General features: G+C 61.9%; 50 protein-coding genes and 2 pseudogenes (2 of these 52 cut by a window edge). 12 read left to right on the top strand and 40 right to left on the bottom strand.

From position 1 onward, the window contains the following. The 17 genes from RHIZ70P_RS03525 to RHIZ70P_RS03605 form a co-directional block, all read right to left on the bottom strand. Positions 1 to 283, bottom strand: the 5' end (the start) of a protein-coding gene (locus RHIZ70P_RS03525; protein WP_115668960.1) for a RibD family protein. 521 nt of this gene lie to the left of the window's left edge; only the first 283 of its 804 coding nucleotides appear in the window; it begins with the start codon at positions 281 to 283; its stop codon lies off the left edge, out of view. Between the two features lie 8 nt (positions 284 to 291). Next, positions 292 to 867, bottom strand: a complete 576-nt coding sequence (locus tag RHIZ70P_RS03530) for a cytochrome b (RefSeq protein ID WP_328588169.1) — start codon at positions 865 to 867, stop codon at positions 292 to 294. A gap of 255 nt (positions 868 to 1,122) precedes the next feature. After that, positions 1,123 to 1,911 (bottom strand): crotonase/enoyl-CoA hydratase family protein, encoded by a 789-nt coding sequence (locus RHIZ70P_RS03535; RefSeq protein ID WP_115668962.1) that lies wholly within the window; start codon positions 1,909 to 1,911, stop codon positions 1,123 to 1,125. Further along, complete coding sequence (locus RHIZ70P_RS03540; RefSeq protein WP_115668963.1) at positions 1,908 to 2,765, bottom strand: hydroxymethylglutaryl-CoA lyase; 858 nt, start codon at positions 2,763 to 2,765, stop codon at positions 1,908 to 1,910. The genes RHIZ70P_RS03535 and RHIZ70P_RS03540 overlap by 4 nt, the downstream gene beginning before the upstream one ends. Further along, positions 2,758 to 4,710: an acetyl/propionyl/methylcrotonyl-CoA carboxylase subunit alpha gene (locus RHIZ70P_RS03545; RefSeq protein WP_115668964.1), complete on the bottom strand. Its 1,953-nt coding sequence runs from the start codon at positions 4,708 to 4,710 to the stop codon at positions 2,758 to 2,760. Before RHIZ70P_RS03545 ends, RHIZ70P_RS03540 begins: the two co-directional genes overlap by 8 nt. 23 nt (positions 4,711 to 4,733) lie before the next feature. Beyond that, positions 4,734 to 6,338: a carboxyl transferase domain-containing protein gene (locus RHIZ70P_RS03550; protein WP_115668965.1), complete on the bottom strand. Its 1,605-nt coding sequence runs from the start codon at positions 6,336 to 6,338 to the stop codon at positions 4,734 to 4,736. 41 nt (positions 6,339 to 6,379) lie between these two features. Beyond that, positions 6,380 to 7,543, bottom strand: a complete 1,164-nt coding sequence (locus RHIZ70P_RS03555; RefSeq protein ID WP_115668966.1) for an isovaleryl-CoA dehydrogenase — start codon at positions 7,541 to 7,543, stop codon at positions 6,380 to 6,382. 10 nt (positions 7,544 to 7,553) lie between these two features. Next, a complete protein-coding gene (locus tag RHIZ70P_RS03560) occupies positions 7,554 to 8,321 on the bottom strand; it encodes a 3-hydroxyacyl-CoA dehydrogenase (RefSeq protein ID WP_115668967.1) in 768 nt (255 codons plus the stop codon). Positions 8,322 to 8,331: 10 nt separating this feature from the next. Next, a complete protein-coding gene (locus RHIZ70P_RS03565; RefSeq protein WP_115668968.1) occupies positions 8,332 to 9,474 on the bottom strand; it encodes an acyl-CoA dehydrogenase family protein in 1,143 nt (380 codons plus the stop codon). 9 nt (positions 9,475 to 9,483) lie between these two features. Beyond that, positions 9,484 to 10,668 carry an acetyl-CoA C-acyltransferase gene (locus RHIZ70P_RS03570; protein ID WP_115668969.1) on the bottom strand — a complete coding sequence of 395 codons (1,185 nt, stop codon included), beginning with the start codon at positions 10,666 to 10,668 and terminating at the stop codon, positions 9,484 to 9,486. 134 nt (positions 10,669 to 10,802) lie between these two features. Then, complete coding sequence (locus RHIZ70P_RS03575) at positions 10,803 to 11,972, bottom strand: phenylacetate--CoA ligase family protein (RefSeq protein WP_115668970.1); 1,170 nt, start codon at positions 11,970 to 11,972, stop codon at positions 10,803 to 10,805. 25 nt (positions 11,973 to 11,997) lie between these two features. Further along, positions 11,998 to 12,822 (bottom strand): ABC transporter ATP-binding protein, encoded by an 825-nt coding sequence (locus tag RHIZ70P_RS03580; protein WP_115668971.1) that lies wholly within the window; start codon positions 12,820 to 12,822, stop codon positions 11,998 to 12,000. A 60-nt stretch (positions 12,823 to 12,882) separates the two neighbouring features. Continuing rightward, positions 12,883 to 14,169: an ABC transporter substrate-binding protein gene (locus RHIZ70P_RS03585; protein WP_115668972.1), complete on the bottom strand. Its 1,287-nt coding sequence runs from the start codon at positions 14,167 to 14,169 to the stop codon at positions 12,883 to 12,885. Positions 14,170 to 14,246: 77 nt separating this feature from the next. Continuing rightward, on the bottom strand, positions 14,247 to 15,323 hold the full coding sequence (locus tag RHIZ70P_RS03590; RefSeq protein ID WP_115668973.1) for a branched-chain amino acid ABC transporter permease: 1,077 nt from the start codon (positions 15,321 to 15,323) through the stop codon (positions 14,247 to 14,249). Positions 15,324 to 15,327: 4 nt separating this feature from the next. After that, positions 15,328 to 16,314, bottom strand: a complete 987-nt coding sequence (locus RHIZ70P_RS03595) for a branched-chain amino acid ABC transporter permease (RefSeq protein ID WP_115669070.1) — start codon at positions 16,312 to 16,314, stop codon at positions 15,328 to 15,330. 29 nt (positions 16,315 to 16,343) lie between these two features. After that, on the bottom strand, positions 16,344 to 17,171 hold the full coding sequence (locus tag RHIZ70P_RS03600) for an ABC transporter ATP-binding protein (RefSeq protein WP_115668974.1): 828 nt from the start codon (positions 17,169 to 17,171) through the stop codon (positions 16,344 to 16,346). Further along, on the bottom strand, positions 17,168 to 19,135 hold the full coding sequence (locus RHIZ70P_RS03605; protein ID WP_115668975.1) for a long-chain fatty acid--CoA ligase: 1,968 nt from the start codon (positions 19,133 to 19,135) through the stop codon (positions 17,168 to 17,170). The genes RHIZ70P_RS03600 and RHIZ70P_RS03605 overlap by 4 nt, the downstream gene beginning before the upstream one ends. 193 nt (positions 19,136 to 19,328) lie before the next feature. On the opposite strand from RHIZ70P_RS03605, the gene RHIZ70P_RS03610 reads away from it, so the two are divergent. Together RHIZ70P_RS03610 and RHIZ70P_RS03615 are read left to right on the top strand one after the other, a co-directional pair. Continuing rightward, positions 19,329 to 21,248 carry a PAS-domain containing protein gene (locus RHIZ70P_RS03610; protein WP_115668976.1) on the top strand — a complete coding sequence of 640 codons (1,920 nt, stop codon included), beginning with the start codon at positions 19,329 to 19,331 and terminating at the stop codon, positions 21,246 to 21,248. Next, positions 21,248 to 21,952, top strand: coding sequence for a response regulator transcription factor (locus RHIZ70P_RS03615; protein ID WP_181903928.1), 705 nt, complete (start codon positions 21,248 to 21,250; stop codon positions 21,950 to 21,952). The genes RHIZ70P_RS03610 and RHIZ70P_RS03615 overlap by 1 nt, the downstream gene beginning before the upstream one ends. Positions 21,953 to 21,973: 21 nt before the next feature. Here the strand turns inward: RHIZ70P_RS03615 and lpdA are convergent, their stop codons facing one another. Genes lpdA through RHIZ70P_RS03635 form a run of 4 tightly spaced genes read right to left on the bottom strand, consistent with a single transcriptional unit; the run spans position 21,974 to position 26,932 of the window. Further along, entirely contained in the window at positions 21,974 to 23,368 is a 1,395-nt protein-coding gene (gene lpdA / locus RHIZ70P_RS03620) for a dihydrolipoyl dehydrogenase (RefSeq protein ID WP_115668978.1), read from the bottom strand. Between the two features lie 4 nt (positions 23,369 to 23,372). Next, on the bottom strand, positions 23,373 to 24,680 hold the full coding sequence (locus RHIZ70P_RS03625; protein WP_115668979.1) for a dihydrolipoamide acetyltransferase family protein: 1,308 nt from the start codon (positions 24,678 to 24,680) through the stop codon (positions 23,373 to 23,375). Position 24,681: 1 nt separating this feature from the next. Continuing rightward, positions 24,682 to 25,695, bottom strand: coding sequence for an alpha-ketoacid dehydrogenase subunit beta (locus RHIZ70P_RS03630; RefSeq protein ID WP_115668980.1), 1,014 nt, complete (start codon positions 25,693 to 25,695; stop codon positions 24,682 to 24,684). Between the two features lies 1 nt (position 25,696). Continuing rightward, positions 25,697 to 26,932: a thiamine pyrophosphate-dependent enzyme gene (locus RHIZ70P_RS03635; protein ID WP_115669071.1), complete on the bottom strand. Its 1,236-nt coding sequence runs from the start codon at positions 26,930 to 26,932 to the stop codon at positions 25,697 to 25,699. 397 nt (positions 26,933 to 27,329) lie between these two features. On the opposite strand from RHIZ70P_RS03635, the gene RHIZ70P_RS03640 reads away from it, so the two are divergent. Then, complete coding sequence (locus RHIZ70P_RS03640; RefSeq protein WP_115668981.1) at positions 27,330 to 27,794, top strand: Lrp/AsnC family transcriptional regulator; 465 nt, start codon at positions 27,330 to 27,332, stop codon at positions 27,792 to 27,794. Positions 27,795 to 27,922: 128 nt separating this feature from the next. On the opposite strand, the gene RHIZ70P_RS03645 is transcribed toward RHIZ70P_RS03640, so the two are convergent. From RHIZ70P_RS03645 to proV, 4 genes are all read right to left on the bottom strand, one after another. Further along, the gene (locus RHIZ70P_RS03645) at positions 27,923 to 28,204 is read right to left on the bottom strand and encodes a transcriptional regulator (RefSeq protein ID WP_115668982.1); all 282 of its coding nucleotides are present in this window, start codon (positions 28,202 to 28,204) and stop codon (positions 27,923 to 27,925) included. A gap of 85 nt (positions 28,205 to 28,289) precedes the next feature. Beyond that, a complete protein-coding gene (locus RHIZ70P_RS03650; RefSeq protein ID WP_419178261.1) occupies positions 28,290 to 29,168 on the bottom strand; it encodes a glycine betaine ABC transporter substrate-binding protein in 879 nt (292 codons plus the stop codon). 52 nt (positions 29,169 to 29,220) lie between these two features. Then, on the bottom strand, positions 29,221 to 30,114 hold the full coding sequence (locus RHIZ70P_RS03655) for an ABC transporter permease (protein WP_115668983.1): 894 nt from the start codon (positions 30,112 to 30,114) through the stop codon (positions 29,221 to 29,223). Between the two features lie 60 nt (positions 30,115 to 30,174). Continuing rightward, on the bottom strand, positions 30,175 to 31,407 hold the full coding sequence (gene proV / locus RHIZ70P_RS03660) for a glycine betaine/L-proline ABC transporter ATP-binding protein ProV (RefSeq protein WP_115668984.1): 1,233 nt from the start codon (positions 31,405 to 31,407) through the stop codon (positions 30,175 to 30,177). Positions 31,408 to 32,009: 602 nt separating this feature from the next. On the opposite strand from proV, the gene RHIZ70P_RS03665 reads away from it, so the two are divergent. Next, entirely contained in the window at positions 32,010 to 32,483 is a 474-nt protein-coding gene (locus RHIZ70P_RS03665) for a YbhB/YbcL family Raf kinase inhibitor-like protein (RefSeq protein ID WP_115668985.1), read from the top strand. A 128-nt stretch (positions 32,484 to 32,611) separates the two neighbouring features. Further along, positions 32,612 to 32,779: pseudogene (locus RHIZ70P_RS03670) on the top strand (Hsp20/alpha crystallin family protein); the annotation flags it as partial. Between the two features lie 75 nt (positions 32,780 to 32,854). Here the strand turns inward: RHIZ70P_RS03670 and RHIZ70P_RS03675 are convergent. The 8 genes and pseudogenes from RHIZ70P_RS03675 to otnK form a co-directional block, all read right to left on the bottom strand. Beyond that, complete coding sequence (locus RHIZ70P_RS03675; RefSeq protein ID WP_115668987.1) at positions 32,855 to 33,100, bottom strand: acyl carrier protein; 246 nt, start codon at positions 33,098 to 33,100, stop codon at positions 32,855 to 32,857. Continuing rightward, positions 33,097 to 34,347 (bottom strand): dihydrolipoamide acetyltransferase family protein, encoded by a 1,251-nt coding sequence (locus RHIZ70P_RS03680; protein ID WP_115668988.1) that lies wholly within the window; start codon positions 34,345 to 34,347, stop codon positions 33,097 to 33,099. Before RHIZ70P_RS03680 ends, RHIZ70P_RS03675 begins: the two co-directional genes overlap by 4 nt. 2 nt (positions 34,348 to 34,349) lie before the next feature. Continuing rightward, entirely contained in the window at positions 34,350 to 36,353 is a 2,004-nt protein-coding gene (gene pdhA, locus RHIZ70P_RS23215) for a pyruvate dehydrogenase (acetyl-transferring) E1 component subunit alpha (protein WP_115668989.1), read from the bottom strand. Continuing rightward, a complete protein-coding gene (acsA, locus tag RHIZ70P_RS03690; protein WP_115668990.1) occupies positions 36,350 to 38,098 on the bottom strand; it encodes an acetate--CoA ligase in 1,749 nt (582 codons plus the stop codon). Before acsA ends, pdhA begins: the two co-directional genes overlap by 4 nt. 215 nt (positions 38,099 to 38,313) lie before the next feature. Next, positions 38,314 to 39,126: a Crp/Fnr family transcriptional regulator gene (locus tag RHIZ70P_RS03695; protein ID WP_115668991.1), complete on the bottom strand. Its 813-nt coding sequence runs from the start codon at positions 39,124 to 39,126 to the stop codon at positions 38,314 to 38,316. Positions 39,127 to 39,535: 409 nt separating this feature from the next. Then, positions 39,536 to 40,441 (bottom strand): annotated as a pseudogene (locus RHIZ70P_RS03700) (NAD(P)-dependent oxidoreductase); the annotation flags it as partial. Positions 40,442 to 40,495: 54 nt separating this feature from the next. Further along, a complete protein-coding gene (gene otnC / locus RHIZ70P_RS03705; protein ID WP_115668993.1) occupies positions 40,496 to 41,137 on the bottom strand; it encodes a 3-oxo-tetronate 4-phosphate decarboxylase in 642 nt (213 codons plus the stop codon). Then, entirely contained in the window at positions 41,130 to 42,413 is a 1,284-nt protein-coding gene (gene otnK, locus RHIZ70P_RS03710) for a 3-oxo-tetronate kinase (protein ID WP_115668994.1), read from the bottom strand. Before otnK ends, otnC begins: the two co-directional genes overlap by 8 nt. Positions 42,414 to 42,536: 123 nt before the next feature. On the opposite strand from otnK, the gene ltnD reads away from it, so the two are divergent. Together ltnD and otnI are read left to right on the top strand one after the other, a co-directional pair. Further along, positions 42,537 to 43,550 (top strand): L-threonate dehydrogenase, encoded by a 1,014-nt coding sequence (ltnD, locus tag RHIZ70P_RS03715; protein WP_115668995.1) that lies wholly within the window; start codon positions 42,537 to 42,539, stop codon positions 43,548 to 43,550. 2 nt (positions 43,551 to 43,552) lie between these two features. Continuing rightward, on the top strand, positions 43,553 to 44,326 hold the full coding sequence (otnI, locus tag RHIZ70P_RS03720; protein ID WP_115668996.1) for a 2-oxo-tetronate isomerase: 774 nt from the start codon (positions 43,553 to 43,555) through the stop codon (positions 44,324 to 44,326). Positions 44,327 to 44,369: 43 nt separating this feature from the next. Here the strand turns inward: otnI and RHIZ70P_RS03725 are convergent, their stop codons facing one another. Further along, the gene (locus RHIZ70P_RS03725) at positions 44,370 to 45,431 is read right to left on the bottom strand and encodes an aldo/keto reductase (RefSeq protein ID WP_115668997.1); all 1,062 of its coding nucleotides are present in this window, start codon (positions 45,429 to 45,431) and stop codon (positions 44,370 to 44,372) included. 84 nt (positions 45,432 to 45,515) lie between these two features. Continuing rightward, a complete protein-coding gene (locus tag RHIZ70P_RS03730; protein WP_115668998.1) occupies positions 45,516 to 46,214 on the bottom strand; it encodes an aspartate/glutamate racemase family protein in 699 nt (232 codons plus the stop codon). Between the two features lie 368 nt (positions 46,215 to 46,582). Between RHIZ70P_RS03730 and RHIZ70P_RS03735 the strand changes: the two genes are divergently transcribed. The 5 genes from RHIZ70P_RS03735 to RHIZ70P_RS03755 all read left to right on the top strand — a co-directional run bounded on the left by RHIZ70P_RS03735 (position 46,583) and on the right by RHIZ70P_RS03755 (position 52,338). Beyond that, positions 46,583 to 47,593, top strand: a complete 1,011-nt coding sequence (locus tag RHIZ70P_RS03735) for an ABC transporter permease (RefSeq protein ID WP_115668999.1) — start codon at positions 46,583 to 46,585, stop codon at positions 47,591 to 47,593. Positions 47,594 to 47,675: 82 nt separating this feature from the next. Continuing rightward, positions 47,676 to 48,617 carry a sugar-binding protein gene (locus tag RHIZ70P_RS03740; protein WP_115669000.1) on the top strand — a complete coding sequence of 314 codons (942 nt, stop codon included), beginning with the start codon at positions 47,676 to 47,678 and terminating at the stop codon, positions 48,615 to 48,617. Positions 48,618 to 48,691: 74 nt separating this feature from the next. Beyond that, positions 48,692 to 50,194 (top strand): sugar ABC transporter ATP-binding protein, encoded by a 1,503-nt coding sequence (locus RHIZ70P_RS03745; protein ID WP_115669001.1) that lies wholly within the window; start codon positions 48,692 to 48,694, stop codon positions 50,192 to 50,194. Positions 50,195 to 50,251: 57 nt separating this feature from the next. Beyond that, a complete protein-coding gene (locus RHIZ70P_RS03750) occupies positions 50,252 to 51,148 on the top strand; it encodes an NAD-dependent epimerase/dehydratase family protein (RefSeq protein ID WP_115669073.1) in 897 nt (298 codons plus the stop codon). A 164-nt stretch (positions 51,149 to 51,312) separates the two neighbouring features. Further along, positions 51,313 to 52,338 carry a LacI family DNA-binding transcriptional regulator gene (locus tag RHIZ70P_RS03755; RefSeq protein ID WP_115669002.1) on the top strand — a complete coding sequence of 342 codons (1,026 nt, stop codon included), beginning with the start codon at positions 51,313 to 51,315 and terminating at the stop codon, positions 52,336 to 52,338. Between the two features lie 304 nt (positions 52,339 to 52,642). Here the strand turns inward: RHIZ70P_RS03755 and RHIZ70P_RS03760 are convergent, their stop codons facing one another. The 5 genes in view from RHIZ70P_RS03760 to RHIZ70P_RS03780 are tightly spaced (at most 31 nt apart) and all read right to left on the bottom strand, a layout consistent with a single transcriptional unit that may run on beyond the window. After that, entirely contained in the window at positions 52,643 to 54,256 is a 1,614-nt protein-coding gene (locus RHIZ70P_RS03760) for an FGGY-family carbohydrate kinase (RefSeq protein WP_115669003.1), read from the bottom strand. 31 nt (positions 54,257 to 54,287) lie between these two features. Continuing rightward, complete coding sequence (locus RHIZ70P_RS03765; RefSeq protein ID WP_115669004.1) at positions 54,288 to 54,935, bottom strand: dihydroxyacetone kinase family protein; 648 nt, start codon at positions 54,933 to 54,935, stop codon at positions 54,288 to 54,290. A 4-nt stretch (positions 54,936 to 54,939) separates the two neighbouring features. Beyond that, entirely contained in the window at positions 54,940 to 55,941 is a 1,002-nt protein-coding gene (locus RHIZ70P_RS03770; RefSeq protein WP_115669005.1) for a dihydroxyacetone kinase subunit DhaK, read from the bottom strand. A 14-nt stretch (positions 55,942 to 55,955) separates the two neighbouring features. After that, the gene (locus tag RHIZ70P_RS03775; protein WP_115669006.1) at positions 55,956 to 56,987 is read right to left on the bottom strand and encodes an ABC transporter permease; all 1,032 of its coding nucleotides are present in this window, start codon (positions 56,985 to 56,987) and stop codon (positions 55,956 to 55,958) included. Continuing rightward, a protein-coding gene (locus RHIZ70P_RS03780; protein ID WP_115669007.1) for a sugar ABC transporter ATP-binding protein crosses the window boundary here: on the bottom strand, positions 56,984 to 57,439 show its 3' end. 1,089 nt of this gene lie beyond the right edge of the window; only the last 456 of its 1,545 coding nucleotides appear in the window; its start codon lies beyond the right edge, outside the window; the stop codon is at positions 56,984 to 56,986. The genes RHIZ70P_RS03775 and RHIZ70P_RS03780 overlap by 4 nt, the downstream gene beginning before the upstream one ends.

Consider the following 57,439-nt stretch of genomic DNA (forward strand, 5'->3'; position numbering starts at 1 on the left):
CCCTGACCGTGCCCACGCCGACGATGACAGCATCGACGAGCGCCCGGCATCGATGAAGATGGGCAAGGCCGTCAGGCCCGGAAATGTCGCGCGCGTCACCCGCTGGTGTGGCGATGCGCCCGTCGAGCGATTGCCCCACTTGCGCCAGTACGAATTGTTCGCGCGCGCCTGCGATCGGTGAATAGAGTGCATGGGCGGCGTCAGTCGCCGTGATATCAGCGGCTCCCTGCCGCAAGGCGAGAAGCCGCTCCCACGTCGCCTCGGTGATCTCCAAACTGCGCATTATCCGCCCTAAAGTATCCGGTACAGTGTGTTGTCGCGCTTGATCACATGATGAAGCAGCACCGCCCCGATATGCAACGCGAACAGCATCAAAAGGATCCACGCGCTCCAGGCGTGGACCGCGGAAAGCGTACCGGCAATGTCTGGCGCCTTGTCCAGCGGGCTCCAGACCGGCACGAGGCCGAACCAGACCAGCGGAAAGCCATGCGCGTTGGTGGCAAGGAAGCCGCTGATCGGCATGACGATCAGGAAGACATAGATCAGGCCATGGACGGCGGCCGCCGCAAACCGCTGGATGGCGGGTCCCTCCGGATGCGGAGGTCTGGCAATGAGCTTGTTGCCGACACGCAGCAGCATGAACCACAGCACCAGGAAGCCAAAGCTCTCGTGGACCATGTAGAAATCCAGGGACACCTCCTTTTTGGTGAACTGGATAAAGAAGCCCAACGGCCACGTCGCGAGCACGAGCAATGCCACGACCCAGTGGAGAATGCGGGATGTCGCCGGATAGCGCTCGACCCGGATGACCGCCTCCGACGGACGGGTCGCCTTGGAAAGGATGTTCGTCTCGCTCGTATTGGACAAGGATATTCCCCCCCAACTATGGACCCGATAGACCCAGGCGGGGAACATTGCCGGGGCGAACGGGTCACAGCCGCAAAAACCTGCAAAGACAATAAGTGGGAGAACGAAACAGAGTAAATGACGTTTCGTGCATAAAACTCATTTCTGTATAAGAAAGTCCCGTGGACCAACTTGGAAAGGCAATGCTTGCGGACGACTTCCGTGACAATCCGGCGTGGTCACCCCTGCCGTTGACAGGTCCGGCAGGGATTGCCTTCAGCCAGTTCTGTCCCAGGAGGGTTTGCGCTTGTCAAAAAAGGCGGCAACACCTTCGCGCGCCTCGTCCTGCTCCCAGGTGTCGGCCAGGGCAATGATGCTCTCCTCGATACGCGCCGGGTCGAGGGATCGCGAGAGGGAACGGGCGAGCGCCTTTGCGGCTGCCACGGCACCGGGTGCTGCCGCCAGATACTGCTCCGCCTCGCGGACAGCTTCGGCCATCAGCCCGTCGCCCCCAACGAGACGCGCAACGATGCCGAGTTCCATCGCCTCTGCAGCCTTGAAGCGTTTCCCGGACATGAAGATGCGCCTTGCCCGTCCCTCGCCCAGGCGCGCCAGAACGTAAGGTCCGATGGTGGCCGGGATCAGACCGAGCCGGGTTTCGGTGAGGCCGAACAGGGTTTCCGGCGTCGCCAGCACCAGATCGCAGACGCAGGCCAGGCCGACACCGCCCCCGAAGGCGCTGCCATGGACCGCGCCGATCAGCGGCTGGGACAGGGCGTTCAGCGCACCCAGCATGCCGGCCAGTTTGCCCGCCTCGGCCATGCGGCTCTGCCTGTCGGCAGCCATCTGCTGGCGCATCCAATCGAGATCGCCGCCGGCGCAGAAGGCATCGCCTTCCCCGGAGAGGATGACGGCCCGCCAGTCGCGGCGCTGGCTGGCCATCTCGGCGAAGGCGGTGAGCTCCCCGATCATTTGCGCGGAAAGCGCATTGCGCTTGTCGGCTCGGCTCAGCCTGAGCTGAACGATGCCGCGCGCATCCACATCGACCTTGATCGTCTCGTTCATGATGGGCTCCGCAAGGTTCTGGCGAATTGGGCGGCAGCAGCCAAAGCGTCGATATCCAGGCCGGTTTCGAAACCAAGCCCGGCGAGATGCGCCGCAACCGCTTCCGTTGCGACATTGCCGGCAGCACCCGGCGCATAGGGGCAGCCGCCCAGTCCACCGATAGAGGCGTCGAAGACGCGCAGCCCCGCCTGCAAGGCGACATCGATGTTCAGCAGGGCCAGACCACCGGTATCGTGGAAATGTCCCGCCAGCTTCGATGCCGGCAACCGCTGCAGGACCGCGTCAAGCATGGCGGCCACGGCCTCCGGCCCCGCCCGCCCCAGCGTCTCGCCAAGCGAGATTTCGTCGCAGCCGAGCGCGTCGAGTTGCGATGCCACCTTGGCGACCTGTTCCGGCGCGACCTTGCCCTCGAAGGGACAATCGGTGACCACCGACACATATCCCCGCAGGCGAACGCCGTTGGCGAGCGCCGCTTCCGCCACAGGTTTCAGCCGCTCGAGACTTTCCGCAATCGACGCATTGAGATTGGCACGACTGAACCCTTCCGAGGCCGAGACGAAGATCGCCACTTCGCCGGCACCCGCAGCCTTTGCCGCTTCATAGCCTTTCAGATTGGGTACGAGCGCGGCATAGGAAAGCCCGGCGCGGCGCGGCACCCCGGCCATCACCTCTGCCGCATCCGCCATCTGCGGCACCCATCTGGGGCTGACGAAGCTTGTCGCCTCGATACGGCGAAAGCCGCAGGCGACAAGTTTCTCGATGAGGGCCAGCTTCTCCTTGGTCGGGATCAGCCTCTTTTCATTCTGCAGACCATCGCGCGGGCCGACCTCGTAGATTTCGACGAACTCAGCCATGGCCGGCCTCTTCCGCTTCCAGGAGAACAAGCGGATCGCCCGCTGCGATCTGGAGGCCCCCCTGAATGAAGATCTCCGCCACGCGGCCGGCACGGGCCGCCTTCAGCGTATGCTCCATCTTCATGGCTTCCAGCACGCACAGCGGTTGGCCCATCTCCACATCCTGTCCGGCGCTCACCAACACGGCACGCACCAGACCCGGCATGGGAGCCAGCGTCATGTCACTGCCGAGACCCGCAGAGGCACTGCGGTCCAGCGGGTCGTGACGGCGGAAGCTTGTGGTCAAACCGGAGGCAAAGACATGGATTCCATCGTCTTCTACGATCTGCATGCGCGAAAGGCCGGCGAGATGCCAGCGACCACCCTGGCGCACCGCCTGCCATTCCCGGTCACGGATACGGACGAGGGCATGGTCCGGACCGGAAAGGGTCAGTTCCGCCTCGATCAGATCGCCGCCGACTTCCAATGTCATGCGGCGCGTCAACGGCGCCCAGAGGGTAAAACCCGCCAGCACATCGAGCGGCAAGGCCGCCGCATGCAATACAGCCGCCGCAGCCATGGCCTCATCGGCGGGATCATCCTGAGCTTTCGCTGTCAGCAATGCCAGATCGCGTTCGATCAGGCCGGTATCCGCCTCACCCCGGACGAAACCCCGGTGGCGTGACAAAGCCGTGAGAAAGGCAAGATTGGTCACGGTTCCGGCCACCTGCGTTTCCTCGAGCGCGCGGTTGAGCCTTGAAAGGGCGATGTCGCGGGTCGGGCCATGGGTGATGATCTTGGCAATCATCGGATCGTACCACGGCGATATTACATCGCCGCCCGACACGCCGGTATCGGCCCGGCAATCGCCGGGGAAAGCGAGATGCGCGAGCCTGCCCGTTGCGGGCAAGAACCCTGCCGCCACGTCTTCGGCGTACAGCCGGGCTTCGAAGGCATGGCCCGACAACTGGATCTGATCCTGGGTGAGCGGCAAGGGCTCACCGCTTGCCACTCGCAGCTGCCATTCCACCAGATCCAGGCCGGTCACGGCCTCGGTGACCGGATGCTCCACCTGGAGCCTCGTATTCATTTCCATGAACCAGAAACGGTCGGTGCGAAGGCCTTGCGATCCATCGACGATGAATTCCACCGTTCCGGCACCGGAATAGCCGATCGCTTTGGCGGCCTTGACGGCCGCCGAACCCATGGCGGCGCGCATCTCCGGCGTCATGCCAGGCGCCGGGGCCTCCTCGATCACCTTCTGATGACGACGCTGCAGCGAACAATCGCGCTCGAACAGGTGCACGGCATCGCGACCATCTCCGAAGACCTGCACTTCGATATGGCGGGGGGAGGCGACATATTTCTCGATCAGGACGGCATCATTGCCGAACGCATGGGCCCCTTCCGCCTTCGAAGCACGCAAGGCATCGGCAAAATCGGCGGCCGCATCGACACGTCGCATGCCCTTGCCGCCGCCACCGGCCACCGCCTTGATGAGCACCGGATAGCCGATGGCATCCGCCTCCCCGGCAAGAAACATCGCGTCCTGATTGTCGCCGTGATAGCCGGGCACGATCGGAACGCCGGCCTCCTGCATCAGTGCCTTGGCAGCATCCTTCAGGCCCATGGCGCGGATCGCTTTCGCCGAAGGACCGATGAAGTTAAGGCCGGCCCTTTCCACCGCCTCGACGAAGTCCGGATTTTCCGACAGGAAGCCATAGCCGGGATGAATGGCCTCCGCGCCCGTCTGCAGCGCTGCGGCAATGATGGCATCCCCCTTGAGATAGCTGTCCTTCGGTGCCGCACCGCCGATGGCAACCGCCTCATCCGCCATGGTGACATGCAAGGCGCGCGCGTCGACATCGGAATGAACCGCAACCGTCGAAACGCCCAGCTTTCTCGCCGTTGCGATGATGCGACAGGCGATCTCCCCGCGATTGGCGATCAGGATCTTGCGAAACATGGATTGTGTCCTCCAGATCCCGATTACATGCGGAACAGGCCGAAGCGGGTTTCCCCGATTGGCGCGTTAAGACTGGCCGAGAGCGACAGAGCGAGAACCTCCCGGGTCTTGCGGGGATCCACGATGCCATCGTCCCAAAGGCGGGCGGAGGCGTAGAGCGGATGGCTTTGCCGCTCGAACAACTCCAGCGTCGGCCGCTTGAACTCGGCTTCCTCTTCGGCGCTCCATTGGCCGCCCTTGCGCTCGATGCCTTCGCGGCGGACCGTGGCAAGGACGCCTGCGGCCTGTTCGCCACCCATGACGGAGATTCGCGAATTCGGCCAGGTCCAGAGGAAGCGTGGCGAGAAGGCGCGGCCGGCCATGCCGTAATTGCCGGCGCCAAAGGAGCCGCCAACCAGCATGGTGATCTTCGGCACCGCGGTGGTCGCCACCGCCGTCACCATCTTCGCGCCATGGCGGGCGATGCCTTCGTTTTCATACTTTCGGCCCACCATGAAACCGGTGATGTTCTGCAGGAAGACGAGCGGAATACCGCGTTGCGAACACAATTCGACGAAGTGTGCGCCTTTCTGGGCGCTTTCGGAAAACAGCACGCCATTATTGGCGACAATGCCGACCGGGCAGCCCATGATGTGGGCGAAGCCGGTGACCAGGGTTTCGCCGAAACGGGCCTTGAACTCATCGAACCGGCTGCCATCCACCACACGGGCAATCACCTCGCGGATGTCATAGGGCGTGCGCGGATCGGCCGGTACGACCTCCAGCAGTTCGTCGGGGTCAAAGGCCGGATCTTCCGGCGCTTGCCACTGGACGCTTGTCGGCCTCTGCCGATTGAGATTTGCGATGGCGCGGCGGGCAAGTGCCAGCGCATGGGCATCGTCCTCCGCCAGATAATCCGCCACGCCTGAGAGCCGGGTGTGAACATCGCCGCCGCCCAGATCCTCGGCACTCACCACTTCGCCGGTCGCCGCCTTGACCAATGGCGGGCCAGCCAGAAAGATGGTGCCCTGATCGCGAACGATGATCGACACATCCGACATGGCCGGCACGTAAGCACCGCCGGCCGTGCACGACCCCATGACGGCGGCGACCTGGGCGATGCCCTTGGCGCTCATTTGCGCCTGGTTGAAGAAGATGCGGCCGAAATGGTCGCGGTCCGGGAAGACCTCGTCCTGGTTCGGCAGATTGGCACCACCGCTATCGACCAGGTAGACACAGGGGAGGTGAGAGGCTTCGGCGATCTCCTGCGCGCGCAGATGCTTCTTCACCGTCATCGGATAATAGGTGCCACCCTTTACCGTCGCATCATTGGCGACGATCATGACTTCCTGGCCCTCGACCCGGCCCACGCCGGCGATCAAGCCGGCAGCCGGCGCCGCACCATGATACATGCCGTGGGCAGCCGTCGCACCGATTTCCAGGAAGGGCGAGCCCGCATCGAGCAGATTGGCGACGCGCTCGCGGGGCAGCATCTTGCCACGCGCTGCGTGGCGTTTGCGCGCTTCCTCGCCGCCACCCTCTGCGGCAAGTGCAGCAGCCGCGCGGATCTCCTCCAGAAGGCCAAGATGCGAGGCGCGGTTCTTCTTCGCGCTTTCAGACCCTGGAATATGGTCGGATTTCAGTCTCATCGGCCCTCCTGTCGTGAACGTGCCCTGCAGACAATGCGGGATCAGGCCATGGACGCCATCAGTTCGCGACCGATCAGCATGCGGCGGATTTCGGACGTGCCGGCACCGATTTCCATCAGCTTGGCGTCGCGGAACAGCCGGCTTACCACGCTGTCTTGGAGGAAGCCGGCTCCCCCCATCGCCTGCACGGCCTGGTGAGCCTGCACCATGGCCTGTTCGCTGGCGTACAGCACGGCACCTGCCGCATCCTGCCGGGTCACCTCGCCGCGATCACAGGCCTTGGCCACTTCATAGACATAGGCGCGGGCGGTATTGAGAGCGACATACATGTCGGCGATCTTGCCCTGCATCAGCTGGAAATTGCCGATCGGCTGGCCGAACTGCTCGCGGGTCGCCACATAGGGCATCACCTCGTCGAGACAGGCGGCCATGATGCCAAGCCCGATGCCGGCGAGCACCACGCGTTCGAAATCCAGGCCCGACATGAGGACGCGCACGCCCCGGCCCTCTTCGCCAAGCATGTTGTCGAAGGGCACCTCCACGTCATCGAAAATGAGCTCGGCGGTATTGGAACCGCGCATGCCGAGCTTGTCGAAATGCGGGCTGCTGGAGAAACCCTTCATGCTCTTTTCAACGATGAAGGCTGTGATGCCTTTCGAGCCGGCGTCAGGATCGGTCTTGGCATAGACCACCAGCACATCGGCATCGGGCCCATTGGTGATCCAGTATTTGTTGCCCTTCAGCACATAGGCGCTGTTGCGCTTTTCGGCCCTCAGCTTCATCGAGACGACGTCGGAGCCGGCGCCGGGCTCGGACATGGCAAGCGCGCCCACATGCACGCCGGAGACCAGGCCGGGCAGATATTTCCGCTTCTGCTCATCGCTGCCGTTCAGCTTGATCTGGTTGATGCAAAGGTTGGAATGGGCGCCGTAGGACAGGCTGATCGAAGCCGAGGCACGGGCGATTTCTTCCACCGCCACGGTGTGGGCAAGATAGCCCATGCCCGCCCCGCCATAATCCTCGCTCACCGTAATGCCATGCAGGCCCAGTTCCCCCATCTCCTTCCAGAGCGCATTGGGGAAACTGTTGGCTCGATCCACGTCGGCGGCGATGGGCTTCAGCCTGTCCTGCGCCCAGGCGTGCACGGTGTCGCGAAGGGCGCTGACGTCCTCTCCAAGATCGAAGCGCATGGTGGCATGAAACATGAAGTCCTCCTCATTTCGGGGCCATGCGGAGCGCTCCATCCAGACGGATGACCTCCCCGTTCAGCATGGCATTTTCGATGATGTGCCGCACCAGCGCCGCATATTCCGCTGGCTCTCCCAGGCGCGGCGGAAAGGGCACCGAAGCGCCGAGTGCGTTCTGCACCTCCTGCGGCATGCCCGCCATCATCGGCGTCTTGAAGATGCCGGGTGCAATGGTCATGACGCGGATTCCGTGGCGGGCAAGTTCGCGTGCCATGGGCAGGGTCAGGCCGACCACGCCCGCCTTCGAGGCGGCATAGGCCGCTTGGCCGATCTGCCCCTCAAAGGCGGCGACCGAAGCCGTGTTGATGATAACGCCGCGTTCGCCTCCGGCATTCGGTGCTGATCTCGCGATGGCGTCGGCGGCGAGCCGCGCCATGTTGAAGGAGCCGATCAGGTTGATGGAAACGGCGCGTGAAAAGCTCTCCAATCCATGCGGGCCGTCGCGGCCAAGCACTTTTTCGCCGGGCGCCACGCCGGCACAATTGACCAGCCCGTGCAAGCCACCGAAGGCGCCTTCGGCAAGAGCGACCGCCGCCCTCGCATCGGCCTCGCTCGTGACGTCGGTCAGGCAGAAGCGTGCCTGGCCCCCGAGCCGTGCGGCGGCAGCTTGTCCCGCCTGCTCATCGCGGTCGGCGATCACCACATTGGCCCCCGCGGCAATCAGCATCTCGGCTGTAGCGGCGCCAAGACCGGAGGCGGCACCCGTGACGATGAAGGTCTTACCCGCAATCTCCATGATACCCCCCTCAAGCCTCGGCCAGAACCGAGCGCGCGATGATCAGGCGCATGATCTCATTCGTCCCTTCCAGAATCTGGTGAACACGCAGGTCGCGGACGATTTTCTCCACGCCGTAATCCGCCAGATAGCCGTAGCCGCCGTGCAGTTGCAGTGCACGGTTCGCAACCTCGAAACCGCTGTCCGTCACATGCTTCTTAGCCATGGCGCAAAGCCGCGTCGCCTCCGGCAGTTTTGCGTCCAACGCGGCGGCTGCCCGCCACAGGAAAGTGCGCGACACTTCGACATCGGTCGCCATTTCCGCGATGGCAAACTGCAGCGCCTGGAATTCGTTCAGCTTCTGGCCGAAGGCCTTGCGTTCGCCGGTATAGGCGACAGCCTTTTCCAGGGCCGATTGCGCACCGCCGAGCGAGCAGGCGGCAATCGAGGTGCGCCCGCCGTCCAGCGCCTCCATGGCCAGCTTGAAGCCGGCTCCTTCCGGGCCAAGCATTGCATCCGCCCGCACGCGAACCCGATCCAGCATCACGGTGCGCGTCGGCTGGGCGTTCCAGCCCATCTTCTTTTCATTGGCACCGAAGGTGATGCCCTCTGCATCCTTTTCCACCAGAAATGCGGAGACACCCTTCGCACCGGGCCCACCGGTGCGCGCCATCACCACGTAGAGGTCCGTCGCGCCGGCACCGGAAATGAACATCTTCTGGCCGGAGAGCACGTAATCGTCGCCGTCGCGTTCGGCCCGTGTGGTCAGGGCCGCCGCATCCGAGCCACAGGACGGTTCGGTCAGGCAATAGGAAGCCAGGATCTCGGCGCTGCAGAGCCGCGGCAGATAGGTCTTTTTCTGTGCCGTGCTGCCATGCTTGTCGATCATGGTCGCAACCATGTTGTGGATCGAAAGGTAAGCCGAGATGGCGGCGCAGCCTTTGGCGAGCGCCTCATAGATCAGCACCGCCTCGAAACGCCCGAGTCCCGAACCGCCAAACTCTTCCGCGACCATGATGCCACCGAGACCCAGCGAAGCGGCATTGCGAATGACATCGACGGGAAAATGTCTGGCCTGATCCCACTCGAGTGCGCGCGGCGCGATCTCGTCCTGGGCGAAGCTCTCGGCCATGTCACGGATAGCGGTCTGTTCTTCGGTCAGGGAAAAATCCATCGGCTCAGCTCAATTCATTCTTTCGAAGGCAATTGCCGTCGCTTCGCCGCCACCGATGCACACACTGGCGACGCCGCGTTTCCCGCCGCGCTCATGCAATGCAGCGAGCAGCGTCACCAGAATACGCGCACCCGATGCACCGATCGGATGGCCAAGGGCGCAGGCACCGCCGTTCACATTCACCTTGTCGGCAGGCAGATCGAGATCGCGCATGGCGGCCATGGCCACCACCGCGAAGGCCTCGTTGATCTCGAACAGGTCGACCTCACCCGCGGACCACCCGGTGCGCTCAAAGAGTTTTTGCATGGCGCCGATCGGCGCCGTTGGAAACAGCCGGGGCTCGCTGGCATAGCTGACATGGCCGACAATGCGGGCCAGCGGCGTAAGTCCACGCTTTTCCGCCTCGTCCAGGCTCATGAGAACCAGGGCTGCCGCCCCGTCGCTGATCGAGGAGGCGTTCGCCGCCGTCACCGTGCCATCCGGCCGGAAGGCCGGTTTGAGATGCGGAATCTTGTCCGGCCGTGCATTGCCGGGCTGTTCATCGGTAAGGACCATGGTCGCGCCGCCTTTTCCCGTCACGGAAACCGGTGCGATCTCGCCGGCAAACCGCCCTTCAGCAATGGCAGCCTGGGCCCGCGACAGGGACCGCAGCGCATATTCATCCTGCGCCTCTCGCGTGAATTGGTAGGCCTGCGCGCATTCCTCGGCAAAGGTGCCCATCAGACGGCCCCTATCATAGGCATCCTCAAGACCGTCGAGGAACATGTGGTCGAGGACCCGGCCATGGCCCATGCGATAGCCCGCGCGGGCGCGGTCGAGGAGGTAGGGCGCATTCGACATGCTCTCCATGCCGCCGGCAATCATGATTTTTGCGTGCCCGGCCTTGAGGGCATCATGGGCCATCATCACCGTCTTCATGCCCGACCCGCACATCTTGTTGACTGTGGTGGCCGGGGTGGACACAGGCATGGCCGCACCCAGCGCCGCCTGACGGGCCGGCGCCTGTCCCTGGCCCGCCGAGAGCACGCAACCCATCAGGACTTCATCCGCATCGGCGCCCTCGACCTTGGCACGCTCCAGCGCGGCAGCTATCGCAACCGCGCCCAGTTCCGCAGCCGTCTTTCCCGACAGCGCTCCCTGAAAACCGCCCATCGGCGTACGGGCTGCGCTGACGATGACCACATCATGCCGCATGCTCTTCTCCTCTTGCCGTCTGCATCACCATCCCGATGCCGGGAATCCCAGCCAGAGAGTTGTACGCCCTGCCGTTGAAAAAAACAGGGCCATGGCAAAGCGCCACTTCCCGGACAGGCATGGATCCGACACGGCTATTCATAGCTGCGGCGATCCTCGATGACCTTTCCGTCATTCGGTAATGCGCCGGGCGGCAGCAATTCCACATGGGCCCGCATCTTCAGCGTCGCGACGATACTGGGCTCATAAAGCGCCGGATTGGTGGCCCGCGTCTCGATTTGCACCGTCATAATGTCCATTTCGCCTTCGCGGCTGGCCACCACCCGCGCCCGCGCGATTTCGTCATGGCGCGCCACCAACTGGGCCACCTGCTCGGGCCGCACGAACATCCCCTTGATCTTCGTGGTCTGGTCGGCACGGCCCATCCAGCCCTTGATGCGACGGTTGCTCCGTCCACAGGGGCTGGTGCCGGGCAGGATGGCCGAGAGATCGCCCGTGGCAAAACGGACAAGCGGGTAATCCGGATTGAGCGAGGTGACGACAACCTCGCCCACTTCGCCATCCGGCACCGGTCGGTCAGAGCCCGGGCGAACGATCTCGACGATCACGCCCTCGTCCATGATCAATCCCTCCATGGCGGGCGATTCATAAGCGATGTTGCCAAGCTCGGCCGTGGCATAGACCTGCAGGCAACTGATGCCACGGTCAGCGTAGTACTGCCGGAGGCTGGGAAACAGGGCACCGCCGGAGACGGCGGCACGATTGATTGTCAGGCGTTCGCCGAGTTCGTCGGCCTTTTCGAGGATGATCTTGAGATAATCCGGTGTCCCCGCATAGACCGTGGTGCCGATATCGGCGGCGGCCCGCACCTGCAATTCCGTCTGGCCGGTACCGGCGGGCAGGATCGCAGCCCCTACCGCCCGCGCCCCGTTTTCGAAGATCATGCCGGCCGGCGTCAGGTGATAGCCGAAGCAATTGTGCACGATATCTCCGCGACCGACGCCCAGCGCATGCAGGAAGCGGCCCATGCGCCACCAGTCATGGCTGACGCCGCCGGGCTCGTAGATCGGTCCCGGCGACTGGAAGTAGTGCACGATATCGCCAACCGGCAGGCCGCCGAAGGGAGGTTTCGCCTTCTGCCGCTCGGACAGTTCCGCCTTGCGCAAGACCGGCAACGACGCGAGGCTGGAGAGTTTGTCCAATGGCCGCTGCCCCTGGCGCTCGAGCAGGCCGTTGAGGAGGGTCAGCTGGCCGGCTTCGCGCTCGTCCTGCGAACGGGTTTCGAGGGTGTCAAAATGGCTCATGATGTATGTCCTTGCCTTGCCGTCCTCATGCCAGCCACCGCTTGCGGCGACGATAGCTGCGGACGTCGCGGAAACTGTTGCGTCCCTTATCCGACATGCCGAGATAGAATTCCTTGACGTCCGGGTTTTCGCGCAGGTCCTTGGCCGGGCCATCCATAACCACGCGACCGCTTTCCAGGATGTAGCCGTAATGCGCATAGCGCAGCGCCACATTGGTATTCTGCTCGGCTAGCAGGAAGGCGACCCCTTCGCCCTCGTTCACCGCCTTGACGATCTCGAAGATCTGCTCGACCAGTTGCGGTGCAAGCCCCATGCTGGGTTCATCGAGAAGAATGGTTTCCGGCCGGCTCATCAGCGCCCGGCCGATGGCCGTCATCTGCTGCTCGCCGCCGGAGGTGTAGCCGGCCTGCGACTTGCGCCTGTCCTTCAGCCGCGGAAAATAGGTGTAGACCCTGTCGAGGTCGCGCCGGATTTCGGCCTTGCTGTCGCGCCGGGTATAGGCCCCGGTCATCAGGTTTTCCTCAACCGTCAGGTGCTCGAAGCAGTGGCGACCCTCCATGACCTGGATGACGCCACGCCGCACCAGATCGGCCGGAGACAGATCCTGCACGCGGTCGCCGCGGTAGACGATCGACCCCTTGGTGACCTCGCCGCGCTCGGATTTCAGCAGATTGGAGATCGCCTTCAGGGTCGTCGTCTTGCCGGCACCGTTGCCGCCCAGCAGCGCGGTGATCCCGCGATGCGGCACGCACAGGCTGACGCCTTTCAGCACGAGGATGACGTGGTTGTAGATCACCTCGATATTGTTGACCTCAAGCAAGGCCTCGTTCGTGTTCGTCGCGTTCTGCATGGATGTCGTCCCGGCATGAGGTTCGAGCTGCCCCGGCAGGAAGCCGGGGCAGCTTCAGGCTCAGTTGCAGCGTTCGGCGATCTTGTTTTCCGCGGCGTAGGCTGCGGAATCATCCATCACCAGCGGCGTCAGCACCTCATCGTCAGGCGCAATGAAGTCGGTGATCAGGCTCCACTTCTTGGCGGAAGGGTCCCATTGCTGGACGAGGGCGGCACCCGGTCCACCATGATCGGCGCAGGAAGCCTTGAACGGCTGGCCGAATTTCGGCAGGCCGAGCTCGGCCATACGCGCCTCCGTGATCTCCAGTTCCTCGAAGCCGTTGCGCAAATCGGAGGCGGTGATCGCCGACTTGCCGGTGATCTGCTGGGCCTTGCGGATGGCTTCCGAGATGACGAGCGCTGCATACATGCCGCGGGAATAGAGAACCGAGCCGACCTGGTCGCCCGCGCCGCTCGCCTTGCCGGCATCAATCACATATTTCTTGAGGTCGCCGTAGACCGGGTAATCCATGCCGGTCCCATGCATGGCCAGCGACTTGTAGCCTTTGGCACCCATGCCGGCCGGCATGACATCGTGCTCGGCGCCGGACCACCACACGCCGATGAAGTTCTCCATCGGGTAGTTGATGTTGGACGCCTCCTGGATGGCCACGGCATTCATCACGCCCCAGCCCCACATCAGCACGTAATCCGGCTTTTCACGGCGGATTTGCAGCCACTGGCTCTTCTGCTCCTGGCCGGGGTGATCGACGGGGATCTGCAACAGATCGTAACCGTGCTTCTTGGAAAGCTCGGTCAGCGTTCGGATCGGTTCCTTGCCATAGGCCGAATTGTGGTAAAGCAACGCGACCTTCTTGCCCTTCAGGTCTCCGCCGTTCTGGTCGAGCAGGTAGCGGATGGCGACGCTTGCCGCATCCCAGTAATTGGCAGGGTAGTTGAAGACCCATTCGAACACCTTGCCGTTCGCAGCCGAGGTGCGGCCGTAGCCCGGCGTATAAAGCGGAATGCCGTCGGCCGCGGTCTTGGGGATCAGCTGATAGGTGATGCCGGTCGACAGCGGATTATAGACGAGTGCGCCATTGCCCTTGGTCGCCTCATAGCACTCGACGCCTTTTTCCGTGTTGTAGGCCGTCTCGCATTCCGGGACGACGACCTTCTCTCCGCCGATACCGCCATCTCGCTCGTTGAGAAGGGTGAAGTAGTCGTTGAAACCATCGGCATAGGGGATGCCCCCGGGCGCATAGGGTCCGGTTCTATAGGACAGGTTCGGCACGATCAGATCGGCAGAGGCCGGCATGCTGGTCATCAGCATGGTCGCCGCCGCAAGGGCTGCAAGCGTCTTCTTCATCTCATTTCCTCCCAACAAAGATGACTTCACTTCAGGACCGCAGCTCCTCCGCTACGGCATTCACACGTGGCCCGCCGTCAGTGCGGGAAGGGCCACAGGCGCAGTTTCTCCTTGGCGACCCGCCACAGCTGGTTCAGCCCATGCGGTTCGGCAATGAGGAAGACGATGATCAGGCCGCCGACGATGATCAGTTCGAGATGGGCGGCCAGATCCGTCGCCCAGCCGAACTGGCCGACGAAAACATTCTTGAGAAACACCGGCAGCAGAACCAGGAAGGCCGCGCCGGCAAAGCTTCCGAAGATCGAACCCAGCCCGCCGATGATGATCATGAACAGCACCAGGAAGCTCTTCTGGATGCCGAAGGCCTCACCCACCTCGACCGCGCCGAGATAGACCGAGAAGAACAGGGCGCCGGCGATGCCGATGTAGAAGGACGAGACGGCGAAGGCGGTCAGCTTGGCGGTCAGCGGATTCACCCCGATGATTTCGGCGGCGATATCCATGTCGCGGATCGCCATCCAGCGGCGGCCGACGGAACCGCGCGTCAGGTTGCGCGCCAGCCAGGCCAGGGCAAACAGGATGACGAGACAGAACATGTACTTGGCCCAGGCCGGCGTGTTGGCGCCGGTCACCGCGATGCCGAACAGGGTGCGTTCCGGCGCGGTGATCTGGCCGGAGGCCGAATAATTGTAGAACCACGGAACCTTGTTGAAGAGCCAGACCAGGAAGAACTGGGCAGCGAGCGTTGCAACCGCAAGGTAGAAACCCTTGATCCGCAAGCTGGGCAGGCCGAACAGCACGCCCACCGCAGCCGTGATGAAGCCTGCCAGCAGCACAGGCACGATGATCGGCAAGCCGGGCATGGCCGTCATCAGCTTGTAGCAGGCATAGGCGCCGACGGCCATGAAACCGCCCGTGCCAAGGCTGACCTGACCGCAATAGCCGGTCAATATGTTGAGGCCGATTGCAGCGATTGCATAGATCAGGAACGGTACGAAGACGGCATTGGCCCAATAGTCGTTGATGAGGAACGGGATCACGCCGAAGGCGATCGCCACTACGACATAGTAGCGGATGCGGTCGAACTTGATCGGAAAGGTCTGGCTATCCGCCACATAGCTGGTCTTGAAATCACCGGCTTCACGATACAGCATAAGTTCACACCCTTTCGATGATGCGCTCGCCGAACAGGCCCTGCGGCCGGAAGACGAGGAAGGCGAGCGCCAGCACATAGGCGAACCAGTTTTCGGTGGCGCCGCCGACCAGCGGGCCGACGAAGAACTCGAACAGCTTTTCGCCCATGCCGATGATGAGGCCGCCCACGATCGCCCCAGGAATGGAGGTGAAACCGCCGAGCATCAGAACCGGCAGGGCCTTCAGCGCTATCAGCGAGAGGCTGAACTGAACCCCTGATTTCGAACCCCACATGATGCCGGCGACAAGGGCGACGACGCCGGCAATCGACCAGACCAGAACCCAGATGAAGCGGAGCGAAATGCCGACCGAAAGCGCTGCCTGGTGATCGTCGGCGACCGCCCGCAAGGCCCGGCCCTGCTTGGAATATTGGGAAAATACGGTCAGCGTCAGGACCAGCAGGGCGGCCACCACCGCAGCCACGATATCCAGCCGGTCGATGAAGAAACCATAGCCGAACCAGGCGTTCGTGGTGCTTTCTATGCTTTCGCTGACACCCTTTGGCAGGCCGACATCGAGCCGTTTGATGTCGGCGCCCCACATCACGTCGCCGAGCCCCTCGAGGAAATAGGCAAGACCGATGGTTGCCATGAACAGGATGATTGGCTCCTGGTTGACCAGATGCTTGAGGATGAGGCGCTCGACCAGCACGGCGAGCAGCGTCATCACCGCAACGGTGATCAGGATTGCAGCAACGGCCGGAACGGTAAAACCGAAATGGTGGTAGTTCGTGCCGAAGATCGCATTGATCAGATGGGCGAAAGGCACCTGTCCTTCCATGACGCCCACCAGGGTCAGCGCGGCGAACAGGGCCAGGACCCCTTGCGCATAATTGAAGATGCCGCTGGCCTTGAAGATCAGCACGAAGCCGAGCGCCACGAGTGCGTACATGACGCCTGCCATCAGCCCGTTCATCATCACTTCAAGGGCGAAGAAAATCGTATCAGGCATGAAGCCACCCTCCCGCATCGTGAGCCGAGCTATTCATGGGCGACCCCCAGATAGGCGTCGATGACGGACTGGTTGTTGCGCACCTCATCCGGCGTGCCGTCACCGATCTTCTTGCCGTAATCCATGACGACCACGCGGTCGGAGAGGTCCATGACGACGCCCATGTCGTGTTCGATGAGGGCGATCGTCGTGCCGAATTCGTCGTTCACGTCGAGGATGAAGCGGCACATGTCCTCCTTCTCCTCGACGTTCATGCCGGCCATCGGCTCATCGAGCAGCAGGAGTTTGGGCTCCGCGGCCAGCGCGCGGGCCAGTTCCACCCGCTTCTTCAAGCCGTAAGGCAAGCGCCCGACCGGGGTCTTTCGGATTGCCTGGATTTCCAGGAAATCGATGATCTTCTCGACCTTTGCGCGGTGCTCCGTCTCCTCGCGCTGTGCGGCGCCCCACCAGAGCGCCTGCTGGAACAGCCCGCTCTTCATCAGCGTCAGGCGACCGGTCATGATGTTGTCGAGCACGCTCATGCCGTCGAACAGCGCGATGTTCTGGAAGGTGCGGGCAATGCCCTGGCGCGCGACGTCGAAGGGCTTCATCTGGGGCCGCCGTGCGCCGCGAAACCAGACCTCGCCCTCCTGCGGCACATAGAAACCGGAGATGACGTTGAGCATGGAGGACTTGCCGGCGCCATTGGGACCGATGATCGAGCGGATCTCGCCTTCGCGTATGTCGAAGCTGATATCGGTGATGGCCTTCACCCCGCCAAAACGCAGGGTAATATTCTTCATTTCCATCAGAACGCCGCCGATCTTCCGGCCATCGGCGGTCGTGGTATAGTCCGCGAACGGGGTCTGCGCGTTCATGCCGCCTCCCTCCGCTCGACCGTCGCCTGGGTTTCGACATCGACGATCTTCAGCGTCGCCTTCAGTATGCCCTTGCGTCCATCTTCATAGGTGACTTCCGTTTCCGTGCTGATCGTGGCGGAGCCATCGTAGAGAGCCGCGATCAGATCGGCATACTTCTCGGCAACGATGTTGCGGCGGACCTTGCGCGTGCGGGTCAGTTCGCCGTCGTCGGCATCCAGTTCCTTGTGCAGGATCAGGAAACGGTGGATCTGGCATCCGGCCAGCATGCTGTCCGCGGCAACCGAGCGGTTCACCTCTTCCACATGGCCGCGGATCATCTCGTAGACCTGATCGTGCGCAGCCAGTTCCTGATAGCTGGAATAGGCGATGTTGTTACGCTCGGCCCAGCTGCCGACAGCGGTCAGATCGATATTGATGAAGGCACAGCAGAAGTTGCGGTCGGCGCCGAAGACCACGGCCTCCAGGATGTTGGGATAGAATTTCAGCTTGTTCTCGACATATTTGGGCGCGAACAGCCGTCCATCCGCCATCCTGCCGACGTCCTTGGCGCGGTCGATGATGCGCAGGTGGCCGGTCCCCGGTTCGAAGAAACCGGCATCTCCCGTCGCCACCCAGCCTTCGGAATCCTTGGTCGAGGCCGTGCTTTCCGGGTTCTTGAAATATTCGACGAAGGTGCCGGGCCCACGATAGAAGACCTCGCCACTTTCGGCGATCTTGACCTCGACGCCCGGCGAGGGCACGCCCACCGTGTCGGAGCGCACTTCGCCGTCGGGCTGCTGCGTGATGAAGACGCTGGCCTCCGTCTGGCCGTACAACTGCTTCAGGTTGATGCCGAGCGAACGATAGAAGTCGAAGATTTCCGGCCCGATCGCCTCGCCGGCCGTGTAGCCGACCCTAATGCGGCTGAAACCCAGCGTATTCTTCAGCGGCCCATAGATGACGAGATCGCCCAGCCGGTACTTCAGCCGATCAGCTGTCGATACCGACTTGCCATCCAGAATCGACGGCCCCACCTTGCGGGCATGCTCCATGAAATAGCGGAACAGCCATTTCTTGAACGGAGCGGCGTCTTCCATGCGGATCATCACATTGGTCAACTGGCCTTCGAAAACCCGCGGCGGCGCGAAGAAATAGGTCGGGCCGATCTCGCGCAGATCGGTCATCATCGTGGCGGCGCTTTCCGGGCAGTTGACGCAGAAGCCGGCCCACATCGCCTGCCCCATGGAGAAGATGAAATCGCCGACCCAGGCCATGGGCAGATAGGCGAGGATTTCTTCGCCAGGTCCGAGACGGTCGAAGGCGCAGGTGTTTCGCGACGTCTCTATGATGTTGCGGTTGGACAGGACCACGCCCTTCGGCTTGCCGGTGGTGCCTGAGGTGTAGAGCATGACGCACGGATCGTCATAAGTCAGGGCCGCGATGCGGCGATCGAGTTCCGCCTCGAACCGATGATGGGCGGCACGGCCCTCGGAGAGAACGTCAGCCCAGGCGTTCATCCGCGAATGGTCATATTTGCGCATGCCGCGCTTGTCGACATAGACGACCTGGTCGATGCACTTGATCCGCTCCTGCACCTCGATGACCTTGTCGACCTGTTCCTGGTCGCCGCAGACCACGAAACGCGTGCCGCAATGCTCCAGCACGTATTCGGCCTCTTCGGCCACCGCATCCTGGTAGAGAGGCACAGGCACCGCACCGCACATCTGTGCCGCCACGATCGACCAGTAGAGGGAAGGACGGTTGCGTCCGACCACGGCGACGAAATCCCCGCGCTGCAGGCCAAGGGCCAGAAACCCCATGGCAAGCGCTCGCACTTCGGCATGCGCCTCCTCCCAGGTCCAGGCCTGCCAGATACCGAATTCCTTCTCGCGATAGGCTGCGCGCCGCGGATGTTCCCGCGCATTGCGCGCCATCAAAGCCGGAATGGAGACAAGGCCCGATGCGGGCTCCCGTTCTGTCATTGACGTCCTCCCCTTGAGCCCTTGGCGGGCCTGAACGCCCCCGGTCTTCGTGCCGATGCTCCGTTCATGGCGGGCAAGCTCGCAGTGAAGCTTTTCGGCAGTTTTTCGACAACCTAACGAATTGTAACAGCCATGGATTGCCCCCTTTCCCGATGTGTTCCCGAATGATAGCCATGGGTGAGGGAGACATCGGATGCCCATATCCGAGGAGGAGCATAACGGCCTCATGCGTACGGGGCTGAACCTGATTAGCCAGGCGCTGTCGATCTTCGACAGCGAACTGAAACTTGCGGTCTGCAATCGCCGCTACCAGGACATGTTCGACTTTCCGGACGCCTTCGTGACGCCCGGCGTGAGCTTTGAAGATACGATCCGTTATCTTGTGCTGCGCGGCGAGTACGGCCCGGTCGACGATGTGCAGGAGGCGGTGGGGTCACGCGTGCAGGCCGCGCTTGCCTTCGTGCCGCATTATCTGGAACGCACGCGCCCCAATGGCCGATGGGTTTCGGTCGAGGGCTTCCCCCTGCCGCAGGGCGGATGGGTCAGCGTTTACACGGACATCACGGAGGTGCGCATCCAGCAGCAGATGCTGCGCACACGATCCGTAGAACTGTCCGAACAATTGCTATCGAACACCGAGCGTCTGTCGGAGACGAACCGGGAGCTTTCGGCCGCCAATACCGCACTGGAAGCGGCGAAGAACCAGCTGGCGGAGATGGAGGCGCGGACCCGCCTGACCACGGAAATGATGCCGGCGTACATCGCCCATGTCGACCGCAACCTGCGCTACACTTTCACCAATCGCCGCCTTTCCTCAGTTCTTCCCGGGCGTCCGTCGCAGATCATCGGGATGACCGGCCTGGAAGCACTGGGCGAAGCATCGTTTGCGACGATCAAGCCCTATCTGATGCGAGCCCTTTCCGGGGAGCCCTGCGTCTGCGAGTTTACCGACGAGGATTGCGGGCGGCGAATTCGAACCGCCTTCACGCCGGATCGCGTCGGTGACGGCCCGATCCAGGGCGTCTATATTCTCTCCACCGATATTACCGAAGAGTGCCAGGCCCGCACGGCTGTGCTTCAGACCCGCAAGCGCGAGCTGGCGGCCCAGCTGACCTCGGGCCTTGCCCATGATTTTGCCAATCTGCTGACGATCATACTCGGCCTCCAGACGCGGCTGGCGCAGATGGAGCTCCCGCCCGGCGCCGCTGACCTCGTGACATCGACGCTTGCGGCCGCACGGCGCGGAGGAACCTTGATCGACCGCATAGCCTCGATTTCCGGGCAGAAGCAGCTTCGGCCGGCTCCGGTCGACCTCTGCGACTTCATCCGCGATCTGGCGCTTCTCGCCGGACCGGCTCTGGGTGATCACATCAGTTTCCAGCTCGACATGCAGGAGATCGAGGATCAGCTGTTCCTGGACGCTGGCTCCTTGCAGGATTCTCTTTTGAACCTGATCCTCAACGCCCGCGATGCCATTGGCGACAAGCCGGGCAAGATCACGCTCGGCGTGCGAGCCGTGCACAAGTCCTGGATCGAATTCTGCGTGCTGGATACCGGATGCGGCTTTTCGCCAGAGGCACTGCAACACGCCTTCGATCCGTTTTTCACCACAAAAGGGGGCGAAGGTTCGGGGCTCGGTCTGTCCATGGTCTATGACCAGGCAACGATATCGGGCGGAAGGGTGCGGCTGGCGAACCAGTCGGACGGCGGCGCGCGGGTGGAACTGCGTCTTCCCTATCGGCCGGCGAGCAAGGAGGAGCCGCGACGCATGGTGCTGCTGGTGGAAGACAGTGATGACATTCGCGAAAGTGTTCGCGAAATGCTGCGATCGCTTGGACATTCGGTGGTCGAGGCTGAGAATGCCGACGAGGCGGAAAGGCTGGCCGATCTTCCGGAGCTCGACCTCGTACTCACCGATATTCGCCTGAAAGGCACGCGAACCGGCCTTGATCTGGCTGATGCGCTTCGCAAACGCAGCGGCAAGCCTATCGGATTGATGACCTCACTCCCGGAATCTTCGCCCTTGCGCATCGCCGCCGCCGAACGGTTTCCGCTTCTGCCCAAGCCTTTCGATAACCAGACCCTCAATCGCTTCCTGCCGACGGTGATCTGATGAGCCAGCCACTCGTTGCCATTCTTGATGATGAACCGCAGATCCGCCAGATCCTGGCGGAGGCGCTTGGCGATGCGGGCTTCCGGACCATGACATTCGGCCGAGCGAGCGAATTCGAGGCGGCCCTCAAACAATGCGTGCCGGATGTTTGCCTGGTGGATCTTGGCCTGCCGGACCGCGACGGCCTGCTCCTGGTGCACCGGCTGGCGCTCGATTCCGGCGCCGCCATCATCATCATTTCCGGCCGCGCGCAGGTGCAGGATCGTGTCATGGGGCTGGAACTGGGCGCCGATGACTACATCATCAAGCCGTTCGAGCCGGCGGAAATCGTCGCGCGTGTGCGCGCACGCCTGCGCAAGGGACGCCAGGTGGCCGAACGGACGACGCAGACCGCCCGTTTCGAAGGTTGGACCGCGCTGTTTGACAGCTACACCCTGGTTTCTGACATGGGCGAGCAGATTTCGTTTTCCAATGCGGAGGGCCAGGTGCTGCGCCTCTTTCTGGAGCGCCCGCGCCGGCTGATTTCCCGTCCGCAGATGCAGGAAAGCCTGGGTGGCGTTGCCGGCGAGAGCTTTGATCGGGCCATGGATGTGCGGATCTCACGCCTGCGCACCAAGCTGGGTGAGGATCCGAAGAACCCGTCGCTGATCAAGACGATTTACGGGGCCGGCTATATCTTCCTCGGAGATGTGCACTGGGAATGACGAAGGCGGTGCCGGCGCCGATCAGGCGTGCAGCGCTTTGCCGAGCCCCATCAGGGCGGCCTCCTGTACCGTCTCGCCCAGCGTTGGATGCGCGTGGATCGTCGCGGCGACATCGGTAAGTGTCGCGCACATTTCCAGGGCAAGGGCGAACTCCCCTGCCATTTCGGCGCAGGCCGCGCCGACGGCCTGGATGCCGAGAACAAGGCCGGATCGCTTGTCGAAGACGATGCGCACGAAACCGTCCGAGCGCTCCAGCGTCAGGGAACGTCCATTGGCCCGCAGAGGATAGCTGGCAATACCGACATCCTTGCCCACCGCATGGGCCTCACCCGGCAAAAGGCCCGCCACGACGATCTCTGGATCGGTGAAGCAGACAGCCGGAATGACCCGTTTCTCCCATCGGCTCGCCTGCCCGGCAATCCCCTCCGCAACGATCTCGCCCTGCGCCATGGCGCGATGCGCGAGCATGGGCTCGCCTGTGACATCGCCGATGGCATAGACCTGGCGCATGGAGGTCTGTCCCCTGTCATTGCACCGGATGAAGGGACCATTCCTGTCGAGACCGAGCGCCTCCACGCCGACCTCCTCCAAGACCGGGCGGCGGCCAACGGTCACCAGCACCTTGTCCGCCGCGATCCCGCTGCTCACGCCGCCGGCCTTGACGGCCAGCATCCGCCCGGCCTGGTCATAGCCTTCCGCGACGGCATTAAGATGCACGTCCACGCCCAGCGCCTTCAGCCGCGCCAGAACAGGTCGTGTCAGCTCTTCGTCATACTGCGGCAGAAGTTGCGACTTGGCCTCGACGATCGAAACCCTGGCGCCAAGCTTGGCATAGGCGGTGCCGATTTCCAGGCCGATATAGCCGCCGCCGACCACCGCCAGTGTTTCGGGAACCTGCGAAAGCGAAAGCGCCTCGGTCGAGGAGAGGATATTGCCGCCGAACGGCAGCAACGGCACCTCGACGGGCCGCGAGCCCGTGGCGATCACCAAATGCTCGCAGACGATCCGCAGGTTACCGTCGGCCGTCTCGACGGAGACGGTCTTGCCATCGAGGATGCGCGCCGTGCCCTCGATCTGTCTCACGCCCGCCTTGCGCAGAAGGCCTGCAACGCCGCCGGTCAATTGCCGCACGACGCCGTCCTTCCAGGCAACCGTCCTTTTCAGATCGATCGCGGCAGGGCCTGCCGAGATACCGAGCTTGGAACGGCCGCCCGCCGCCTCGCGCAAGGCATGGAATTCACCTGCCGCATGGATGAGCGCCTTGGAGGGAATGCAGCCGATGTTGAGGCAGGTACCGCCGACGGCTTCCTTTTCGACAATGATGGTGTCGAGCCCGAGCTGGCTCGCCCGGATGGCGCAGACATAGCCGCCCGGACCGGCACCGATGACGAGAACCTTGCAAGATTGATCGGCCATTGCCTCAGTCCTTCATGAAGATCATGGCGGGCGTTTCGAGCAGCGTCTTCATTCGGTTGACGAAGATGGCCGCATCATAGCCGTCGACGATGCGATGGTCGAAGCTCGCCGACAGGTTCATCATATTGCGTGGCACGAACGCGGTGCCATTCCAGCTCGGCCTGATCGCCATGCGATTGATGCCGAGGATCGCCACTTCCGGCTTGTTGATGATCGGCGTGGTGGCGATCGCGCCGAGCGGGCCGAGCGAGGTGATGGTGATGGTCGAGCCCGACAGTTCCTCGCGCTTTGCCTTGTTGGCCCGGCAGGCGTCCGACAGCCTGGTGATCTCGGCGGCCATGCCGAACAGATCGGCAGACTGCGCATTGCGCAGCACCGGGACCATCAGGCCATTCTCCGTCATCGTCGCGATGCCGATATGCACGGCGCTCGAATATTCAACCTCGTCGGCTACGTCATCATAGCGCGCGAAGATCTTCGGGCAGGACTGCTTGGCCTTGACGAGCGCGGCCGCGACCAGCGGCAGCAGCGTCAGCTTCGGCCGATCGCCGCGCGTCTCGTTGAGCCTCGTCCGCAGGGCCTCGATTTCGGTGACATCCACCTCCTCGATGACGGTAATGTGCGGAATACTGGCATTCGCCTCGCTCATGCGCCGGGCGATCATGCGGCGAAGCCCGGTGACCTTCACCGTCTCGAGGTCTTCGGGCGTCGTGCGGGACAATCCGGATTTTGCTGCCTGGCCCTCCCCTGCCGCTTGGAACAGGCGGTCGAGATCCTCATGCGTCACGCGCCCGGCGGGTCCCGTTCCCTGCACCTGCCGCAGGTCGATGCCACCCTCGCGGGCACGCTCACGCACCGCTGGTGCGGCAAGCACCGCGGCACCTTCCGGCCGGGGCGGGATTGCCGTTTGTGGCCGATGCGGCTCGGGTTGATTGGTTCTAACCGTCTGGCCGTCATCCTGCGCATCGAGGGCCAATGACGGCCTCTCGGTCGGCGTCTCCCGCACCGGCACAGTTTCCTGCGCTGCCGGCTGCGTCTCTTGCATCGCCTGCAAGGCCTGGGCCTCACCTGCATCTTCCTCGATGCGCACCAGATCCGACCCTATGGCCATGATCTGGCCGACCTCTTGCGCGGTCCAGACGACCGTCCCGCTATACGCCGAGGTGATTTCAACCGTCGCCTTGTCGGTCATCACGGCAGCGATCGGATCATCTTCCCGCACGAGATCGCCGGGCTTCACCAGCATTTCAGCCAGTTCGGCTTCGGTAACGCCTTCGCCCACATCCGGCAGCTTGATCGTTCTGATCACCATGTCATGCCTCCATCACGGTTTTCAGCGCCCGGCGGATGCGTTCCTGTCCGGGGAAATAATCCCATTCCTGCGCATGCGGATAGGGTGCGTCCCAGCCGGTGACGCGCATGATCGGCGCTTCCAGATGATAGAAGCAGGCCTCCTGCACGCAGGCGATGATCTCGCCGGCAAGTCCCGAGGTCCGGGTCGCTTCGTGAATGACCACGCAGCGCCCGGTCTTGCGCACCGATGCCTCGATCGCCTCGAGATCGAGCGGCAGGAGGGAGCGCAGATCGACGATTTCGGCATCGAGCCCGAGGCTATCCACGGCGGCCTCGGCAACGAACACCATTGTGCCATAGGTGAGAATGGTGACGGCGCTTCCTTCGCGGTGAACCCGCGCCTTGCCGAGCGGTATGGCGTAGTGCCCCTCCGGCACCTCACCCAGCGGATGGCTCTTCCAGCTCTGCGCCGGAGCGGCATGATCGCCGTTGAAGGGGCCGTTGTAGAGCCTTTTCGGCTCCAGGAAGATCACCGGGTCCGGGTCTTCCATCGCCGTGATCAGCAGGCCCTTGGCATCATGCGGCGTGCAAGGCTGCACGACCTTCAGGCCCGCCACATGGGTAAACAGCGCCTCCGGGCTCTGGCTGTGGGTCTGGCCGCCATAGATGCCGCCGCCGGTCGGCATGCGGATGACGATCGGACAGGAAAACTGCTCGTTGGAGCGGTGACGGATGCGCGCCGCCTCCTGGGTGATCTGGTCATAGGCCGGGTAGACATAATCGGCGAACTGGATCTCGACGCAGGGTTTCATGCCCTGTGCCGCCATGCCGATGCCAAGCCCGACAATCGCACTTTCGTTGATCGGCGTGTCGAAGACGCGTTCCTCGCCGTATTTCTTCTGCAGACCGGCCGTGCAGCGGAACACGCCGCCGAAATAGCCCACATCCTCGCCGAAGATCACCACTTTTTCGTCACGCTCCAGCATGACATCCATGGCGTCGCGAAGCGCTTCAATCATGGTCAGACGTGCCATGTCAGACCCCCATTTCCTGCCGCTGACGGCGGATATGTTCCGGCGTGTCGGCATAGACGCCCTTGAAGATGCTGGCGCCCGGAATGGGCTGCGGATCGAGCAGCGTTCCGGCCGCCTCGACGCGCTTCTGCACATCGACGATTTCAGCCAGGATCCGGGCCTCGGCCTGGACATGGCGCTCCTCGCTCCAATCGCCCCGCAGAATGAGGTGCTGCTTCAGGCGCTCGATCGGATCCCCGAGAGGCCAGGCCTTTGCCTCGTCCTTCGGACGGTAGGCGCTTGGATCGTCGGAAGAGGAATGGGCGCCGACACGGTAGGTGTACCATTCGATGAGCACCGGTCCGTGCCCGCCCCGCACCCGCTCGGTCGCCCATTTCGTCACGGCCATGACCGCGAGATAATCATTGCCGTCGACCCGCAGCGCCGGAAGGCCATAGCCCAATGCCCGCGCGGCATAGGTCCGCCCATGACCTCGGGCAACGCCGGTATAGGTGGAAATGGCCCACTGGTTGTTGACGACATTGAGGATGACCGGCGGCCAGTAAGAGGAGGCGGACAGAAGGCCGGTATGAAAATCATTGGAGGCCGTCGATCCGTCGCCGATCCAGCCGACCGCGAGGTTGTCTTTGCCGGTCAGCGCATTGGCCATGGCCCAGCCCACGGCATGCACATATTGCGTGCCGAGATTGCCGGAAATGGTGAAAAAGCCGTGCTCGCGCGCCGAGTGAAGCGTCGGCAGTTGCCGGCCGAGCAATGGGTCATAGGCGTTGGAGTAGATCTGGCCCAGGAGCTTTTCCAGCGGATAGTCACCGGCTATCAGCAGGCTCTGCTGGCGATAGGTGGCGAAATTCATGTCGCCGGGCTTCAAGGCCCGCCGAAAGGCACAGCCGATCGCCTCTTCGCCGATCTGCTGGATGTAGAAGGACATCTTGCCCTGGCGCTGGGCGTTCAGCATGCGCGTGTCGATGATACGAGAGGTCATCATGTCGGCCAATCCCGTCCGCAGGGTATCGGCATCCGGGCTTCCCAGATAGTCGGCCCAGGGACCGACCGGCTCGCCGGCATCATTCAGCACGCGGATGAGCGAATTTGCGTGCTCGACGCAGTCGGTTGCCGCCACATCGAGCGGGGGAACGGCGAGCGCGCCGGCCTTGGGGATCTCCAGGGACGAGAAATCCGGCTGTTCCCCGGGACGTGCGGGCGGATGGGCAAAGGACAGTCTGGTTTTCGAACTCACTTTCTTCTCCTCCAAGCAAGTGCTTCGGCTGGCGCGCGAGGCGCCTTTGATCTGCTGTGCAAAAGCCTCCCGCCTTTGCGCAATCAGGTTTTGGTCATTCTCCTGGATCCTGAGGCAAGCCGCCTGTTGAACGCAATGTCGGTGGAATAGGCGGCGCCCGATGGAAAAACCGGCAATCGCCGGGACGTGCTGTCGCGTGGAAATCTAAAGGGCGGCTGGATACGCTCGACATGTCGGCCCCCTCCCAAGGGCAAGGATCATTCGACGATCATGCATCATGCTATTCCTCGATGCCGGGAAATGTCCTGACTTTGTTTCCCCGTCTTGAGCGATCTTCCGAAACGAACCATGCTGTCATCGGCTTGGCGCATTCATTCATTTCCTGGAGGAGGAAAACATGGGGCAAATTCTGGATTCCACGGATCGAAAGATCCTCACGCAATTGCTGAAGGATGCCCGCCAGCAGAATACGCAACTGGCCGAGGCGGTCGGCCTGTCACCCCCGCCCTGCTGGAAGCGGGTGAGCCGACTGGAGCAGGCAGGCATCATCCGCGGCTATACGGCCGTGCTCGACATGGAAAAGCTGGGTTATCCCGAAATCGCACTGATCGACATCACGCTGGAAAACCACGCGCACTATCCGCTGGAAGGCGTCTGCGAAAAACTGGCGGCTCTGCCGGAAGTTCTCGAGGTTCACATCACCACTGGCGATTTCGACTGCTTCATCAAGGTGGCAATCTCGGATACCGGCGCGCTGGAGCGTTTTCTGCGGGAGAAACTCTACATGATCGACGGCGTGCGGGGGACGCGCACGAGCTTGTCCCTGCGGCGTTTCAAGGACGTCCAGTCGACGCTGATCTGATCGTCAGACCGCAGAAACAACTGGATTATCGGCCTGATGTGGCTGGCGACCCTGTCTCGCCGGTGGCAATGCAACACGCAAACCAAAGCGCATCGGCCGCGGAGATTGGCTCCGGGCAGGTCCATGTCTCAATGGACATCGACAGGTGAAGGCTCCTCCCAGTCCGGTCCATGTCCCTGGCCTGTCAGCAGCCAGGGCAAACTGACCTGCAGAACACCGGCCATCATGCTCAGCCGGTTTGCACGCGGTTCGGCTCGGTCCTTTTCCCAATTGGCCCAGGTCCGCGCCTCGACGCCGAGGATCCGTGCGGCATCCTCCGTCGACAGGTCCAGCACATCGCGTGCGAAGGAGATCCGTCCGCCGAGTGTGTCGGCTTGTCGATCGATCGCGTGATAGGGAATGTCCAGCATCTCATGTCCTTCCTGATTGAGGGGGCCCGCCTCGAGAGGCGGACCGGGTCACGACCGGCAGCACCGGACGCAGGATTAGGGATCGCTATTTCCCGACCCAGGCCTTGATCTGGTCCGGATGGTCGGAGATGTACTTGGTGACGGCTTCCTCGTAGGACGTTTCCTGCGCGGCAAACATCGCCGCTTCGAGGTCGGACAGCGGAAGCTTCATGCGCGACATGAAGGCGGCGACCTCGGGATTGTCCTGCTTGAAGCCCTTGCGCGCCAGAACGTCGACATGCTCCGCCTCGCCCAGGGCCTTCTTTGGATCGTCGATGTAGCGCAGCTTGTATTTACCGAACATCCAGTGGGGGCTCCAGGAAGTGGCGACGAACCAGTCTTCGGAGCGATAGGCCCGCTCGACGCTGGTCAGCATGCCGGCTTCGCTGGAGATCTGCAGCTTGTAATCGCCAAGCTCATAGGTCTTCAGAGCCTCCTGCGACAGGCGGGTGAGACCAGCGCCGGGATCGATGCCCTGCACCGTGTTCTTCAGCTTTTCCATCACCTCGGGCTTCTTCAGGTCCTCGATGGACGAGATCTCGCTTTCAGGGATATAGGCCGGAACGACCCAGCCGAGCTTTGCTCCGTCATAGACCGTGCCGAGGGTTTCGACCTTGTCCTTGACGCGGCTGTAGTAGTCGGCATGCGTCTGCGGCAGCCAGGCCATCATCATGAAATCCAGGTCACCACGGCTGACGCCCTGATAGAGCGGTGCCACGTCGGTCTGAACAAGCTCGACGTCCTGGCCAAGCTCGTCCTTGATCAACTTGGCCGCCAGCTTGGTGACGAATTCGGCGTCAGACCAGGCCGACCAGCCGATCTTGACCGGCTTGCTCTCCTGCGCAAAGCCGGCCTGGGCCGTCCCGCTGACAAGCATTGCGGCAAGACCGAGGGTGGCGCCGAGGGACGCGATATTTTTCAACATGGTTGCTCCTTTTTCAAAGGTTCGCATTCGGCGGGGAACGCCCCGCCATGGTTCAGCCGGAGACAGTGGCACGCGTTACGGGTGCGTCTGTTTCCGCTGGTTTCCAGGAGAGGAGGCGGCGCAAGCCGGCGTTTTCCTTCCCGAGACTCTGGGTGATTCGGTCGAGAACGACCGCCAGGATCACGACGGCGAGACCGCCCTCGAAGCCGGTGCCGACATCGAGACGCTGAATGCCGGTCAGCACCGTATTGCCCAGACCGCCCGCGCCGATCATCGAGGCTATGACCACCATCGAAAGCGACAGCATGATCGTCTGGTTGATGCCGGCCATGATCGAGGGCAGGGCATTGGGCAATTGCACCTTGAAGAGAAGCTGCGACGACGTACAGCCGAAGGCCTGGCCCGCTTCGATGAACTCCGCATGCACCTGGCGGATGCCCAGATTGGTGAGGCGCACGACCGGCGGCATGGCGAAGATGACCGTGGCGATCGTTCCCGGCACGGCGCCGAGGCCGAAGAACATGGCTGCGGGGATGAGATAGACGAAGGCCGGCATGGTCTGCATCAGGTCAAGCACCGGACGCACCCCGGCAGCGACCGTGTCGTTGCGCGCCATGGCAATGCCGAGCGGCAGGCCGACGACCATGGCCAGGATGGTGGATGCGATGACCAGCGACAGTGTTTCCATCGTGGCGGGCCAAAGCCCCATGTACTGCACGAGCCAGAGTGACAGACCGGTGAAGACGGCAAAGCCGAACCCGACACGCCAGAGGGATAGCACCACGAATATGGCGATCCCCACGGGCATCGGAACGGCGGCGAGCGCGGCCAGGATACCGCCGGTGACAAAACCGATCGTGGCGGCGATCATGTCGAGCGCCGGCGAGAAATTGTCGAGAATATAATTGACGGCGGTGTCGACGACGTCGGCGATTTCGAAAGTCATGGGGATCCTCTCTCAGAAGAGACCAGCTGCGTGATCCGCTTGCGCGATCAGTGGGCGCGATCAGTTGGCTCGATCAAGCGTTTCGAGCAGGACGGCCTTGCTGATCGAGCCGAGATAGCGGTTGCGCTGGTCGACCACCGGTACCGGCCAGGGGCTCGACGCGACGCGGCCCAGCACGTTTGACAGGGGCTCTTCCGCCGGGATGGGTTCCACCTCGGGCAGGAAGGCACTGCGGTAGGGGTCGGGGTCCCTGGCGCGCACCTTGTCGACCAAGGAGGCCTGGCTGACCATGCCGTGATAGGTCTTGTCGCGACCGAGAATGATGGCGTAGTCGCGGTCGAAATTCTTCATCCGCTCGAGCGCCGCCGCGACGCTAACGCCCTGTCTTTCGATGATCGTCACCTGCGTCTTGCGCGCCACGTCGCCGGCCTTGAAGACCTGACTGACATCGACATTGCGGAAGAAGGACCGGACATAGTCATTGGTCGGCTGCATGACGATTTCGTCGGGTGTACCGACCTGGACAACCTCCCCGTCCTGCATGATGCAGATACGGTCGCCGATCCGCATGGCTTCGTCGAGATCATGGCTGACGAAGACGATGGTGCGGCTGTGTTCCGACTGCAGGCGTACCAGTTCATCCTGCATTTCGGTGCGGATCAGCGGATCGAGGGCCGAAAAGGCCTCGTCCATCAGAAGTATGGTGGGCTCGCTGGCCAGCGCGCGGGCCAGGCCTACGCGCTGCTTCATGCCGCCCGAGAGCTGGTCCGGGCGGCTCTCGGCATAACCGGCAAGTCCGACCGCGTCGAGTGCCGCACGCGCCCGTTTCTTGCGCTCGGCCTCTGCCATGCCCGCCACTTCGAGGCCGAAAGCGGCATTGTTGAGAACCGACCGGTTGGGCAGAAGCGCAAAGGACTGGAAGACCATGCTGATGTCGCGCCGGCGAAGCGCGATGAGCTCGCTGCGGGACATGCCGGTAATATCGTGGCCGTCGATTTCGATCGAGCCGGAGGTCGGTTCTATCAGGCGGTTGAGCAGGCGGAGCAAGGTGGACTTGCCGGAGCCCGAAAGGCCCATGATGACAAAGATCTCGCCGGCATGGATGTCGAATGTCGCATTGGAGACGCCGATGGAATTGCCGGTCTGTGCATGCACCTCCGCCTTCGACTTGCCGGAGCGGAAGAGTTCGAGCGCCTTTTCCGGTCGCTCACCGAAAACTTTGTAGACGGATTTGAGACTGATCTTGGGCGTGTCCGGTTTTGCCGACACGTCTGTTTCAGTTGTCAGGGCCATATTTTCTCAAGCCCCCGCTCGGTAGCGGGGGAACGCTCCTTTTCTGGCGAAAATAGTTCCACGCGGAGCACTCAGTGCTGTTCCGAGGGAGCAATATTCCCGTCTTCATCGAACGGCGCGAGCGCCGCAGTTCCCGTGCTGATATCAGTCTCTGTTGGCAAGGCATAAGGATGCCTGAGACAATTGGATCTGCAAAAAGCAAATCGCCTCGCGAGCGAGGTGAGGCCGCTACATATGGGAAAAAGCCGTACTTGTCCATAAAAAAATCTAGATTTAGTGGTTCCAGCCTATTGTTCGCTTCGCCTTGGCTTGCGGTCGGAACGCCGAGAAGTGGGGGGATAAGGGCATTTTCCGCCTTTTCGGCGGCCCTCATTCAGGGTGTCATGCGCTGCCTGATATGATGCAGAATAGGATTTTCCGGCATCGTCATTCATCAATGATCCAAGGTCTTGGTGAACGGCGCAGAGAGTAGATATCCGTCAAGGAAACCACGTGCTCACAACGGCTTCGGCTGTAGCCAAGCTTGGCGGGGGCATTCACCGGGGGTCTTCCGAGATGACGACGTCGCGACAGGCTGGCGTCTTTAACGAAAGGAGCATGACATGGCCTTCGTGATAACCTCACCCGCATTCGCCCATAACGGACAAATTCCGCGCGCCTATACCTGTGAGGGTGAGGACATCTCGCCGCCACTCGAGTGGAAAGGCGTTCCGCCCACGACGAAAAGTCTTGTCCTCATCGTCGACGATCCGGACGCCCCGGATCCCGCCCACCCAAAAATGACCTGGGTTCACTGGATACTCTACAATCTGCCTCCGGACCTGAGCGGTCTACCCGCCGGCGTGTCGGTCCTGCACGGAACGACCGTGACCGGTATCAACGACTGGAAGCGCAAGGATTACGGCGGCCCCTGCCCGCCGATCGGCAGGCATCGCTACTTTTTCAAGCTCTATGCACTCGATCGCCTGCTTGACCATTTGACGCCGGGATCCAAGGACCAGATCGAGTCGGCGATGCGCGGCCATGTCCTCGCCGGCACGGAGATCATCGGGACCTATCAGAAGGCAGGCACGTGATGGAAAGAGGCCGACCTGGCTGATACCGTTATGGCGTCTGACGCCGATCCTTCGATCGAACGTCAGCGAAACCGACAACGAGATCTGCATGACGGACGAACTTCCCGGCGCGGAGCAAAAGGGGCGCGCTTCATCGCATAGAGCGTTCGGCCGATTCCTTCCAAAGAACGATGATTTTGCCGTTCAGGGTCGACGCCGACACCCTCAAGGCCGATTTTCAGAATGGTGTGCTGACGGTCGCGATCCCGAAACCGGCGGGCGCGGTGGCGCAGACAAGAAACATCGAAGTCAAATAAGCCGCCTTTGGCGTTCCGACGCTGACGCCCAAGCGTACACTCGAACCAGCATGTCAAACGATGTGCCGGGACCTTCTAGACGACCTTCTCCCCGAGATAGTCGACGATGGCAGCGAAGCTGCGAAGCCTGGGATAGTCCTCCTCCGGGATCGGCAGCGAAAAGCGCTTTCCCAGAGCCGTGATCAGATTGAGGAAATCGATGGAGTCGATGTCGAACTCCTGCCTAAGGTCGCCATCCCCGTCTATCTCCGCAACATCGACATCAGGCGCGATGCGCCGAAGCGCCTCCGCCAGCACCGCTTCCAGTTCCTGCTTGGTCATAGGGCCTCCGGCTTCTGCAGAAGTTGGTCAATATGAGACAGAAAGAGCGCGCCGCGGTGGCCGTCGCTTACCCGGTGGTCTCCGGCCAGCGTGACATGCACGATCTTGTGCGGACCGATCAGACCCTCCAGTGCCCGTACTTCCGTGACCGGCATGCCGAAGCCGACGATGGCGACCTGCGGCGGATAGATAACGCCATAGAGGGTCTCGACACCGCGATCGCCAAGGCTTGAGACCGTAATCGTCGGGTCCGACAGTTCCGACGAACGGAATCTGCCTGCCCTGACCCGGCCGACAAGATCGCGCATGGCCGCCATCAGTTCGGGGACACCGAGCGCATCGGCATCATGGATGGCGGGAGCCACGAGACCGGTTCCCCGGATATTGATCGCCACGCCGGCATGGACGACTGGGCTCGGGCGGAAGACGCCGTCGGTGAAATGTCCGTTGAATTCCGGATACTTCCGCGTCGCCCGCGCGACAGCCTTGACGAAAAGTGCGCCCAGAACCAGACGCTCCGCCGGATCGCGCCGGGTGTTGAAGTTCGAAAGCCAGGCCTCGGCTTCCGTGAGGTCGATTCTGTGCGCCAGATAATAGTGCGGGATCTCCCGTTTCGAACGCGCCATCGCGGCGGCAATGGCGGCGCGCATGCCGGTCATCGGTTGCGGGACGGGTTCGACGGGTGGAGCGGCAGGTGTCGGCGGACGGCTTTCCATTCCCTCAAGATCACGAAGCTGGATAGCCCCATTGGGACCGCTGCCCTTGACCAGTGACAGATCGATGCCGTGATCCGCCGCATGGCGGCGGGCCGCCGGCGAGGCACGCACCCTTTCCGGCGCTACTTCGGCAGCCATCGGCGACGCCGCGACGGACAAGGGCACAGGCTCTTCCGGTTGCTGCCGGGCGTCGACTGCAATCTCGGCCATCCGCGGCGGAACGGGGGCTTCTGCGGGCGGTCCTTCCAGGGCCGGCGAAGCCGGAGCCCCTGGGGTGACAGCCGCCGCCGGCTCGTCCTGACGCCGTATCAGCGCGATCGGTGCTCCCACCGGAACCCTGGCGCCAATCTGGGCGATCGGGCCCTCGAAGATGCCTTCCTCGAAATTCTCAATCTCGATCGCACCCTTTTGGGTTTCGACCACAGCGATGACGTCGCCCCGCCTCAGGGTCGCTCCCGGCTTGACGAGCCATTCGACGAGCGTCCCGGCTTCCATGTCCGCGCCAAGCGAAGGCATACGGAATTCAGCCATGATCAGGCCTTTCCCATAAGAGTGCGCACGGCAGAGACGATCTTGTCGACCTGCGGTATCGCCGCTTCCTCGAGATGCTTGGCATAGGGGATAGGCACCTCCTCGCTGCAGACCCTGGCAAGCGGCGCATCGAGCTCGTAGAAACACTTCTCCGCAATCCGCATGCCGATTTCGGCGGAGATGCTTCCCGAGCGCCAACCTTCGTCGACGATCAGTGCTCTCCGGGTCTTCGACACCGAGGCGAGGATCGTCTGCTCATCAAGCGGCCTTAGACTGCGAAGATCGATGACCTCGGCGGAGATGCCGGCACGTTCGAGTTCGGCCGCGGCATCCAGTGTCTTGAACAGCGATCCACCATAGGTGATCAGCGAGACATCGCGCCCTTGCCTGCGAACCGCTGCGCTGCTGATATCGACCGGACCGGCGTTGACGGCCAGTGGTCCGCTTCGGTTGTAGAGCATGACATTTTCGAAGATCAGCACCGGGTCCGGGTCTTCCAGCGCCGTCCACAGCATGCCGCGCGCGTCTTCGATGGTCGCCGGCGTGAGCACGCGGAGGCCTGGTATGTGCGCATACCAGCCCTCCAGACTGTGGGAGTGCTGCGCCGCCAGTTGCCGGCCTGCCCCCGTCGCCATACGGATCACGATCGGGACCCCGAACTGGCCGTTCGACATGTGCCGGAACGTCGCGGCCGTGTTGAGAATCTGGTCCAGGGCCAGCATGGAGAAGTTGACCGTCATCACCTCGACGATCGGGCGCATTCCGGCGATCGCGGCGCCGATTCCCGCGCCGGTGAACCCGGATTCCGACAACGGTGTGTCGCGGATACGGTCCGGCCCGTATTTCTGCAGCAAGCCCTTGCTGACGGCATAGCACCCCCCATACTGGCCGACATCCTCCCCCATCAGGAAAGTCCGGCTGTCGCGGTCGAGCGCCTCCTCAATCGCCATCTTCACCGCTTCGCGATAGGTGGTCTCCACCGTCTCGGCAGCCGGCTCGACCCTTGGCGGCGAAGCGGGCCGAACCGGGGCCACGACATGCCGGGCCAGGCTCTCGAGCGGTTCCCAGCTTCCGTTTTCCGCGAACGCCACGGCCTCGACGATCTCGGCATCGGTTTCAGCGACGATCCTGTCAATATCACCGGCATGAACGATGCCATTCTCAAGCAGCCATGACTGGAAGCGCAGGATCGGCCCCTTGCGCCGCCATTCCTCGACCTCCTCCTTCGATCGATAGAGCTGTGCATCGAACATCGAGTGGGCGCGGAACCGATAGGTCTGGCACTCCAGAAAATAGGGTTCCCCCACCTCCCGGATCGTTTCCAGTGCGCGCCGTGCGGCCGCCTCGACGGCAACGACATCCATTCCATCGACAAGCTCGCTGATCAGCCCGTAACTCTCGGCCTTCCTGTGAATGTCGATGACCGCCTCCGAGCGTTCCAGCGCGGTGCCCATGGCATAACGGTTGTTCTCGCAGACGAACAGCACCGGCAGATGCCAGAGCGAGGCGAGATTGAGGCTCTCGTGAAATTCCCCTTCGGCGACCGCACCTTCGCCGAAAAAGCACACCGTTACTTGTTCATCGCCGCGCATCTTGTCGGCAAGTGCCAGGCCGGCGGCGAGCGGCAGGCCACCGCCGACGATTGCGTTGCCGCCGTAGAAATTGGCGGCGGCGGAAAATAGATGCATGGAGCCGCCCCGCCCGCCCGAGCAACCCTCCATCTTGCCATACATTTCCGCCATGACCGTCTTCATCGGCAGGCCGCGCACCAGCGCGTGACCGTGTTCGCGATAGGTCGCGACGATACGATCCTCGCTTTGCAGAAGAGGAATGATGCCGGCGGCGATCGCCTCCTCGCCATCGTAGAGATGCAAAAATCCACGGATCTTCTGCTCGGTGTAGAGCTCGGCGCACTTGTCCTCGAACCGGCGGATGCGGATCATCTGGGCCAGCAGGTCGAGCACGTGCTCTCGCGTCAGATGCGGTTTTTGGGAGCGGTCGGTCATTTTTCGTCACTTTCGAGCGTTGATATGTCGCCCTCGGGCAGGCCCAGTTCCCGTGCCTTGAGCAGGCGCCGCATGATCTTGCCGGAGCGCGTCTTGGGCAGATTATTCCTGAAAGCAATTTCCTTCGGCGCAACGGCGGGACCAAGCCGCTTTCGCGCATGGCCGAGGAGATCGAGCATCAGGTCATCGTTGCCCTCGTGACCCGGTTTGAGAGCGACGAAGGCCTTGACCACCTCGCCGATCGTTTCGTCCGGTATGCCGATGACTGCCGCCTCGGCAACGGCCGGATGCTCCATCAGCGCGCTTTCGACCTCGAACGGGCCGATCAGGTGGCCCGCGCTCTTGATGACGTCGTCATCGCGACCGACGAACCAGAAATATCCATCCTCGTCCCGCATCGCCAGGTCGCCGCTCAGGTACCAGCCATCGACGAAGCACTTGCGGTAGCGTTCCTCCTCGTGGAGATAGGCCCGCATCATCGACGGCCAACCGGGTTTCAGCGCCAACTGGCCGATCGTCATCGGCCTTGAGGCTTCCCGCACCGTACCGTCATGCTTCTCGACGATCCCCGCGACAATGCCGGGAAGCGGCTTGCCCATCGAACCGGGCTTGACGTCCATCGAGGCATAGTTGGCGATCATGATGCCGCCCGTCTCCGTCTGCCACCAGTTGTCGTGGAACGGCATGCCGAACGTCCTGTTGCTCCAGATCACGGCTTCGGGATTGAGCGGCTCGCCGACGCTGGCCATGAACCGCAGTCGAGAAAGATCGTATCCCTTCGCGAGCGCCGCGCCGGCTTTCATCAGCATGCGGATGGCGGTCGGTGCCGTGTACCAGACGTTCACCTTCTCGCTCTCGAGGATGCCATACCAGCGGCCGGCATCGAATTCGGCCTCGTCCACGATCATCGTGGCGCCGTTGGTGAGCGGCGAAATGATGCCGTAGGACGTGCCTGTAACCCAGCCGGGATCGGCCGTGCACCAGAACACGTCATCTGGATGGAGGTCGAGGGCAAGCTTTCCGGTCAAATGGTGGGCCACCACCGCCCGGTGCACATGAACGGCACCCTTGGGTCGACCTGTCGTACCGGAGGTGAAGTGCAGGAGCGCCATGTCTTCCGGATCGGTCGCCGCGACCGGAAACTCCGTTGCCGCTTTGGCCATCAGCGAGGGGAGATCGTGCATGTCCGATTCCACCTCATCGCCGGCATCGATCAGGAGTATCGCGTCGAGGCCCTTGAGTTCCTTGCGCCAGGGAGCGACCTTTTTTTTGTAGAGCGAATGGGAGGTGACCAGGACGCGCGCGCCGCCGATCTCCATGCGGGCCTTGACTGGCTCCGGTCCGAAGGCCGAAAACATCGGGCAGAAAACCGCGCCGCATTTCAGCGTGCCAAGCGCGGCGACGTAGAGTTCCGGGACACGACCGAGCAGGGAATACACCCTGTCACCCCTGGCAATCCCAAGCCCATTGAGAACATTGGCGAAACGGTTCGTTTCCCGCTGCAGTTCGACGTAACTGAAGTCCCGCCGCGCACCGTCTTTCGAAATCCACCGGATGGCAGTCCTGTCGCCTCGACCGTGAATGACGTGCCTGTCGATGGCCTCGAATGCGATGTTCAACTTTCCGCCGGAAAGCCCGTCGAGAAGACGCTCCGCGTCCTCCCAGTGAAAGCCCGCGCAGAACTGGTCATAGTCAGGCAGATTGGCCTTTAGCCTGGTGGCGTCGCTCTTGCGGATAATGTCCATCGACCTCTCCCACGTGGCGTCCGTTGGCAATCCTCCTCCAGGACCCACAATCTCTATATGGATCAGAGCCCCTTTGAGCCGCATTGATGGCCGTCAACGCCCTGGTCCCTCCTGCACCCGGGATAGCCGCCCCGTTGCTCGAGCCTCTGGCGCGATTGGTAGAGAGCGCTTTTGATAAGCTTCGGAGTTTGAGGGCGAAACGCGTCGACGCGGATTCAGGCGAGCCCAGATTGCGACCAGCTCTTTCCCTTCAGCGCCTGCGGCACTCCGGAATCGAGCTCGCTCGTCGTTATCGACTTCGCCATGGCGTTCCAATGCTGCTTCGACAGCGACTGAAGCCGACCGAGATTGCAGATCTCGAAATGGGAATTGTCCAGAATCCTGATGATCCTCTGACGTGCCAACGCCTGAACATGCCTGCTGATGGTTTCGACCGTGGTGCCGAGGTAGCCGGCGATGTCGCGACGCCCGATTGGAAATTCAATGAAGCGGTCGTGGGTCGGCACTCCGGCCATACGCATCCTCTTATGGATATGCAGCATGAAGCTGACAACGCGTTCGAAGGTGTTCTGGCAACCGAGAACCATGATCCATTCGCGACTCAACTCCAGATCGCGCAACGCCCCCATCATGACCGTGTGCTCCAGCCCATGATGGCTGGCCAAGAGGGCTTCGAAGGGTTTCTGAGGAAATACGCAGGCAGCGACATCGGTCGCGGCCTCGTACATGAAGGCACTGCCGCTGCGAAAAAAATGTCCGAAATACTCGCCGGGCATGGCCAAGCCCACGATCTGCTGTCGTCCGTCGTCGAGTGTTTGCGTTATGCGCACAACGCCGGATGCCACCCGGCCGATGATGCTTGGTTCATCGCCCTCGGCAACGATGGTGATACCGCTGTCATACTGCCTGATATGGCCGATCCGGTTCAATTGCTCTTGTGCGTCATCCGGCCGAACGCCCGTGGGATGACTGTGTAGTTGCAGAGGCTGGCCAGCAGTCGCATCCGAATCGACCATGATTTTTGGCATACTCTCCTCCTCCTAGCAGCAGTAGCCCAATGCAATTGACAGTCTTCCTAACACCTACTCCCAACACCGCGCGTCGAATTGACCCAAGTCAACCCCTACGCGGACTCAGCCCTTCGCTAACGATATTCAATCGACGGCACCAACTTCGACACGGCCGACGTCGCCGGCGACCTTGGCCCAAAGCCAATATTCTCCGGCCCGACCTTGCGCGCCGGCTCTTGGCGGCACCGCTTATTGCCTTCCGGTTCCTACAGCAATTCCTCCTCCTGTCCTGGAACGAGCGGCCGCCCAGACCGGAGCACTGGCGCCCCCGGATGCGGCTGGCAGGAGTTGTCCTGCCGGCCGCAGGGCTGCCCACGGAATCAGTTCATGGCAATCTCCAGACACCTTTATAGCCAAAGGCGGAGGTCTACTTCCGGTCGAGACCATTGAGCTTGGCAATGAAGTCGGCCAGATGCGGCACGTAGTCCTCAGGCCCACCTCCACCGCCGGCGACTGCCATTGCATAGGAGTTCTTGGCGGCACTGGCGAGCGGCGTTGCGATCGTCGCGGCGTTGGCCATGGATTCAAGATATTTGAGATCCTTGTAGGCGTTGGACAGCGTAAATCGGTGTGCCTCCCGGTTTCCTTCGAGGACATAGCCCATGAAGGTCTGATAGAAACCACTGTCCATCCGGCCGCCGCGGATCACACTGTCAAACCGATCGACGGAAATCCCCACCTTGCGTGACAGGGCGAGCGCCTCCGCGAACAGTGCGCCCATGCCAAGGGCTATGAAATTATTCAACAATTTCATGCGATGACCATCGGCTATGCCACCAATGTGAACGATCTTGCCGGCCCAGGTGTCGATGACGGGGCGAATTCTTGCGAAGATCGCATCATCAGCACCGACCATCGCATCAAGCGTGCCTTCCCAGGCTTCCTTCGGTGTGCGGCTCAGCGGGGCATCGGCAAAATGGACGCCCTGCGCCTTGAGTTCGTCTGCCAGGCGGGCGGTGACAGTCGGGTCTCCGGTCGAGCAGTCAACCACGACCGATCCGGAGGCAAGCTTCGGCTTCATGCTGTTGACAACCGCTTCGACTTCCCGCGAACTGGTGAGGCAGAGAAAGACGATCGTCGAGGCTGCCGCGAGTTCTTCCAGAGACTTGGCTTCGGTCGCGCCGCGCGAAACGAGATCCTCGATCGGCTTGCGGTTCCGATGGGCGATGACGGTCAACGGATAGCCCTTCTCGACGATATTCTTGGCCATGCCATGACCCATAAGGCCGACGCCGACAAAGCCGACAGTTTCATTTGCCATCGTATTCATTGTTCTCTCCTGCGGAACTGTTCGAAAATCGAGGTCGCTGACGTAAGGTCAGCCGCGTTAGACAAGGTTGAAGCGCCGGCGCAGATCCGCCACCTGCTCAGGCGTCAGGACGCGTTTGGCGTGGTTCTGCAGCATCAGAAAGAGCTTGGCGGTCTCTTCGAGCTCCTCGGCGGCATACTGTGCATTGGCGAGGCTGGTGCCAGCCACGACCGGACCGTGGTTGGCCAGCAGCATGGCATGGTGCCGACCGGCGAGGCTGCGCACAGCTTCAGCAAGCGCCTGGTCGCCCGGCGCGAAATAGGGCACGAGCGGCAGGCGCCCGACCCGCATGATGTAATAGGCGGTCAGCGGCGGCAGCACGTCCTCGGGATCGATGTCCGCCATGATGCTGACGGCGGTCGAGTGGCTGGAATGGAGATGCACGACCGCACCGGCATCGGCCCGTTCGCCATACATGGAGAAATGCAGGAAGGCCTCCTTGGTCGGCGCGTCTCCCGATACGAAACGGCCGTCAGTGTCGAATAGGGACAAGCGGGCCGGGTCGAGCGCGCCCATCGAGACATTGGTCGGGGTCATCAACCAGCCGCCGTCGGGCGTGCGGACGGAGATGTTGCCGGTCGAACCGGAGGTCAGGCCCCTTTGGAACAGGGACTGCCCCACCCGGCATACCTCGTCACGAAGGCGGTTGACGTCATGCATCCTCAGTCTCCATTTCGAGCAGGTCCCAGGCCTTCAAGAAAAAGTCCTTCGCGCCGAAATTTCCCGATTTCAGCGCCAATGCAAGATCCGGCCCCGAAATGCTGCGCGTCCAGGGCACCCCCGGATCGATTTCCGGCCCGATCAGAAGAACCTTGACGCCGAGCGCCTCGACGATCGCGCCCGAGGTCTCGCCGCCGGCAATCAGAAAGCGGGAGAAACCGGCATCCTTGAGCCGAAGCGCGACGTCTGCCAGTGTTCTTTCCACCAATGCACCTGACTCATGACGTCCCATCACCGATTGGATCTTGGCCAATTCGTCAGGACCGGCACTCGAATAGATGAGTGGCGGCTGATCGCCTGCCGAATGGATTGCCCAGTCCGCGAGATCCGCCGCCGTCTGACGGCCCTGCGCAATGGCTGCGATGTCAAGCCGTAGCACAGGCAGGCCAGCGGCCTCCGCCACCTCGATCTGGCCGCGTGTCGCCGCCGAGCACGAGCCGGCAAGAATTGCCGCACGACCGGGAGGAGACGCCATTCGCGCCGTTTTTGCCGGCGGTGTGAACTCCTTGGTCTGCCTGAAATTTTCGGGCAGTCCCATCGCCACGCCGGAGCCACCGGTTACAAGCTTCATTCCGGCGCAGGCCTTGCCTATGATCCGGAGGTCGGCGTCGGTCAGCGTGTCGACGACCAGAATGCGTTTGCCTGTCGCATATTGCTCGGCGAAGGCCGCCTTCAATGCTTCCGGACCCCGCGAAATGATATCGGCCTGAACAAGGCCCACCGGCCGGCTGCATTGGCGCTGCAGCACGCGAACAAGGTCCGGATCACGCATGGGGGTCAGCGGGTGATCCTTGAGCGGGCTTTCCGACAGCAGTCTGTCACCGACGAACAGGTGACCCTTGTAGACCGTCCGCCCGGCGGCCGGAAAGGACGGGCAGGCAATCGTCACCGGCGTACCGGTCAGATCCTGCAGCGCTTCGGCGACGGGGCCGATATTGCCGGCATCCGTCGAATCGAATGTCGAGCAGTATTTGAAGATGAGTTGCTCGGCGCCTGCGGCCAGAAGGACCCGAGCGGAAGCGAGCGACATATCGACCGCTTCGCTTGCCGGTATCGTGCGCGATTTGAGCGCCACGACAACGGCGTCCGCTCCGGAAAACTCCATGTCGTCGCCGGGCACGCCGATCACCTGGATCGTGCGCATGCCTTCGCGCGAAAGCATGAGGCAGAGGTCCGTGGCCCCGGTGATGTCGTCGGCAACAGCGCCAATCAGCACGTCTTTCCTCCCTTGTGCGGCCGCGGCTCGACGCTCGCAAGCCCACCCTCCGCAAATCCATCGAAGCCCTTGATCTCCAGACGAAAATAAGGACTTGCAATGCAATTCGCGGATAGGCTAACCATGTTGTGGCAACGCTATCATTACTTTTCCGGGAAGGGAAGAGCAAGCACCTGCGGAGCGGTAGGCGGACGATGGATCGGAAGGTTGGTTTCTGACATGAGCAAGCAAACGGGTTTGAAAGTCTGCGTCGTCGGACTGGGATCGATGGGCATGGGCGTGGCAACTTCCTTGCTGCGCGGCGGCTTTGAAACGATCGGCTGCGACGTCAGCGAGGACGCCATGACGCGTTTTGTCGCCTCGGGTGGAAAAGCCATCGGAAATCCGGCGGAAGCTGCCAGAGATGCGGATGTCGTCATTACGGTCGTGGTGAACGCAGCCCAGACGGAGGCCGTCCTGTTTAGCGCGGGCGCGGCTGCCGCGATGGCGAAGGGGGGCGTCGTGCTCTCCTTTGCCACGATGGGGCCGGACATGGCCCGCGGGCTCGAAGAGCGCGTGGAAGCGCTCGGGCTCGGCTATATCGACGCCCCGATCAGCGGAGGGGCCGGCAGGGCTGCGGCCGGCGAACTGACGATCATGGGCTCAGGGCGTCCAGAGGCCTTCGACAAGGTTCGCCCGGTACTCGATGCGATCGCTCAGAAGGTCTACGAACTCGGGGATCGCGCCGGCATCGGCGCTTCCTTCAAGATCGTCAACCAGCTCCTGGCCGGGGTGCATATCGCGGCCGCCTGCGAAGCCATCACCTTTGCGAAGGCACTCGGCCTGGACATCGCCAAGGTCTATGAGGTCATCACTGCATCCGCCGGCAATTCCTGGATGTTCGAAAACCGTGTTCCGCACATTCTCGAAGGCGATTACGCGCCACGAAGCGCAATCGACATTTTCACCAAGGATCTGGGCATCGTCTCGGATATCGGTCGAAACCTGAAATTCCCGCTCTCGATCGCCTCCACTGCTCTGCAGATGTTCATCATGACATCGGCAGCCGGAATGGGCCGCGACGACGACGCCTCGGTCGCCCGCTTGCTGGCTCAGGTGACCGGACTGGACTTGCCAGAAGCGCCGGGGACGATCTGAACATGCCACGTTTTGCTGCAAACCTGACGATGATGTTCAATGAGACCGGATTTCTCGACCGGTTCGCCGCCGCGGCTGCCGCTGGCTTCAAGGCGGTCGAATTCTTATTTCCCTATGAGTTCGACCCGGATGTCATCCGTTCGCAGTTGGAAGCCGCCGGATTGACCCAGGCGCTGTTCAACCTTCCGCCCGGAGATTGGGCTGCCGGGGAACGGGGGTTGGCGGCACTGCCCGGGAGAGAGGCGGAATTCCGCCAGTCCGTCGAGACGGCATTGCGCTATGCCAGCGCCACCGGCGTCGGGCGGCTGCATGTGATGAGCGGCCTTGCAGACCGCTCGGACGCCAAAGCTCGCAACACCTATCGCGCTGCGCTCGCCCTTGCCTGCGACAAAGCCGGTGAGGCGGGTCTCGACGTGCTCATCGAGCCGATCAATCCGCGCGACATGCCGGGTTATTTCCTCAATGATTTCAACTTTGCAGCCGATCTGATCGCGTCGATGGAGAAGCCCAACCTAAAGCTTCAGTTCGATATCTACCACCGCCAGATCATTCATGGTGACGTAATCCGGGGATTGCGGGAGATGATGCCGATCATCGGACATATCCAGATCGCATCGGTGCCTTCGCGCCACGAACCGGGAACCGGCGAACTCGACGATTTCCGGGTTCTGCGGGAGCTCGATGCGCTCGGATATGGCGGCTATGTCGGCTGCGAGTACCGCCCGGCGGGCGAAACCGTCGCCGGGCTTGGCTGGTTGAAGGCGTTTGCCGGCTGATACGACCGGATTTGAAGGCGGGCCCGAGGCCCGCCATTCCGGCTTATATCTTTCCCAGATCTTCGTAGCTTTGATGCAGCGCCCAGTCGCCCGCGCAGAAGCGGTCCTTGGCAAAATTGTGCTGGTGCCAGTAGGGGTAGATGTAGTCGAGGCGGCTGACTGCGTTCAGCCGTTCCAATTCCTCGGCCGTCAGCTTCAAATCGACCGCGGCGATATTGTCCTTAAAATGCTGTTCGCTCAGGCCGCCAACGACAACCGATGTGATCGCCGGCCGCGACAATGTCCATGCCAGAGCGACCTGGGCCGGCGACACGGCTCGCGCCTCGGCGATCTCGATCAGCACGTCGACAATATTCCATAGGCGGTTCTCGTCGCGAATGGGCGGTTCGCTCCAGCCGGCCGCCTGGCGGGAATCCGCGGGCTTTAGGTCGCGACGGAATGCACCCGAAAGCAGGCCGGCGGCAAGCGGGCTCCATACCATGACGCCCAGACCCTGATCGACGGAAATTGGCAGGAGTTCGTATTCGGCCTCCCGTGCCTCGAGCGTGTAGTGGATCTGCTGGGTGACGAAGCGCGGATAGTTCTTGAGATCCGCAACGCCCAGCACTTTCATTATGTGCCAGCCGGAATAGTTCGAGCAGCCGATATAACGGACCTTGCCCTGGTTCACCAGCATATCCAGCGCCGAGAGCATCTCCTCCGGTGGAGTTAGTCCGTCCCATTCGTGCATGAAATAGACATCGATGTGATCGGTGCGCAGGCGCTTCAGGCTGCGTTCGCACTCGCGGATGAGATGATAGCGCGACACGCCCTCGTCGTTGGGGCCGTCGCCGATGCGCATCCGCGCCTTGCTGGAGATCAGAATCCGGTCGCGGCGTCCCTCCAGCACCTCGCCCAGAATTTCCTCGGAGCGTCCGGAGGAATACATGTTGGCCGTGTCGAACAGGTTGATGCCGCCCTCGATACAGGTATCAACGAGCCGCTGTGCCTCCTTGACGCCCTGGCTCGCGACCATAGCGAAATCGCCTTTCCCGCCGAACGAAAACGTACCCATGCTGACCGCTGAGACTTTGAGGCCCGAGCGGCCGAGTTGCCGATATTCCATGACTTTCTCCTTGGATTGAGGCGTTTCGGGACGAGATCCCGGCAGGGTTGATGCTGTGTCAGGATGACGGCAAGGCAGGTCGTCTCATCGACGAGGTCTTGCCGCAAAAAGACATGCCCTGATGTGGCGCATGCCGAGTTCCGGACTCGTCAGCACGGGAATTCCTTCCGGTTCTGGCCCAAGGGGCGCAAGCGCGTTCGCCATCGAGGCCTGGGCGAGGACGACCAGTTCGACCTTCGGCGCGAGGCGGCGGAACCCCTCGACCACCAGTGCATCGTGACCTTCGCGGTCGCCGCCGGTCAGGCGCTCGAAGGCCCCCTCGCACAGCATCTCCGTGACCTGGCAGCCGGTCCGTCCGGTTTCGGCCGCAGACGTCCTGATGATATCCCCGGTGGGGCCGAGCGTCGTCGGCAATGTTGCCAGAACGCCGATCCGCGACGCCCGCGATACCGCTTCAACCGCCATGCCCTGGTCGATGCGGAAGAGCGGAACCGGGCATAGCGGCCTTGCCGCATCAACCGCCGGGCCAAGGGAGGAACAGGTGACGACAACGGCCCCGGCCCCACCGTCGACGGCCGACCAGACATATTGCGCCAGGCGCCGCATCGTCGTCTTCGACAGGCTTCCCTCGCGGATGGTATTTCTCAGCAGGCTCTCGTCGAGAATGTTGAAGGGCTCGCAACTGGGTAGTTCGCGCCTGGCAAGCGCTTCCAGGGTCGGAACCAGACCAGCGACCGTGTGAATCATGGCAATGGACATAGTTGCAGTTGTCGTGGCGGTCATGCGCTCGGCTCCAAGTCTGCTCTTTCTTCCGCCGACTGCGGGAATACGGACTTTTGTATGATAGCGCTGCCATATTATCTCGGCCACTGAGACGAAAGCAATATCTATTCTGACCGACGGTTAGCAGCGTTGTGCCTGATGCACTGCGATTGCGGGAATCTGCACCTAGACTGCGGGAGTCTGCATGCGGCAAAAAGCCTGTTGACAAAACAGGTCGCCTCAAACAAAGAATGACAGCGCTGCCACTCGCTGGCCATCTGGGCCTCCCTCCCCTTGCCGGGAGGGGCGTCGGAAGTGGTCCGCAGCGTTGAGGAGCGCCTCGCATCGAGGCGGCGGCCCATGCGAACAATATTTGGGAGGAATGAGACATGCTCGCGACCGATCAGGACCACAATGCGCCCGGATCGCTGCATTCCCGCCTGCTGGCCGAAGCCGGCAGACTTTTCCAGGTGCGCGAATTCAACGTCCTGATCGCGCTGGTCGTCGTCGGCGCACTGATTAGCCTCTATACGCCCTACTTCTTGACGACGAACAATCTGATGGGTGTCTTCCGGGCGTTTTCGCTGACCGCAATCATGAGCATCGGCATGGTCATGGTGATCATCACCGGCGGGATCGACCTGTCGGTCGGCTCGGCGATGGGGCTTGCCTCGCTGGTGACCGCCCTTTGCTTCAGCATGGGCTATCCCACCGAACTCTGCATCGCGGCGGGTCTCGGCGTCGGTCTCATTTTCGGCCTTTGCAACGGGCTGCTGATCACCTTCATCGGCCTGCCGCCCTTCATCGCTACACTCGGAACGCTGAGCATCGGGCGTGGTCTGATGTATATGATCACCCGCGGCGTGCCGGTCACGCCGGAGACGCCGGAAGCCTTCGCGATCCTTGGCCAGGGCTACCTCGGCCCCGTGCCGGTGCCGGTCATCATCATGGTCGTGCTGATGCTGGTCTTTGCGGTGATCATGCGCCGCACCCGCTTTGGCCGGCATGTCTACGCCACGGGCGGCAACGAACACGCCGCGCGCCTGAGCGGCGTCAAGGTCGATCGCATCAAGCTGTCCGTCTATGTCCTGTCTTCCACCATCGCTGCATTGGCCGGGGTGATCGGGTTCTCCCGCTACCTCTCGGCCGAGCCCGCGTCGGGTTTCGGGTCGGAGCTCGATGTCATCGCCGCCGCCGCGATCGGCGGAGCGAGCCTCGCCGGCGGCGCTGGGAGCGTAACCGGTGCGGTGATCGGCGCAGCGCTTGTCGGCGTGATCGCCAACGGTGTCGTGCTTCTCAACATCAATACCTATGCGCAACAGGCCATCACCGGCGGCGTGATCTTGATCGCCGTCAGCCTGGACGTGCTGCGGAGCAGAATCATGGGAGGAAAGAACTGAGAAGAGAGATGAGTATCGCCTAACGTCTAATCAATCACGAAGAATCCAGGCTCGAGGAGAGCTTGCTGAGGAGGAGGATTTCATGCGTGTAATTTTCAATTCCGCTCGCGCGGCCATCTTGACGATGTCGCTTCTGGCAACCGGCGCCGCTTTCGCCAAGGACAAGGCCGACATTACCGTCGCCGTCGTTCCGAAGGTTGCCGTTCCGTTCTTTGACGACTGCAACACCGGTGCGCAGGAGGCCGCCGACAAGCTCGGCGTCAAGTATCAATGGGTGGTTCCGCAGAACACCCAGGGCTCAACCCAGGTCAAGATCATCGAGGACCTGATCGCTCGTCAGGTAGACGGCATCGCAATTTCGGTCAACGAGCCGAAGTCCGTCGAAGGCATCATCAAGCAGGCGGTCGATGCCGGCATCGCCGTTCTCACGTTTGACAGCGACAGCGCCAATAGCGGCCGCAGCATGTATATCGGCACGATCAACGAAGCCGCCGGCGAGACCATGGGCAAGGCGATGGCAGAGGCCATCGGCGGCGAGGGCAAGGTTGCCATCGTGACCGGCCAGCTCGGCGCCTCGAACCTCAACGAACGCATCGCCGGCGTGAAGAAGGCGCTGGAAGCCTACCCGAAGATCACGATCGCCGCTACCGAAGGCACCGAAGACGACCTCGCCCGCGGGGTCTCGGTGACCGAAGCCTTGCTTCGCGCCAATCCGGATCTCAAGGGCATCTTTGGTATCAGCCAAGTCGGCGGTCCCGCCGTGGCCAAGGTCCTTGCTCAAAAGGAATTCGCCGACCGCAAGGGTGTGGTAAAGGTGTTCGCATTCGATGACCTGCCGGACACGATCAAGGGCGTCAAGGAAGGCTTCATCGACGGCATCATGGTCCAGCGTCCGGTGACGATGGGACGTCTCGCCGTCGAGCATCTGGTGGCCCAGATCACCGGCGAAGAGAAGAACCCGGAGAATGTCGATACGGGCGTTACCGTCGTAACCGCCGAGAACCTCGGAAGCTACACGAAGTAACACCTGCGGAATCTGGATGCGGGAGCCGCTGCGCTTCCGCATCCATTCAATCTGGACCGGGATTCGAGCAGACCATGACGCCATTTCTTGAAATGCACAATATTTCAAAGACTTTCCCGGGTGTGAAGGCGTTGAACGGGGTCGATCTCACCCTTCATCGCGGCCAGGTTCATGCCGTCGCCGGCGAGAACGGGGCGGGAAAAAGCACGTTGATGAAGATCATGACCGGCGTGCTGCGCTGCGATCCGGGTGGCTGGATAGAAGTCGAAGGCCAGGAGGTCGTGATCGCCGATCCGGTGCATGCCAGATCCTTGGGAATAACCATCATCTACCAGGAACTCGCCGTGGTCGATAATCTCTCGATCGCGGAAAACATTTTTCTCGCGAGAGAACCCATCAACATGGCCGGCTTGATCGACCGGAAGAAGATGAACGCAGCAGCGGCGGCCGTGCTCGCCGAGCTCGACATGAAGCTCAATCCGACGATGCTGGTCGGCGATCTCAGCATCGGACAGAAGCAGATGGTTGAGATCGCACGCGCGATCTCCTATCAGTCGAAGCTCATCATCATGGACGAACCGACCGCATCGCTCAGCCATCACGAGGCCACGGTCCTGATGCGCATGGTCAAGAAGCTCGCGGCGCAGGGTATCGGCATCGTCTACATCTCGCACCGACTGGAAGAAATCTTCGAGATCGCGGATACCGTGACCGTCATGCGCGACGGGGAAACCGTGGATTCGCGTCCCATTGCGGAGATGACCCGTGATCTGCTGGTGCGCAAGATGGTCGATCGCGAACTGTCGCAATTCTTTGGCGAACATGTTTCCCATGCGACCAACGAAGTGCTGCTGTCGGTGCGCAATCTGAGCATGTACCGCCCAACCCATCATTCGGCTCGCGTCAGCGATGTCAGTTTCAACCTGCACAAAGGGGAAATCCTCGGCTTTTTCGGCCTGATCGGTGCCGGCCGCACGGAGATCATGGAAATGATCTTTGGCAGCCGAGCCTATGTCGGCGAGATCAGCATCGACGGAAAGACGGTCAAGATCACCGATCCTTCAGTGGCGATCAACGAGGGGCTGGGCTTCGTCACCGAGGACCGCAAGGCGCAGGGTCTGGTCCTGGGCATGTCGGTCCGTGAAAACTTCAGCCTCACCCATCTGGCGGACTATTGCCGCCTGGATTTCGTCGATCGCGGCCGCGAGACGAAGCGGTGCCGGGAATTCATCCAGTCGCTCGGGATCAAGACGCCGAGCCCGGAGCAGAAGGTCGTCAATCTTTCCGGCGGCAATCAGCAGAAGGTCATCATCGCCAAGTGGGTGGCCCGCAGGCCGCGCATTCTGATCGTCGACGAACCGACCCGCGGCATCGACGTCGGTGCGAAGGCCGAGGTCCACGCCCTGCTCAACAAGCTGGCGGAAGAAGGCATGTCGATCATCGTGGTATCCTCGGACCTGCCGGAAATCCTGGCGATCAGCGACCGGATCATCGTCCTCAAGGAGGGGCGGATCAGCGGCGGCTTCACCCATCAGGAAGCCAATCAGGAAAACGTGATGTTGGCGGCGACGGGCTGAACCCGCCCAGGCAGCGCAACATTCGCAACAGCACTATCAGTAGTAATGGAGCATGAGATGAGCAAACGCATAATGTTCACCGGTGGTAGCGGCAAGGCTGGAAAGCATGTCGTCCAATACCTCGTAGACCAGGGCCATCAGGTCCTGAACATCGACACCAAGCCGCTCGACAATCCCAAGGTCCGCACGCTGATCACCGACATCACCGACAGCGGGCAGGTCTTCAACGCATTTTCGAGCTATATGGGCCTGCATGAGTTTGACCCGTCGCTGAGGGCCCAGCCCGTGGACGCGGTCGTCCATTTCGCTGCAATCCCTCGGATCATGATCACGCCGGACAACGAGGTATTCCGCATCAACACGATGGGGACTTACAACGTCATCGAGGCTGCGGTGAAGCTCGGGATCAAGAAGGTGATCGTCGCCTCCTCGGAGACGACCTATGGCCTGGTCTTCGCCAACGAGCCCCGCAATCCGGTGCATTTCCCGCTCGAAGAAGACTATCCCGTCGATCCGATGGACAGCTATGCCCTGTCGAAAATCTGCAACGAGAAGACCGCCCAGGCTTTCGCCTTGCGGTCCGGCGCAGACATCTACGCCATCCGCATCGGCAATGTGATCGAGCCGCACGAATACGAACTCTTCCCCAAATGGTTTGCCGATCCCGGTTTCCGCAAGCGGATCGCCTGGAGCTATATCGACGCGCGCGATCTCGGGCAGATCGTCGACCTTGCCATCCACAAGGACGGACTGGGCTTCGAGATATTCAACGCCGCCAACGACGAGACATCATCCGACCTGCCGACGCAGGAACTGATCGACCGCTTCTATCCCGGCGTGAAAGTCACGCGTCCGATGGGCGAGTACGAGAGCCTGTTGTCCAACCGCAAGGCACGCGAGGTCCTGGGCTTCCGGGAGCAGCATTCGTGGCGCAAATATGTAGGGCAAAAGTGAGCGGCCTCGCGCGCGCTCTCGATCGTCTTTCGTGATGCAAGTCGCCCGATGCTCTTCGCAGCGTCGGGTGATTTGGTATAAGGGGTTCCCCGAGACAAGCGGTCGGCAGCCGACCAACAGGTTTTCTTGATTGGGGCACTGAGCCAAGAAGAAGAGGGGACGGCATGCAATCCAGACTGCGTCTGCCGGACAGGAAGAGCAAGGTAACCGTCAAGGAAGTGGCGCAGCGTGCCGGCGTCGGCGAATCGACGGTGTCGCGCATTATGCGCAACAAGGGGCCGGTCGCGGAGGAAACGCGAAAAAGAGTGATGGAAGCGGTTCGCGCCACCGGATATGTGCCCAACAGGATTGCCGGGTCGCTCGCCTCGCTCGATTCCCATCTTGTCGGCGTCGTCATTCCGTCTTTGTCGAACATCGTTTTTCCCGAAGTGCTTCAGGGTATTCACGCCGCGTTGTGGGGAAGCGAGAACCAGCCGGTCATCAGTGTCACCGAATATGACATCGATCGCGAGGAAGCGGTCGTGCGGGGGCTTTTGTCCTGGCAGCCGAGCGCGATCCTGATTGCCGGTTTCGAGCATACCGAGGCAACGCGCCGGATGCTCATCCAAAGCGATATCCGGGTCGTGGAAATGATGGATATCGATGCCGTGCCGATCGACATTGCCGTCGGCATGTCGCATCGGCGCGCCGGCTACGCCACAGGGCGGTATCTGGTCGGGCGCGGCTATCGCCGCTTCGGCTATGCCGGCCATGACTGGAATGCCGACCGGCGCGCGCGCCTGCGCTACGAGGGCCTTGTCGACGCCCTTCGCGATGCGGGCCTGACGATTGCGGCGGAGGCGATAGCGGAAGCGCCGAGTTCCGTCGGCGTCGGCAAAGAGATGACTGCGCGCCTGTGCACCCATGAGCCCAAGCTCGATGTCATCGTCTACTCCAATGACGACATGGCCGTCGGCGGCATATTCCATTGCATGGGCGCCGGTATCACGCTCCCGGACCAACTCGCCATCTTTGGCTTCAACGGCCTGGACATCGGTCGCGAACTGCCCCAGCCGCTCTCGACCATCCGGTCGAACCGCTTCCTCATCGGCCGCACGGCGGTGGAAAAAGCATTCGAATCGGCGCAACGTCCACCCGAGCCCTCGGTGATCGATACCGGCTTCGAGGTCTTCACCGGCGCCACGGCGTGAGGCGATCCGCCGAGGATCGGCCAAGGCGAATGGCCGCCTTGTGACAATCGTGTTGCGCTGTGGAGTTTGCGGGGATTTTGGTTGCGGGGGCCTGATTGCACTGAGACTTGCATAAAGCCCGCGTCGAGAGGGCTAAAACTAGCCCTTTGCGGGGTGAGCGTAATTATGGAACCTAAAGGTCAGATTTTCCTCAAAGGCTTCAACAATCATGATTTTTCTAGATAGCGATAAGTCTCGAAATAGGGTATTGAGCGGAGTCGCGCTTCAGTCACGATCACAACTCTCCTTACGCCGCGGCTCATGCCTAAGCTCGGACGGGTGTAAGAGCTCTCGACAGTTCTTGAAGCCGCAGAAATGCCTGGTAACGCCCCTCATGGGTTTGTGCCACGCAATCGACGTCTGGAAGATATTCTGCGGCTCTTCTTGATAGTTCACGCATGGCATCACGAACATCCGGGAAGGCGCCGGCCGCGACGCTGCCAAGAATGGCAGAGCCGAGCAGGACAGGTTCGTCCGCCTCGGTCGCCACAACAGGCTTGCCGCAGGCATCCGCCAGGATCTGTCGAACCAGAGGACTTGCTCCCGCGCCGCCACTGATGACTACCCGTTCAATGGAGGCTCCGGACTTTGCCTGGGTTTCGATGATCTGGCGCAGGCCGTAGCCGATACCGCAGAGGCCGGCGACGTAAAGCGAGACGAGACTGTCGAGGTCGCGCTCCATCCCGAGACCGGCAATCACGGCGCGGGCGTGAGGATCTGCAAAGGGCGCGCGATTGCCCAGGAATTCCGGCACGACATGCAGGCCAGCAGCAAGGTTGACGGCCTCTGAGGCATTGGCAATCTTGAGTGCTGCCTGCTCGGCCATGAAGGCGGGCAAAGACTTCCCCTCGGCCTGTGCCCGGGCGGTCGCCTCGGCGGCAGCAGGATGGAAGGAGAGAAGCTGATCTATCGCCGCGCCAGCGGCACTCTGGCCACCCTCGTTCAACCACATGCCGGGTACCATGGCCGAATAATACGGTCCCCACACACCAGGCACGAAGACGGGCTCGACGGTCGAGGTCATGGTGCAGGATGAGGTCCCGAAGACGTAAGCCAGGTTTTCGGCGGGCTTGCCGCCAATTCCGACCGTGCCGATGCCACCCGCATGGGCATCGATCATGCCCGCGGCGACCGCCGTTCCGGGCTTGAGACCCATGGCTTCGGCCGCCTCTGCGGTAAGCCCCTGCCCCAATCTACTACCGGGCTCGACGATGTCAGTACCGATGCGGGTAAAGCCCTCATTCGCCAGTTCGGCTAGGCCGATCTGATCGAAATAGCTTTCGTCCCAGCGCGCCTCATGGGCGAGATAGGTCCACTTGCAGGTTACCGTGCAGGTCGAACGGGACAAATCCCCGGTTGATTTCCAGGTGAGGAAATCAGCGAGATCGAAGAATTGCCAGGCGGCGGCATAGGTCGCCGGGCGGTTTTCCTTGAGCCAGAGAATCTTCGGCGTTTCCATTTCAGGCGAGATGCGCCCGCCCACATAACGCAGGACATCGTGGCCCTTGGCATTGATCCGCTCGGCCTGGTCGACGGCGCGATGATCCATCCAGACGATGATGTCTCGCTCATTTTCCTCGGACGGCCCAATGGCGAGCGGCAGACCGCCCTCCCCCAGCACGACAAGTGAGCAGGTCGCATCGAAGCCAAGCCCAACGATATCTGCCGGATCAACACCGGCGGACGCAACAGCCTCGCGGATGATAGCGCAGACCGCGTTCCAGATCTCGCTGCTCGACTGCTCGACGATCGAGCCTGCCTCGCGGTAAAGCGTGATCTCGCGCTTCGCGACCGACAGCATACGACCATTCAGGTCGAATAGACCCGCGCGCGCGCTGCCCGTTCCGACATCTACGCCGATGACGTAACTCTCGGACATTTTGATCAATCCTGCGATCGTTGACGCGATTTCATTGACGTTCCGCGAATTCAGCCATCCGCTTGATCAGAAAAAAACCGACAGTTGCGCCGGCGTCCTGCAGCCCTACAGTTTTTTCCTGGAAAGCCGCAGCCTTTCCGTGCTGGGCGACCATTGACTTCGTCGCCTCCAGTGCATCTTCCGCGGCTTTGGCGGCAGAAGACAGAGCTGCCGTCAGATTTTCGCCCTTCACAGCCGCGTCCTCGAGCGACCTGGTCAACGGATCAAGTACATCAAGCAGGGTCTTGTCACCGACCTTTGCCTTGCCGCGTTCAGCGATCCCATCCGTATAGGCGCGCCAGAACTGAGCCAGTGCTTTTGTATCAAGAGCATCCAGCCCCTCGACGGCTTTGCTTGCTCTCAAGAACCCTGTCGCCGTCAGCGTCCCCATGGTCGACGGGGCCGTGCGTGCCATCGTTGCACCGGCTACGCGCAAGAGCTTGGAGGGACCAGCGTCCGCTCCCTCTGCCGCGACGGCGTCAGCCGCCGCTGCAAAGGATTTCGCCATTGTGATGCCAAGGTCGCTGTCACCAACCTTGCCGTCAAGTGCGATCAGAAACTCGCGCTGTTCGGCAAAAAGCTGCTGCCAGCTCTCAAACAATCCGATCAGATGACCCGCATCCAGTTTTTCGAGGCTCATGATCTTATCCCGTAACGTGCTTGAAGAAAGGCGTATTGGCGGGTGCAGCCATCAGGCGGTCGAGTTCTTCGTCAAGATGAAGGATGGAGATCGAGGCACCCGCCATTTCCATAGAGGTTGCAAATTCTCCAATCCACACATGTTTGAGAGCAACGCCGCGCACATCGAGAAGCTGACGGACCCGGCGGAAGAGGATGTAAAGTTCTTCAAGCGGCGTACCGCCCAGGCCGTTGACCAGGACAGCAACATCATCTCCTGACTTGTAATCGGTCTCATTGAAGATGCGATCCATCATCTCGTCGACGACGGCGTCTGCTGCGCCAAGCTTCTTGCGGCTGATACCAGGCTCGCCATGGATCCCCATGCCGATTTCCATTTCATCCTCGCCGATCGAGAAAGTGGCATGACCGATTTCAGGCACGACACAGCTTGAAAGAGCGACCCCCATGGTCCGGGTCTTCAACCGTGCCTTGTCGGCAATGCGTGCGACCTCGTCGAGCGACAGACCTTCGGCGGCAGCTGCTCCGGCTGCCTTATAGATGAAGAAGATGCCGGCCACGCCGCGGCGCTTGTGCTCTTCTCCAACGATCGAGGAGGCGACGTCATCGTTGCCGACAACCTGCTTGACGGCAATGCCATCGAGGTCTGCCAGTTCAGCGGCCATGTCGAAATTGATGATGTCGCCGGAATAATTGCCATAGATGTAAAGGACACCGGCGCCCTGATCGACGGCCTTGGTCACCTGATACATCTGCTCGGCACTGGGAGACTGGAAGACGCCGCCGACGGCTGCACCATCGAGCATGCCGTCGCCGACGAAACCTAAGAATGTCGGCAGGTGACCTGAGCCACCGCCCGTGGTGAGCCCTACCTTGCCGGGCTTTGGCTTGGCCGTCACGAGGCACCGCAGATCGTCATTCGTATAGGTGACCATCGGATGTGCCGCATAGATACCCTCGAGCATCTCGTCGACGAAGTTGACCGGATCGTTGAGAAACTTCTTCACTTTATCCTCCACTGTTACTTTTTGCGCTGACGCGTGACGAAGAAGGCAGCGGCAAGCAGGATGAAGCTGCCGACGACCAGTCGCTGCCAGGTGCTTGGGATGCCGACGAGAACCAGGACGCTGTTGATGACCACGACCAGGAGGACGCCGAGAATGGTGCCGAGAACTGTGCCGGTCCCGCCGGTAATCCGGGCGCCGCCTAGGACGACGGCTGCGATCACATTGATTTCTGTGCCAACCAGATCAAAGGGGTTCGCCTGACGGTTGGCACAGACATGGATGATACCTGCAAGGCCCGCCAAAGCGCCGGCATAGCCGAAGAGGAACAGATGCACCGTGCGCAGACTGTAACCCAGGCGCTCGGCGATATTGGCATTGCCACCCACGGCGAAGATTGCCCGCCCCATCAGCGTCCGGTTCAAGATCCACCAGGTCAGGATGGCGGCCGCCGGAAGCACGAGGAAATAGAAGGGCAAGGTGACGAGGGCACCATTGGCGGTCTCGAACTGCAAAAGTGGCATCCGCCCGAATGCCCCCATCTGTGGCGGCAGCGACATGATCCAGACGGTGCCGATGAAGGACAGAAGAAATCCGCGAAACAGATACTGGGTGCCAATCGTCACGATCAGCGATGGAACCCGCAGATGGTGAACGAGAAGGCCATTGATCATGCCAAGGAGGACACCGCCTGCCATCGCGATCAAAATGATGACAATGATCGGTAGCCCAGGCAGATAGGTCTGCACCAGAAGGGTCACCGAATACATGGTGAAGGCGGAAATCGCGGTAAACGAGACATCGATGCCGCCGGCTGCCAGAATGACGAAGACACCGAGCGCAAAGAGCCCCATGACGACGCTTGCACGGCCGATATCGATCAGGGTCGAAGGCTGAAGAAAGGCCGGATTGGCAATCGAAACGGCAACACAGATGGTCACGAGAAGAGCAAATGTGATCGTCTCGGGGCGTCGACGTATCAGATCGCCCAGACTGAAGGAGCGCGCAGGTGTTGAAGAAGGGGCCGTCTCGGCTTTGTTCGTGTTCATTGTTCAGCCCCCTTTTCGCTGCCAAGCATTGCCCGGTAGAGATCGTCTTCGGTTGCCTTGTCTGCTTCGAATTCTGAAACGATCTGGCCGCCATTCATGACGATGATCCGGTCTGCGTTTTGCAAGAGCTCCGGCAGATCGTCGCTGACGATGATCAGGCCCATGCCGGATTGAGATAGGGACTGGATCACCTTGTAGATCGTGTCCTTTGAGCCGACATCGACACCCACGGTTGGGCCATGCAGGATGAGGAGCCGCGGGCGGATGGTCAGCCAGCGACCGATCAGGACACGCTGCTGGTTCCCGCCGGAAAGTGAGCCGACCGGCAGGTCGATATTCTTCGTGTTGAGGCGCATCTGTGCTGAGAGATCATCGGCAAGTCCCCTCGCCCGCTCGCGGTCAATGACGCCGATACCATTTGTCAGATCCCGAAGGATCAAGGCGATCTCGTT

The sequence above is a fragment of the Paenirhizobium selenitireducens ATCC BAA-1503 genome (genome assembly GCF_900492185.1).
Classification (GTDB): domain Bacteria; phylum Pseudomonadota; class Alphaproteobacteria; order Rhizobiales; family Rhizobiaceae; genus Allorhizobium; species Allorhizobium selenitireducens_A.

Bases quoted from the DNA above. Each gene is read 5' to 3' on its own strand.
- RHIZ70P_RS03535 (WP_115668962.1), bottom strand. From the start codon at position 1,911: ATGAACGAGACGATCAAGGTCGATGTGGATGCGCGCGGCATCGTTCAG.
- RHIZ70P_RS03540 (WP_115668963.1), bottom strand. From the start codon at position 2,765: ATGGCTGAGTTCGTCGAAATCTACGAGGTCGGCCCGCGCGATGGTCTG.
- RHIZ70P_RS03545 (WP_115668964.1), bottom strand. From the start codon at position 4,710: ATGTTTCGCAAGATCCTGATCGCCAATCGCGGGGAGATCGCCTGTCGC.
- RHIZ70P_RS03550 (WP_115668965.1), bottom strand. From the start codon at position 6,338: ATGAGACTGAAATCCGACCATATTCCAGGGTCTGAAAGCGCGAAGAAG.
- RHIZ70P_RS03555 (WP_115668966.1), bottom strand. From the start codon at position 7,543: ATGTTTCATGCCACCATGCGCTTCGATCTTGGAGAGGACGTCAGCGCC.
- RHIZ70P_RS03560 (WP_115668967.1), bottom strand. From the start codon at position 8,321: ATGGAGATTGCGGGTAAGACCTTCATCGTCACGGGTGCCGCCTCCGGT.
- RHIZ70P_RS03565 (WP_115668968.1), bottom strand. From the start codon at position 9,474: ATGGATTTTTCCCTGACCGAAGAACAGACCGCTATCCGTGACATGGCC.
- RHIZ70P_RS03570 (WP_115668969.1), bottom strand. From the start codon at position 10,668: ATGCGGCATGATGTGGTCATCGTCAGCGCAGCCCGTACGCCGATGGGC.
- RHIZ70P_RS03575 (WP_115668970.1), bottom strand. From the start codon at position 11,972: ATGAGCCATTTTGACACCCTCGAAACCCGTTCGCAGGACGAGCGCGAA.
- RHIZ70P_RS03580 (WP_115668971.1), bottom strand. From the start codon at position 12,822: ATGCAGAACGCGACGAACACGAACGAGGCCTTGCTTGAGGTCAACAAT.
- RHIZ70P_RS03585 (WP_115668972.1), bottom strand. From the start codon at position 14,169: ATGAAGAAGACGCTTGCAGCCCTTGCGGCGGCGACCATGCTGATGACC.
- RHIZ70P_RS03590 (WP_115668973.1), bottom strand. From the start codon at position 15,323: ATGCTGTATCGTGAAGCCGGTGATTTCAAGACCAGCTATGTGGCGGAT.
- RHIZ70P_RS03595 (WP_115669070.1), bottom strand. From the start codon at position 16,314: ATGCCTGATACGATTTTCTTCGCCCTTGAAGTGATGATGAACGGGCTG.
- RHIZ70P_RS03600 (WP_115668974.1), bottom strand. From the start codon at position 17,171: ATGAACGCGCAGACCCCGTTCGCGGACTATACCACGACCGCCGATGGC.
- RHIZ70P_RS03605 (WP_115668975.1), bottom strand. From the start codon at position 19,135: ATGACAGAACGGGAGCCCGCATCGGGCCTTGTCTCCATTCCGGCTTTG.
- RHIZ70P_RS03610 (WP_115668976.1), top strand. From the start codon at position 19,329: ATGCCCATATCCGAGGAGGAGCATAACGGCCTCATGCGTACGGGGCTG.
- RHIZ70P_RS03615 (WP_181903928.1), top strand. From the start codon at position 21,248: ATGAGCCAGCCACTCGTTGCCATTCTTGATGATGAACCGCAGATCCGC.
- lpdA (WP_115668978.1), bottom strand. From the start codon at position 23,368: ATGGCCGATCAATCTTGCAAGGTTCTCGTCATCGGTGCCGGTCCGGGC.
- RHIZ70P_RS03625 (WP_115668979.1), bottom strand. From the start codon at position 24,680: ATGGTGATCAGAACGATCAAGCTGCCGGATGTGGGCGAAGGCGTTACC.
- RHIZ70P_RS03630 (WP_115668980.1), bottom strand. From the start codon at position 25,695: ATGGCACGTCTGACCATGATTGAAGCGCTTCGCGACGCCATGGATGTC.
- RHIZ70P_RS03640 (WP_115668981.1), top strand. From the start codon at position 27,330: ATGGGGCAAATTCTGGATTCCACGGATCGAAAGATCCTCACGCAATTG.
- RHIZ70P_RS03645 (WP_115668982.1), bottom strand. From the start codon at position 28,204: ATGCTGGACATTCCCTATCACGCGATCGATCGACAAGCCGACACACTC.
- RHIZ70P_RS03650 (WP_419178261.1), bottom strand. From the start codon at position 29,168: ATGTTGAAAAATATCGCGTCCCTCGGCGCCACCCTCGGTCTTGCCGCA.
- RHIZ70P_RS03655 (WP_115668983.1), bottom strand. From the start codon at position 30,114: ATGACTTTCGAAATCGCCGACGTCGTCGACACCGCCGTCAATTATATT.
- proV (WP_115668984.1), bottom strand. From the start codon at position 31,407: ATGGCCCTGACAACTGAAACAGACGTGTCGGCAAAACCGGACACGCCC.
- RHIZ70P_RS03665 (WP_115668985.1), top strand. From the start codon at position 32,010: ATGGCCTTCGTGATAACCTCACCCGCATTCGCCCATAACGGACAAATT.
- RHIZ70P_RS03675 (WP_115668987.1), bottom strand. From the start codon at position 33,100: ATGACCAAGCAGGAACTGGAAGCGGTGCTGGCGGAGGCGCTTCGGCGC.
- RHIZ70P_RS03680 (WP_115668988.1), bottom strand. From the start codon at position 34,347: ATGGCTGAATTCCGTATGCCTTCGCTTGGCGCGGACATGGAAGCCGGG.
- pdhA (WP_115668989.1), bottom strand. From the start codon at position 36,353: ATGACCGACCGCTCCCAAAAACCGCATCTGACGCGAGAGCACGTGCTC.
- acsA (WP_115668990.1), bottom strand. From the start codon at position 38,098: ATGGACATTATCCGCAAGAGCGACGCCACCAGGCTAAAGGCCAATCTG.
- RHIZ70P_RS03695 (WP_115668991.1), bottom strand. From the start codon at position 39,126: ATGCCAAAAATCATGGTCGATTCGGATGCGACTGCTGGCCAGCCTCTG.
- otnC (WP_115668993.1), bottom strand. From the start codon at position 41,137: ATGCATGACGTCAACCGCCTTCGTGACGAGGTATGCCGGGTGGGGCAG.
- ltnD (WP_115668995.1), top strand. From the start codon at position 42,537: ATGTTGTGGCAACGCTATCATTACTTTTCCGGGAAGGGAAGAGCAAGC.
- otnI (WP_115668996.1), top strand. From the start codon at position 43,553: ATGCCACGTTTTGCTGCAAACCTGACGATGATGTTCAATGAGACCGGA.
- RHIZ70P_RS03725 (WP_115668997.1), bottom strand. From the start codon at position 45,431: ATGGAATATCGGCAACTCGGCCGCTCGGGCCTCAAAGTCTCAGCGGTC.
- RHIZ70P_RS03730 (WP_115668998.1), bottom strand. From the start codon at position 46,214: ATGACCGCCACGACAACTGCAACTATGTCCATTGCCATGATTCACACG.
- RHIZ70P_RS03735 (WP_115668999.1), top strand. From the start codon at position 46,583: ATGCTCGCGACCGATCAGGACCACAATGCGCCCGGATCGCTGCATTCC.
- RHIZ70P_RS03740 (WP_115669000.1), top strand. From the start codon at position 47,676: ATGCGTGTAATTTTCAATTCCGCTCGCGCGGCCATCTTGACGATGTCG.
- RHIZ70P_RS03745 (WP_115669001.1), top strand. From the start codon at position 48,692: ATGACGCCATTTCTTGAAATGCACAATATTTCAAAGACTTTCCCGGGT.
- RHIZ70P_RS03750 (WP_115669073.1), top strand. From the start codon at position 50,252: ATGAGCAAACGCATAATGTTCACCGGTGGTAGCGGCAAGGCTGGAAAG.
- RHIZ70P_RS03755 (WP_115669002.1), top strand. From the start codon at position 51,313: ATGCAATCCAGACTGCGTCTGCCGGACAGGAAGAGCAAGGTAACCGTC.
- RHIZ70P_RS03760 (WP_115669003.1), bottom strand. From the start codon at position 54,256: ATGTCCGAGAGTTACGTCATCGGCGTAGATGTCGGAACGGGCAGCGCG.
- RHIZ70P_RS03765 (WP_115669004.1), bottom strand. From the start codon at position 54,935: ATGAGCCTCGAAAAACTGGATGCGGGTCATCTGATCGGATTGTTTGAG.
- RHIZ70P_RS03775 (WP_115669006.1), bottom strand. From the start codon at position 56,987: ATGAACACGAACAAAGCCGAGACGGCCCCTTCTTCAACACCTGCGCGC.